Here is a 55,487-nt window from a genome sequence, read left to right as displayed (position 1 = left end):
GTTTCCGGCCAGCGAGCTGAAATCCGTTGAATACGACGCAGACGATGATGCCCAGCCCCCGCGCATCCGGACCACCTTTATGGGAATGTACGGGGTGGATTCCCCGCTGCCGACCGCATATCTCGACGACATCACCCAGCGCCGGGAAGGGCATGAGGCGCTGCAGGGCTTTCTGGATATTTTTAGCCATCGCATCCTGACCCAGTTTTACCGCATCTGGCGGAAGTACTCTTACCCGGCCACCTTTGAACCTGGCGGAACAGACGGTATCTCGCAGTCCTTGCTGGGCTTGGTCGGGCTGGGGATCCCCGGCACGGCAAACCATATCGCCACGCCGGTATCGCGCTTTCTGGCTCTGCTCGGCGTGTTACGTCAGCCGGGAAAAACCCAGGAAGGGATACAGGCGCTAGTGAGCCTGCTGGCCCCGGAGACCACCGTGCAGGTCAGCCCGTACTGCCTGCGGCCGGTGGAAATCAGCCAGCCGCTGGGGTTTCACGGCGATCAAGATTTTTTGCTGGATGGCAATATGCCGCTAGGGGATGAAGCGATGGAAGCCAACAGCCAGCTGCTGATCGCCCTGTTCACGGACAACGCGCAGGAGTCGCTGGGCTGGAAGCCGGACGGCCGGCTGTATCAGGATTTTCTGGTGATGCTGCGGGTTTATCTCGGCTGGCGCTTTAAAGCAAAAATCACTCTCACTACCGATACCCGGCTGCTGGCGGCTCCCCCGCTGGGCGAGGGACCTTTCTGGCTCGGTATGAACGGCGTGCTGGGTGCCGAAGAGGAAAGACTCCCCGACGATCTGCCCGAGCGTTTTACCACGGAACTGGGTTATTACCGCGGCCTTCAGCCCGCGAGAACACAACAAGGAAACCGACGTGTTACGTACAAGTTTAATTAAGACCCAACGCTGGCTGCTGCCCCTGCTAGCGTTAAGCCTGGCGGGCTGTGGCCTGACGCAAAGCGTCAGCGATGGCACGAAATCGGCCTTCACCTCTGTGTTCTATAAGAAGATTAAGGTGTTGCACCTGGACTTCACCGCGCGTGAAGAGCTGAACACAGACGCGCGCGAAAACCATTCATTTTCGGCGCCGGTGCTGCTGCGTATTTACCAGCTCAAAGACAATAAAACCTTCGACAAAATGGTCTACCAGCAACTGCTAAAGGACGGAGAAAGCCTGCTTGGCGCCGATCTGCTGGCCAGCCGTGATGTGGTACTCAAGCCGGGCGGGGACGTCAGTCTCGATATGCCGATGGAGGCTGATACCCGGTTTGTCGCCGTTGTTGGGCTGTTCCGCGACCCGGATAGCGAGAAGGAAACGTGGAAGCTAACCCTCGATCGTGAGGCGCTGGACCCGGATAAGCCCCGAGTGATTGAAGCCGGGAAGAATCGCCTGACGCTGATCCCTGTGAAGGAGTAACCATGCCACAGTCGCATCACACCCCTTCGCTGTATGACATGCTGCTCGGTAATTTCTCCGGGGAACTCGCGCTGCATCAGGTCAGCGAAGAAAATCAGGTCATTCTGTCGGTGCTGGATAACATGCAGCGTATTCTCAACTGCCGCGCCGGGACGCTGGCGCACCTGCCTGATTACGGCCTGCCGGAAATGACCAAAATCCTGCAGGGTATGCCGGGCACGGCCCATCAGTTGAAAAGCGCCTTGGGCAGCGTATTGCTGAAGTATGAGCCGCGTCTGAAGAGCATTAACGTGCTGTTGCTCGAACAAACGCAGCCAGGAGAATTGCGTTACGCGATTGACGCCGAGCTTAAAGGTCTTGGCCTGGTCCGATACGGCACCGAATTTATGCCCGAAGGCAGAGTCTTGTTGCGCCATTTAAAACAGCAGCAATATATGGACCGCAAAGTCAGCCTCTGAGCTGCGGCTTGTATTTTCAGAACACTCATCAGAAGAACAATCCCTTGAAAAATTCCCATCAAATTAAAACCGGCGGCGACCCGCGCACGTTGCCGGAATATGCTTCCCTGCGTGATGAGCTCGCTAAGCTGAACCATCCGGCGCGCCCGGATGTGAACTGGACGCTCGTAGAGCAGCTAAGCCTGTCGCTGTTTCGCCAGAATGGCGTGGAGCTTCAAACGCTTTGCTGGTATACGCTGGCCCGAACCCGACTTGCCGGCATGGCTGGCCTTAATGAAGGGCTGGCGATAATGGAGGTTCTGCTGAGCCGGCAGTGGGGCATTATGTGGCCGCAGCCGGTGCATGCCCGCATGGAAATTATGGTCGGGTTTAGCCACCGCCTGCAGTCAACGCTGCGCACGCTCACCCTTAATTACGCTGATTTACCGCTGGTCTATCAGGCAGAAGAGCATCTGAATGCGCTGCGCGATGTGCTGCAGCGGCTGGAGCTAAAAAATGCCAGCCAGGTGGGCGAGCTTTGTACCTTTATGCACAATGCGGCAATCCGGCTGGAGAATATGGACGCAGGCACCGGCTCCGGCGCTGCGGTTGTCGTGCCTTTATCTGCTCCGATCCTGGAAAATCAAATACCTTCCGGCAGCGAGCCGCTGATCTATGTCGCACGTGAGGACCCGGCAGCGCCTGGTGTTGTGAACTTTGCGCCTAAGCCTTCATCGGCGCCGCTCTGGCGGAGCTTTGCGGCTGGGATGTTGGTTATGCTGGCCGTGGGGAGCGCGGGATTTTGGGGCTGGCAAAACATTTACCCGCAGCCCACAAGTCCGCTGCCGGTGACGGCAAGCGAAGCCGCCCTCGTTGAGCTTGGCCGACTGCCGCCGTTGCTGCTGCAGGATTATGGCTATGAGCTGGCCGGGCGTGCCAGGCCGGAGCAGGTTGAAGGCCTGAAAGCGCAATGGGCACGTTACCTGAACGGCAACGCTTTGCCGCCGGAGCAGCTTTCAGGCTGGCATCAGGGCATGGCGGGCCTGAGCGAGCTGACCCGTCGGCTCAACGCGCTGGACGAACGTAAAGGCAAATACCTGACCGGCTCCGAGCTTAAATCTATGGTCTTTACCATCACCCAACATTTCTCGCGCAGCACGCCTCTGGAAGAGCGTCTGTATTCACTGAGCCAGTCCCCGACGGGCACGCCGCTACCCGACGCGCAACTGACGCAAACCGACATGCAAATCAGGCAGTTGCTGAACCGCTATGCGCTGATAAAGCAGCAGGTGGAGAAACGCTAAGCCAAACCTGTGATCCACTTAACCTTCCGCCACTTCTTTAGCGTCATTAACGCAAATCTGTGACGTGGCGCGTAATGTTTTTGCGCGCCGGGGCCGATGACTTCTGAAGGGAATTCCCCATACAAAGAGAGTCACGGACATGTCGATAAAAACTCTGACCCCACAAAACGGCGTGCGCTTCTGGCATCACATCAGGCTGGTGCCGCTGTTTTCCTCCATTCTCGGCGGCATTCTGCTGCTGTTCGCGCTCTGCATCGGTTTCGCCAGCTATTTTCTTATCCAGAGTGACCGTGCGCTTCAGGACGTCACGGAAGAAATTCAGGTACGTATGGGGCTGGCGGACAGCGCCAACCATTTGCGCACCGCACGTATCAACCTGATCAACGCGGGGGCGGCAAGCCGCGTGGCGGATATGGATCAGGTTAAACAGAACGTGGCCAATGCCGAAGGGCTCATCAAGCAGGCGCAGGATGGTTTCAACGCCTATATGGCCCGTAAGGTAAAAACGCCCGAAGACCAGGCGCTGGACAAAGGGCTGCAGGATGAGTTTGCTACCTATCTCGAAAAAGGCATGAAGCCGATGCTGAAGTTTGCCAAAAACGGCATGTTTGAGGCGATCATCACCCATGAAAGCGAGGTCGTGCGCAAGCTGGACAGCGACTACGGTGCCAACCTGCAAAAAGCGGTCAGCATTCGAACCGAACGGGCAAACGCGCTGAGGGAGCAGGCCGATAACCGCACAAGAACCAGCGTGGCGCTGATGGCCGGGGCCTTTGCGCTGGCGCTTTTCATGACGGTATTTACCTTCATCATGCTGCGCCGCGTGGTGATTGGCCCGCTGCAGCGCGCGGCGAAGCGCATCGAGCACATCTCCGAGGGGGATTTAACCCTGTCGGCGGAAGCGACCGGCAGCAGCGAAATTGGCAAGCTCAGCCAGCACCTGCAGCATATGCAGCAGCAACTGGTCAGCACCGTGAGCACCGTGCGTGAAGGGGCCGAGGCTATCTACCAGGGCTCGAGCGAAATTTCTGCCGGTAACACCGATCTCTCATCCCGTACTGAACAACAGGCAGCGGCCATCGAGCAAACCGCCGCCAGCATGGAGCAGCTTACCGCCACGGTGAAACAAAACGCCGACAACGCGCATCATGCAACAAAGCTTGCGGAAGATGCTTCGCAGAAGGCCAGCGACGGCGGGCGTATTGTCTCCGGCGTGGTCAGCACGATGGACAATATTTCCGCCAGCTCGAAGAAAATCTCTGAGATAACGGCGGTAATCAACAGCATTGCTTTCCAGACCAACATTCTGGCGCTGAACGCTGCCGTTGAGGCCGCCAGAGCCGGGGAGCAAGGCCGTGGATTTGCAGTTGTGGCAAGCGAGGTGCGCACGCTGGCGCAGCGAAGCGCCCAGGCGGCAAAAGAGATTGAAGGGCTTATCAGCGAGTCCGTGTCGCTGATTGATTCCGGCTCCCGCCAGGTGGCGCAGGCGGGCACCACGGTGACGGGGATTGTGGAAGCTGTTCGCCGTGTGACCGATATTATGCTGGAAATCGCCGCTGCGTCTGACGAGCAAAGCCGGGGCATTCAGCAGGTCGGGCAGGCTATTCACGAGATGGATAACGTTACCCAGCAGAATGCTTCGCTGGTGGAAGAGGCTTCAGCCGCCGCCGTTTCCCTGGAAGAACAGGCCGCACGGCTGACGGAGGCTGTAGGCACGTTCCGCCTGAAAGACGGTCCTTCCGCCGCACCGAAAAGCCGCTATGTCGTTCCTTCTCCTGCGTCCACATCAGCGCGGCCGGTTGCGGTTTCTGCCGATAACTGGGAAACCTTCTGATTTACCACTTCTGCGGCTCAGCGATGGGCCGCCTCTCACTTCTTTTCACTTCTTCGGGATCGCCGCCCGCACCTTGTTGCGCCTCGCTGGCAGAATCAGTAAGGTGTGCGCAAATTATCGAAATATCCGGAATAATCATGAGTTCAAAAGATCCGCTGCATGGCATTACGCTTGAGGCGCTGCTGACCGCGCTGGTTGCACGCTATGGCTGGGAAGAAATGGCGCGGCAGGTGAACATTAACTGCTTTAAAAGCGACCCCAGCGTTAAGTCCAGCCTGAAGTTTTTACGCCGCACGCCGTGGGCGCGTAAAGAAGTGGAAGAGATGTATATCGCCTCACTCGACGAGCCGAATGAAAATGATGTTCCGGCAGAAAGCCCGTGGGCAAACTGGCAGGCTAAGAATAAGGAATAACCATGCTAACCGGCCTGAATCACCTGACGCTTGCGGTGCGCGACCTGGCGCGGAGCCTTGCGTTTTACCAAAGCCTGCCGGGCGTCAGGCTGCATGCGAGCTGGGACGCCGGGGCGTATCTTTCCTGCGGTGATTTATGGCTTTGCCTTTCTCTGGATGCAAAGGCCGGTGAACGTCCGGTTCATTACACCCATTTTGCCTTCAGCTTAAGCGCCGAGGCATTTCCTCAGCTTGTTAAAACGTTGGAGCAGCGCGAGGTTCGGATCTGGAAAGACAACCGCAGCGAAGGGGATTCCTTCTATTTTCTTGACCCGGATAACCACCAGCTTGAGCTGCACGTGGGGGATTTAGCCAGCCGCCTGGCGGCCTGCAGGGACAAGCCATATTCTGGGATGACGTTCCAGGAGACGGGCATTACCGTGCGGCATGCCTCGCTGGAGGAGATCCTCGAACTTTATCACCGCCTGCCGGAGTTTGAAGATTGTAGAAGCGTGGCGGATCTTCAGGCCCGCCTGGCGACAAATCAAACCAGCCAGCTCATCGCCTGTGTGAACGGCGTGCCCGCCGGGTTCAAGCTTGGCTATGCGCTGAGCGAAACAGAGTTTTACAGCTGGCTGGGCGGCGTTTTACCCGAGTTCAGACGGGACGGCGCCGCTCAGGCTTTACTGGTTGAGCAGGAAAAATGGACGGTGGAACAGGGCTACCGCACGCTAACCGTGAAAACCCGCAACAAGTTCCGTGGCATGGTGATGATGCTGCTTAAAAACGGCTATCAGCTTATCGAGATGGAGCCGAAGGGCGACCCGGACGATTACCGTCTGCTGCTGCGCAAGCCGCTGGCAGCCTGAAACAGCCCTTTCAGTCGCATCTGATAGGCGTATAGCCTTGACCGGGTTAGGCTACACGCTGGTTTTTAACCGGGAGGATCCCGCTAATGATGACATCCGCAACCTTGAGCCAGCCGACAGTTCAGGCTGTTAACACGCTGGGCCAGTGGCTGGCGCAAAGCGATTTTACAGGTGCGCCGCAGGCACAGGATGCCGACCTGATTATCCTGGCCGGTAACGCCGTGATCCCAACTATTGACGCCGCCTGTGAGTTTGCCGCCAACAGCGAAAAACCGCTGTTGATCACCGGCGGAATAGGCCATTCCACGACGTATCTCTACGCAGAAATAGCCCGACATCCTCGCTATAACAGCATTCCCACAACCGGGCGTTCCGAAGCGGCAATCCTGAAAGATATTGCCCACCAGTTCTGGAAAGTCCCAAACGAAAAAATCATCCTCGAAGAGAAATCAACCAACTGCGGTGAAAATGCGCGCTTTAGCGTGGCTAAGATGGCCGAGTCTGGCCTGAGCCCAGCGCGTGTATTGATTGTTCAGGACCCGACCATGCAGCGCCGAACCGTCGCGACTTTTGCTCGCGTCTGGCAGGGCGACGCGCAGGCGCCGGAATTGCTGAGCTGGCCGGGCGTAGTGCCGGAGTTAATTGAAGGCGAGCAGGGCACCGTTTTTGCCGGAGAGGCAGAGGGCCTGTGGCCGCTCGAGCGTTATGTTTCGCTGGCGCTGGGCGAAATTCCTCGCCTGCGAGACGATGCAACCGGCTATGGTCCACAGGGGCGAGACTTCATCGTTCACGTTGATATTCCGCCGCAGGTGATGGCCGCCTGGCACGCTCTCCAGCAGGATATGGCGCTGAGCGCAATGATCCGCGAACGTGGGCTGTAAACCTCGGGCTTTGCCCTGAACAACGTTAAGGCTAAAAAATTACACGCTGAAACAAATTAACGTCCATAATACGTTGATGTTAATACTCTTTTAATGTTTCTTCGTTATCCTGGTATTTAACGTTTTTTCAGGGCAGGGTCTCTCATGCGCACTAAATACACCTCGTTACAGATTTCAATCCACTGGCTGGTTTTTCTGCTGGTCGTGGGGGCCTATTGCGCTATGGAACTGCGTGGCTTTGCGCCGCGCAGCTACCGGCCGCTCATTAACTCCATCCATTTCACCTGTGGCATTTCCGTCCTGGTACTGATGGTTGCCCGCCTGCTGATTCGCATCAAGTATCGCGCCCCGGCCATTGTGCCCAGGCCGCATCCGGCGGTGACCGGCATCTCTCATCTGGTCCACACGATTGTCTATCTGATGTTTATTGCGCTGCCGGTGCTGGGCTTCCTGGCGATGTACTATCGCGGCAGTGACTGGGTGGCCTTTGGGCTGCAAATGCCGGTGGCGGCGGTGCCGGATGAAGACCTGGAATTCAGCATCAAATCCTGGCATGAGCTGCTCGCCAACACCGGCTATTTCGTTATCGGTCTTCACGCTTTTGGTGCGCTGTTTCACCATTACGTCTGGAAAGACAATACGCTGCTGCGAATGATGCCCGGCAAGCGCCAGCAGCCCTGATCGCCTGCCGCTATCCCTTTGAATACTGCCGGGGTGAGCAGCCCATCACCCGCTTGAAAGCCTTACCAAACGCGCTTTCCGATTCATACCCCAATGTCACCGCAATACGCGCCAGAGAATCACCGGACTGGCGCAGCCTGTCGCAGGCCAGCATCATCCGCCAGCGCGTCAGGTAATCTATGGCCGAAGCGCCCGTCACCGCTTTGAACCGGGCGGCAAACGCCGACCGCGACATTCCTACGCGTTCCGCCAGTTTTTCCAGCGTCCAGTTGAAAGCGGGCTCTTTATGCATACAGGTCAAGGCCAGACTGAGCTGTTTATCCGCCAGGGCATACAGCCAGCCAACGGCGGGTTGCTGAACTAAGTGCAGCCTCAAAGCCTGAATGAGCATCATCCACGCCAGTTGCTGGATAATCAGCGCACCGCCGGGGCGAGGGTGGCGGACTTCATCGGTCATTTGATCCAGCGCCCAGCGCATTGCGGCCTTACTTTCAGGCTGCTGAATGCACACCACCGCTGGCAAAGCGCTCAGCAGCAGGTCGGCCGCTTCCCCACTGAGCACAAAATGGCCGCCGACCAGAAAACAGCTTTCCTGCTGGCCGGGGACAACGTCAGGCCCCAGCTTGCCCGACTCGCGCAGGGTATAGAAGTCCACCGGCGTGGCGTCTGGCTCTGTCGCCAGGCAAAACGGTGGCCCAGGGGGCAGAAGATAACAGTCGCCGGCCTGCAACAGCAGCGGCTCGTTCATCCCCTCAACGGAGAGCCAGCAGCGCCCGGACACCACGGCATAGCACTTGATGCCGGCATGTGCCGGCCACTGGATGGCCATCTCCTCGTGCAGGGCAACGCCGCCCGAGGCATAGCTCTGGGGTTTAAGCAGGGAAAGCAGCTCTGAAAGCGGATCCATATCAACTCCGGACGATTGGACTAAAAATGGCGACTTTTGAACATTGTTCGTCTTCTTCCCTCTGTTTACAGTAAATCCCGTCGGACGGCAACTCAGTCCTTGGTTACGGTTTGAGATAATGACTATGCGTATTTTTGTCACCGGTGCGACCGGTTTTCTTGGCTCGGCTATCGTGCAACAGCTGCTGGCGGCGGGGCATCAGGTATTGGGACTAACGCGCTCCGAGCGCGGGGCTGCAGCTCTGGAGTCATGGGGAGCGAAAGCACATTTTGGCGATCTGGATGACCTCGCCAGCCTGCAGCATGGGGTGGATCTAGCGGACGCCGTGATCCACACGGCTTTTAATCACGACTTTTCTACGTTTGTCGCCAACTGCGAGGCTGACGGCAAAGTGATTGGTGCGATGGGGGAAGCGCTGGCGGGTTCATCCCGGCCAATGGTTATCACCTCTTTTGTTGCCATGGGGGCAACGGAGCCGGGCAAACCAGCCACGGAGGCGGGCTATAACGTCCTGACGCCGAACCCGCGCAAAGCCACGGAAATCGCCGGAGTAAGCCTGCTTGAGCGGGGCGTTAATGCCTCGTTTGTTCGCCTGCCGCAGGTGCATGACACCGTCAGGCAAGGGCTTATCACTCCGCTGATTGAACTGGCGAGGGAGAAGGGCGTGGCGGCTTACATTGGCGAAGGCAAAAACCGCTGGTCGGCAGTGCACGTGAGCGACGCGGTGCGTCTTTATCTTCTGGCGGTAGAAAGAGGGATTGCCGGAGCACGCTACAACGCCGTGGCGGAAGAGGGCATCACTACTAAAGATATCGCCGAAGTGATTGGCCAGGGGCTTGGCGTACCTGCGCGCAGCATTGACGCCGATAAAGCCAGCGACCATTTTGGCTGGCTCGGTAGCTTTGCCGCGCATGATATGTCGGCTTCAAGCCTGATGACCCAGCAGACAACAGGCTGGCGGCCCGTTGGCCCAGGGCTGATTGAGGATTTGCGGCAGATGAAGTACCGCTAAACGTACATCGCCCGGATGCTTCCGGGCGATGGGGGGACGATCAGAAGCGAACTTCGCCGCCAAAGATCCAGGTTCTGCCGCGTGCGGTATTGGCCCGGCTCGCATCATCGCCTGGCCCAGGCATCATATTGAGCTTGTTCAGCGCCTCTGAGTAATCCCGGTTCATCAGGTTTTGCACCGTCAGCTTCAGCATCAGATTGCGGTTTACCTCGTAGGTGCCGTAGAGATCGATAATCGTCGGGATCTGCGGCAAATCCTCTTTGATAATGGCGCCCGTATGCTCATCGGTTTCAAAATCAGGCGACAGCCGACGGGCTTTCCCGGTGTATTTGACAATCGTCCCGAGGGTCAGCGCCTCGTCGAAGAAACGCACCCCGGCATCCAGCGTCATGTACTTTCTTGGCAGCTCGGTCATATCGCCTGCGCCGAAGTAGGTGCTAGCGATGGACGTTGGCTGGTCGGTTAGCTGCTGGCTGAAGGAGAGGCGGGTGAAGGCGAACCCGGCGTCGTAGTCCATCTCCAGCTCAACGCCCTGGGCAGTGACGCCGGTGGCGGAGTTCACGTAGATGTACATATTGTCGCTGTAGTCGTCGCTCATGTCCGCCCAGTCGTTGCCAATGACCTCGGACATGCTGCATTTTCGCCCGCTGGAGCAGACCTGGTAAGATTCGCTGAAAATATAGTTCTGGATCCTGCTGCGGTAGCCCAGCATTTTAAAGCGCAACGAATCTTGCTTAGCAATAAGGTCTTTGGTGTCGATATTAAAACCGACCTGCCAGGTTTCAGCGAGCTCAGGTTTTAAGAAGGGGTTCATGGAAGCCCCGCCGGAGTTGGAGAAAAACATCTCCTGAATATTTGGCGCACGCATCGACTTACTGTAGCCGACAAACGGCTGAAGCCACGGGGTGACCTGAGCCGACAGCTGGACCGATGGGTTAAAGCCGCTTTCTCGCTCATCGACGTCGTAACTTCCCTGCGGGACGCAGATAACGCGCTCGTCACAGGGTGGCTTGTGCCCGGTGATTCTGTTTTGCGTGTAGTTGAGGTTCAAGTCTGCCTGCCAGATACCGCGCTTCACCTGAAGCCCGGTATATAACGCCGAAATATCCTGCCGCCCGGAAGGGGCGAACGGATTGTTTTCGATCGACTCCTGGTTGGTTTTCTCATCGCCTGCGGCGGAATTAATGAGCTTGGTATAGCGGGTGCGCATCAGTTTGCCGCCCAGCGTAAACGCCAGGTCGTTATCACCCAGGCTGAAACGGCTGACGTTGCTTATGTCCAGCGCATCGGAACGGTTTTGCGCGGAGGTGCTGTAAAAGGTGTACAGCGACTCATCGCGGTATTTCTGATTGCCACGGCTGGTGCTGGCCGTAACGTTAAAATCAATCAGCTCAGAGAACGGGGCGTAGTGATATTTAATATAATAATCATCGCTGGTGATGTCGCGGCGTGAAAACCTATTTTCATACGTTCGGGCGGACAGCTCAAAGCTATTAAATTCATCGGGCTTGATGTCCATTTTATAAAGCTGGGACTTCGGGTTCTGCTTCATGAATTTATCATAACCAAACTCCTCACTATTAATGCCGGAGCCGTTGGAGAAATTCGAATAAATAGAGCTGCCGCTGATGGCGGCCATAGCGCCGAAGCTCCCGGTATCGGTGAAGGCATCGGTTTTCCCTGCGGCGGCAATCATCCCGCTGCGCCCGATACCGTTGCTGCCCACCGAGAATCGCGATCTCAGTCCGTAATCATTGCCCTTAAAAATAACGTCATCCACGCCAAGGGTGCGCATATTTGCGCTTCCCGCCAGGGCGTTAATCCCCGCCGAGCCGCTGCTGTCACCGCGAGTGACATCCACGCCGACCAAAAAGTTAGGATCGATGAGCACGCCAGCCTGGTTGTTAGTGGAGCCGTGAACGGTCGTGCCTGACGTCGTGGTGCCATAAAAGCTTTGGGTAATCCCGTCCACCATGGTGTTAACCCGGCCAAAGCCGCTCATGCCGCGAATATTGACACTCACCGTGCCCTGGCCGGGATCGATTTGGGTATAGGTGCCGGGCATGCTCCGCAGCGTGGCGTCCAGGGACTGCAGGTTTTTTCCCGTGGAACGAGAGCTGGTGGCGCCTGGTTTTTCCAGCGCTTCTTGTTCGCTGGTGATATTCCCGGCGGAAACGTTAAGCGGGCTAAATACCGCCGAGCCTTTTTTATCCCCGCTACTTTTATCATTATTTTCTTGTGCCGCCCCGCTGGCGCTAAGCAATAGCATGCCCGAGCCGAGAGCAACGGCCAGTTTATTTACGTTCATACATGTCCTTGAAGTATCGTAATAAAATAAAAGTTATTTTTATAATTATGTCGCTTTAGCGAACCCTCCCCGATAAGGGAAGGGTTTTCGGTTAGCGCTGTTTATCTGCCTCCAGAATAAAACTGTATTCCAGCGCGGTATTTTCCAGACGTTTTATTCGGCCTGATTTACCGCCATGCCCGGCCTGCATATCGGTCAGCAGCAGTATTTTTCCGGGACCTTGCTGGTTTTCCCGCAGCTTAGCGACCCACTTGGCGGGTTCCCAATACTGCACCTGCGAGTCATTGAGGCCGCTGGTGACGAGCAGATTAGGGTAGTGGGAAGGCTTCAGGTTGTCGTACGGGCTCCAGGATTTGAGCCGCAGATAATCTGCTTTCCGGTGTGGGTTGCCCCATTCGTCATATTCACCCACCGTGAGCGGCAGGGATTCGTCCAGCATGGTTGTCACTACATCTACAAACGGCACCTGCGCGACCACGGCATTAAAGAGTTCTGGCTGCTGGTTGATGACGTTGCCAACCAGCAGGCCGCCCGCGCTTCCGCCCATGGCATAGAGCCTGCCGGCTTGCCCGAAGCCTTGTTCAACCAGGCTATGAGTGGCATCAAGAAAATCGTTGAAGCTGTTCTGCTTGTTCTCCAATTTTCCCTGCTGATACCACTGCTGGCCCAGCTCGCCGCCGCCGCGCACGTGAACGATTGCAAAGACAAACCCGCGATCCAGCAGGCTCAGGCGGTTGGCGCTGAAGGCCGGATCCATGCTCATACCGTAAGCGCCGTAGCCATATACCAGCAGCGGGCTGTGGCCTGGCTTAAACATTTTTTTGTTATAGACCAGCGAGACGGGCACCTTCACGCCGTCGCGCGCCGTGGTCCAAATCCGTTCGCTGTGGTAGTCCTGCGGGTCGGTGTTATTCACCTCCTGCCGTTTAAGCAGGGTACGTTCCCCGCTGGCTAAATCCCATTCGTAAGTACTGGTTGGGGTCGTCATCGAGGAGTAACCGTAGCGCAGCTTGCCGGATTGAGGATCCGGGTTGTAGCCGAGCCAGGCCATATAGCTGGCATCATCGAATTTCAGCGTTTGCTCGCTGTGGTTCTGCCAGTTAATCTTGCGGATCTGGCTCAGTCCGTCCTGGCGTTCAGCCACCACCAGCCAGTCTTTAAACAGGGTGAATCCCTCCACCATTTTCCCCGGCTGAGGCGCGACAACGGGCCGCCATTTGTCACCCGGAGCGTGGCTTTTGTACAGCCCGAAATTGGCACTTTCCTGATTCGCGCGCAGGTAGAAATCATCGCCAAAATGGTCGAGGTAATACTCAATTCCGGGGTTGCGAACGGCGAACAGCACCGGTGGTGCTTCCGGATTATCGGCATCCAGCAGGCGAACTTCTGACGACGTGCTGGCGCTGAGCGTGATAATCAAATACCGATCGGACGAGGAACGGGAGAGGCCGAGATAAAAGCCGCCGTCTTTCTCCTGATAGACTAATTTATCTTCAGTCACCGGCGTTCCTGGCCGGTGCCGCCAGACCTGCGAAGGCACCAGCGTTTGCGGATTATTGCGCACGTAGAACAGGTAATGCCCGTCGTTTGACCAGACCATATTCCCGGAGGTGTTCTCGATAGTTTCGGCGAGCCATTTTCCGCTTTGTAAATCACGCAGCGAGAGGCGATATTGGCGGCGACCGGCGGTGTCTTCCGCGATAGCCATCATCTGGTTATCCTGGCTGACCACCAGGCCGCTTAGCTGATAATAGGCCTGACCTTTGGCGCGTTGATTCCCGTCAACCAGCGTCTGCCATTCGTTTTTACTTCCCGCAGGCTGGCGCTGGCTGACGGCATAATCCTGCCCGGCCAGATAAACGTCCTGATAAAGGTAGCCATTGCGCTGGAAGGGGACCGAGCGATTTTCAGGACTCATCCGCGCGACCATCTCCTGATACAATTTCTCCGTTAATTCAGCTGCGGGCTGGAGAACTTGACGGGCATAGGTATTTTCATCTTCCAGGTGACGCAGTACTTTTGCGTCACTGCGGCTGTCGTCCCTGAGCCAAAAATAGTTATCCACGCGGATATCGCCATGTTCAATCAACTGGTGGGGGATTTTTTCCGTAGCGGGTGGCTGGGGCATGTCGGCGACAGCGCAGCTCGCGTAAAGCGAACAGGCGATGAACAGCGGCGTAGCTTTCCATAGTTTTTCCATAATACGTCCTTAGTGTCAGGCGACAGGGCGCCCTGCCAAAATAGTCAGCATAAAAATAAAGTTCAGGTCGCGGGGAGCGCGGCGCTAGCTTCGGCTCAGCTCCGTCAGGTCAAAGCTTATTGGCATCATTACGCTATAAATGCCTCCCTTTAAGCGTTCGGTGGGGGGCTTGGGCAGCGGCCGGGCGCGTTCTAAAACCTCAATCGCTTCGCGGTCAAGCGAGCGTGTTCCCGACGAGCTGGTCAGCGAACTTCCAATAACCTCTCCCGCAGCGTTCACGGTAAACGTCACGACCGAGATACCCGAGCGGGCGCGCTTGCGGGCGTCAGCCGGGTAGCGTTTAAAGCGGTTAAGATGGCCTTTGACGCGACTCTCCCAGGAATCCTCGAGGCTGTGTTGTTTCGCGGCATCGCTGTTGTACGGGGCGGCAACGCGGGATGAAACAACGCTGGCCTGCGGCGCGGCGTTGGTGGAGACGGCCGCCTGGCTATTGTCACTGGTTTGCTCCCTGACGTGGCGCGGCGGACGCGGCTTTTTCTTCTCGCCTTCGGCAGCTTTTTTCTGCCGGGTAACTTCAATCACCGCGTTTTTGTCTTCCGGCAGCGGCCTCTGCTGCTTGTCTTCGGCCTGCTGCTTTTCCTCTGCGGCCGCAGATTCCTGCTGTGCGATCCCTACAGGAAGCGGTAGCGGAGATGGCGGCGCTTCGATGTTATCCGACCACTGCAGCATCACGGCGGGTGCAGGCTGTAAGGCAGGCTGCACCTCGGTTGCCTGCCAAATCAGGGCTATAAAAAGCAGGCCGTGCAGGAGTAAAGAAACGGTAAACCACACGCCTTTTCCGCTTGTAGGCTGCGCATAAAATGTGTCTGTCATTCCCGGCTTACCGTTTTGCTGCGGCCGGAGTGACAAACCAGACGTAATCAGCCTGAGCCTCGGTAACGTTCATGCCTTTTTCCGCCAGCATCAGCACAACCGGCCGTGATGAAGGGGAGAGATCTTCCATATGCAGCGGAACGCCGAAGCTTTTAGACGCGTGGTAACCGCCAGCAATCAATAGAGCAGGCGCGGGGGCATTCAGCAATTGTTGCGCCATATAACGATCGCGCTGCTGCTGAATCGCCAGCATCGCCGTCAGCTGCTGGCCTTCGATATTCCCCTCGTGCATGGCAATAATGGTTTCCTTCAGCGCGGCCTGCACGGCAGGGGCCGTCGAATGTTTGCCTTCCGGGAAGCACGGCTCTTTATAGAGACGCATTATCTCGTCGCGGTTGATATTCGCATTGAGCAGAGGGTAAGGGGCACGAAGCGCCTCGGTGACAACGCCGCCGTACATCGCCCACGGCCAGCCCTTTTGCCAGTTAAGTAATTCCTGGATACGGCCATCCCGCACCAGCGGATCTTCTTTCAGCCAGCTTTTAACCTTAGTGACGCGCGGCTGCTGGTCAGCCGTCAGCATTTCCAGCAGCACGCTGCCCTGCGGGCGTTCCCGAGCCAGGTTTTGCATCAGCCAAAGCTCAATCTGATGATGTTCGGCATTATCGTGTTTTTCGCCGACGATAAGTCGCTGAGCGCCAGCGAGCTTAACCAGCAGCTGCCGATCGGTCAGCGTTTCGCCGCTTTGCAAATCAATGATTTGCCCGCGAGTCATCGCGACCTGGCTGGCCGCTGGAGGAGTGTGAGTGGTTTGGCTGCAGGCGCTGAGGCCCAGGCTGGCTAACGCTATCAAAGACGCAAGGATCAATTTTTTACGCATATCTTTTGCCCGGAGGTAGCCTTCACTGGCTGTTTATATTGATATCGATGATGTATAGCGGGCGGGATGTTAACAAACAATGCGATCAAATGATACTCATTATCATTTGCATTTAATTGGTAAGGTTATGCTATGCGCTGCCGATCTCATTAATCGTAGCAATAATGCCGCCGGAAGACGGCATCTTGCGGGATAAAATAGTGCGTAAGGTTATCTGGCGTAACGTGGGGCAGGTTGGGCTGCGCTCAGGCGGGTGCTAATTGCCCGGCGCTCGGCTTCCCAGTTATCCCAGTCGCTGCCTTCCTGCAGCGCAGGTATCGTCACTTTCTCGCCGGCATCCAGGCCGACCAGCGCGGCATCTACCATATCTTCGGTACTCATCACCCAGCTTTGCGGCAGGTTTTCATGGCCGCCAACGCCGGCGATGTTCCAGAAGTCCGTAGCGGTTGCGCCCGGCAGCACGGCCTGAATACGCACGCCGGACTCCGCCAGTTCATGCTGCAAAGAGTGGCTCAGTGCCAGCACATAAGCTTTGCTGGCGCCGTAAACGCCGTTCAGCAATTCAGGCGCGATGGCCACGATCGAGGCAATGTTAATAATGGTGCCGTGCTGGCGAGCGGCCATCGCCGGGGCTGCGGCATAGGTCAGGCGGGTTAAAGCGGTAACGTTGAGGTCTATCATCGCCGTCATTTCATCCACGCTGGCTTCCAGTACGCTTTCTTTTGAGCCGAAGCCAGCGTTGTTAACCAGCAACGAAATAGACGTGTCGTTTTTTAGCCGCGTTTCGATCTGAAGCAATTCTGCCGCGTTACCCAGATCGGCAGTGACGACCTCAACCGTATGCCCGCTTTCCTCGCGAATGCGCCGGGCAACCTGGTTCAGGCGATCGGTATTGCGAGCGACCAGAATCAGGTCATAGCCGCGTTTAGCGAGACGGGCCGCGTAGACTGCGCCGATGCCGCCGGATGCGCCTGTGACCAGGGCGGTGCCTTTAGATGCGTTGCTCATTGTGTGACTCCTGAAAAGGGGGGTAATTGACGAAAGCAACATTAACACTGGCTTTTCGTGTCTTAAATGTCATATAACCGTCTTTTTATGACACCATTAAATGCGGCGGTGCTTATCATGCAGAAAGTAGGTTTTGTCGTGACTCCCGGTTATTCCACCATGGGATTTGCCGTCATCACGGCGTTTGAAGTCGCTAACCTGATGGCGAGCGAGCCGGTTTATGAGCTGCATTTGCTCTCAGAGCAAGGCGGCAGGGTGCCTACATCGGCAGGGTTTGACGTGGTGACCGAGTCAATGGTGGATACGCAGTACGATCTCCTGCTGTTCGGCGCCACGATGGAACAGGCTTCTCCCGCGACCATCGAGTTTGTTCGCCAGGCTGCGGCCTATGCTCGCCGCGTGGCCGCCGCCTGCCTGGGGACATTTTTATTGGCCGAAGCCGGATTGCTGGAGGGCAGGCGAGCCACCACGCACTGGATGTACGCTCGAGAGCTACAGCAGCGTTTTCCTGGTATCAGCGTGGAAGAAGACAAGATTTTTATTTGCGACGGGCCTTACTGGACTTCGGCAGGGATGACGGCAGCCATCGATCTGGCTTTGGCGCTGATTGAGGACGATCTTGGGTCGGACATCGCTCGTACTATAGCCCGAAAGTTGGTGCTCTATCATCGCCGCTCCGGCGGCCAGTCGCAGTTTTCTTCCCTGCTTGAGCTGGAGCCAAAATCGGACCGCATTCAGAAAGTGATGACCTACGCGCGGGCGCACCTTGAAAACGCGTTGAGCGTGGAAGAACTGGCTGCGGTGGCAAATTTATCACCCCGGCAGTTTAGCCGCAGTTTTCAGGCAGAAACCGGGCAGTCACCCGCACGTGCGATAGAGCATCTGCGCCTTGAGTCCGCCCGCATGCTGCTTGAAACCAGCGCTCGTTCCATCGACGAAGTGGCCCGGCAAACCGGGTTTGGCGAGCGGGACAGAATGCGCCGTGCGTTTCTTCGTGCTTACGGCCAGCCGCCGCAGGTTATTCGCCGCCAGGCAAGGGGCGATGAAGAACTGCAAGTCTAAAACTGGCAGTGGCGATGTATTTTTATCCCCGTATTATCAGACGCATAATTGTCTGACTGAGAGGGAAAAGGATGGCGAACATCGTTTATTACGTGGCGGCCACGCTGGATGGTTACATTGCCGACAGCCACCACAAGCTTGACTGGCTAATGACCTTCCAACTGGGGGATGACGCAACGCCATACGATGATTTTTATCAGACAGTCGGCGCGGTGATTATGGGGGCGGAAACCTACAGCTGGATCCTCGAAAATTCGCCAGAGGCCTGGCCTTATGCCGATGTTCCGGCATTTATCGTCACGCATCGTTCGCTCTCGATTCCTGAGGGGAAAAACATCACCCTGGTGCAGGATATGGCCTCCGTAATTGCGGCGCAGGCTCGCACAGCCGCCAAAGGCAAAGATGTCTGGCTGGTAGGCGGAGGCAAAACTGCAGCCATGTTTGCTGAAGCAGGCGAGCTGCAGCGCCTGTTTATCACCCAGATTCCGGTCGTTATCGGTTCAGGGATCCCGCTTTTGCCGGTGAGTAAGCCCGTGAACCTCAAACCTGTCACGCAAAAGGTGCTGAAAAGCGGGGCAGTTGAGTTTATTGCTGATGTGAGTAGGACGTAGAAACTATTCAGGGAATATGTTTGTTTTTCGCCGATAATATTGCACAGGAATAAGCTTGAGTGCAAAAATGCCGGATGATATCCGGCATTATTTTCATTTTTTGAACAGTAATCTGAACGAGAGAAAGGTAAGTATGCATGATCCTATTGCCGAGATAATTATACTTAAATCAGCAATAAAGTTGTAAACATCCTCGTCTCCCGATATTCCCAACATACCAGCTATTTGATAGCCTCGTGGGATTGTGAAAATCTCAGCCCAAACGATAATTATCACTAAAAAATAGACAACATAAAGAACGGTCGCAATTAGTATTTTAGCAATTACCATACAGTAATTGTTCCGTATGCTTTAAAGCTGGAGCATGGAACTTGAATCATTGTGGTGTTATGTAAAGCTTTGCTCAAGTAGTCAAAGTCACTATGAGATGTTAGTGTTATACACCCTTCACTAAGTCCTCTAGGCCCGACTGGGTGCAATCTGAATGCCCCTCGCTTAACACCATCGATGAAAACATTGTCATCTATTTGTAAATCCTCTTTGTAAAGTGCAAACCACGTTGAACGATCTGTACCGTAGATATGTTTAAGGACTGATTCGCGTAGTGAACCTAATCGCCCACCACTACCACGCCCAACGATAAAATATCGCCCAGGTGGTATGGGGCCGATCTCTTTTCTTGATGCCATCGTAACGTTATTTTTCCCATACTTCTGTCCAGAAAACGCTGGAAAATTCCCGACACCAGGTACGCTCAAAATAGATGTAGGCAAACCATTAAGTGGAAACCTAGCGATAATCATACCGTTGCTCGCACATTCCAGGCGTCAGTAAATTGAATGTTACCGTCACAATGTTTCCAGGTTATTTTCTCATAACGCAGCTCGATAGATTCATTGTGGTTATGTTTCTCCATGTCCAAATTTTTAACGTTATGCATTATTGGAGTGACTCCAACAACTTTCACATTTTCAAGAAGCATATTGAAATACTCAACTTCCTGGCCTGCATCGCTAATTTTGTACCATTTAATTTCTGCAGATTTTAGGGTCTGTCCGGTAGCTACTGCGCGGTATAAGTAGGGGGAGGAACTGTCAAATTCTTTTTCTATTGTGAGAGGGGAGTGTTGGCGGGTTCCTGTTAATTTTCCTGTATTATTGTCCGTTGGTATGTGTAAGCCATGTCCAAACGATAATACTTCGATACTGCCCTCGCGAGTCTCAATATCAACAGAGCCCTTAATTTCGGAACCACCATCGTCTTTTAACCATAAGTAAGCAGGTATAGCCATTCTAACTTCCTCATTCCATTGATTGAACGATGCATATTCTTTACCATTAACCATACTTTTTAAAGGTATTTTTAAATGTTCATGCGGAAATGTGAAATAAGTAGAGAAAAACATAAAATAAAAAGTTCAATGATTGTGAACGTTTCCAACGCGTTTAAAATTTTCGATAACAACTTATCATTCCTGCAATCATTATTCTCAGAATAAAGTCTCTTGCGGTGTCACTTCATCTTAGCTATCTGTGTTATTCTGTTAATTTATTGATAATTATGAATAATATAAAAATTATCAATAACCTAAAAATTACGGTACTATACCCCCCTACAGTACCTAAGGGGCGGTTATGCCACACTCTCCAGAAGACAAAAAACGCATTATGACCCGCGTCAGGCGCATCCGTGGCCAGGCGGAGGCGCTTGAGCGCGCGCTGGAAAACGGCGATCCGTGCCTCGCCATCTTGCAGCAGATCGCGGCCGTTCGCGGCGCGGCCAACGGCCTGATGGGCGAAATGATGGAAATTCACCTTAAAGATGAGCTGGTCAGCGGCGACACGTCAGAAGAGCAGCGCGCGCTGCGGATGGCGGAAGTCGGGAATTTGCTGCGCTCTTATCTAAAATAAAAACACCCTCACCAAAAGGAAGAAACAATGAAATCACGTGCTGCGGTGGCCTTTGGGCCGGGTAAACCTTTAGAAATTGTTGAAATCGACGTTGCACCCCCGCAAAAAGGTGAGGTGCTGGTGAAAATCACCCACACCGGCGTTTGCCATACCGATGCTTTCACGCTGTCCGGCGACGATCCGGAAGGCGTGTTCCCGGCGGTGCTGGGCCACGAAGGCGGCGGCATCGTGGTGGAAGTGGGTGAGGGCGTGACCAGCCTGAAGCCGGGCGATCACGTCATTCCGCTGTACACCGCAGAATGCCGCGAGTGTAAGTTCTGTAAATCCGGCAAAACTAACCTCTGCCAGGCCGTACGCGCCACGCAGGGCAAAGGCCTGATGCCGGATGGCACCACCCGCTTCTCCTATAATGGCGAGCCAATTTATCACTACATGGGCACCAGTACCTTCAGCGAATATACCGTTGTGGCGGAGATCTCTCTGGCGAAGGTAAACCCTCAGGCGCCGCTGGATAAAGTGTGTCTGCTCGGCTGCGGCGTAACCACCGGCATTGGCGCGGTGCACAATACGGCGAAAGTGAAAGAGGGTGATACCGTCGCGGTATTTGGCCTCGGTGGGATCGGCCTGGCGGTGATTCAGGGCGCGGTGCAGGCTAAAGCCGGGCGAATCATTGCCATTGATACCAACCCGGAGAAATTTACCCTCGCGCGGGAAATGGGTGCCACCGACTGTATTAACCCGAAAGATCACGACAAGCCGATTCAGGACGTGATCGTCGAGCTGACCGACGGTGGCGTGGATTACAGCTTTGAATGTATCGGCAACGTGAACGTGATGCGTTCCGCGCTGGAATGCTGCCATAAAGGCTGGGGCGAGAGCGTGATTATCGGCGTGGCTGGCGCGGGTCAGGAAATTAAAACCCGTCCATTCCAGCTGGTGACCGGCCGCGTATGGCGTGGCTCGGCATTCGGCGGCGTTAAAGGCCGCACTCAGCTGCCGGGCATGGTGGAAGACGCCATGGCGGGTAAAATTAATCTCGACCCGTTCATCACTCATCGGATGCCGCTGGATAAGATCAACGAGGCGTTTGATCTGATGCACGAAGGCAAATCTATTCGGACCGTGATCCACTTCGGCGAAGAGTAAGCAGTAAAAAAAGGAAGGCGTTAAGCCTTCCCTTATAACGGTAAACCAGGGGAGGCCAAAAGCCTCCCTTTTGCTTTACTGCTGCAGGTCGAAACGGTCTAGATTCATCACCTTCGTCCATGCGGCGATAAAGTCTTTGACGAACTTCTCTTCGGCATCCTGGCTGGCATACACTTCCGCCAGCGAGCGCAGCACGGCGTTAGAGCCAAAGACCAGATCGGCGCGGGTGCCGGTATACTTTACTTCACCGCTGAGACGATCGCGGCCTTCGAACACTTCAGAGCCTGCGTCAGTGGCTTTCCACTCGGTGCGCATATCCAGCAGATTGACAAAGAAATCATTCGTCAGCTCACCCGGGCGCGAGGTCAGCACGCCGTGCTGGCTTTCATCGTAGTTAACGCCAAGCGCGCGCAAACCACCGATTAAGACTGTCAGCTCAGGTGCCGTCAGCGTCAACTGCTGCGCCTTGTCGATCAGCAGCGCTTCGGTTGAGGTCGCATTCGCAATCCGGCGATAGTTTCTGAAGCCATCGGCGGCTGGTTTCAGCAGCTCGAAAGATTCGATATCGGTCTGCTCCTGGGAGGCGTCCACGCGCCCCGGCGTAAACGGCACTTTGCTGTGGCTGGCTTTCTCAATGCCTACCACGCCAGCAAGCACGATAACATCCGCCAGCGACGCCTTACCTGATGCCTTTTGAATCGCTTCGAGCACCGGCAGAGCGCGGGCCGCCACGGCGTTCACTTCCCAGCCGCGCTGCGGGGCGAGAGCCAGTCGGGCACCGTTGGCACCGCCGCGTTTGTCACCGCCACGGAAGGTTGAAGCCGATGCCCAGGCCACCGAGACCAGCTCGCTGACGGACAGGCCGGAATCCGCAATGGCTGCTTTCAGCGAATCGATATCTGCGCTGGACGGTGCGTGCGAGGCTTGCGGTAACGGATCCTGCCAAATCAAATCTTCTTTTGGTACTTCCGGCCCGATGTAGCGTGCTTTTGGCCCCATATCGCGGTGCGTCAGCTTGTACCAGGCGCGGGCGAAGGCTTCGTTGAAGGCCTGCGGATCGTTCAGGAAGCGACGAGAAATTTTCTCGAATTCCGGATCGAAGCGCAGCGTGAGGTCGGTCACCAGCATCGTTGGTTTGCGTTTTTTGGACGGATCAAACGGGTCAGGAATGATATCCGGGCCGTTGGTCGCCTCAAACTGGATGGCGCCTGCCGGGCTGCGGGTTTGCACCCAGTCATAGCCGAACAGGTTTTCGAAGAAGTAGTTGCTCCACTGGGTTGGCGTTTGCGTCCAGACCACTTCGAGGCCAGAGGTGATGGCATCTGCGCCGACACCGCTGTTGTAGCTGTTTGCCCAGCCCAGACCTTGGGCTTCGAGCGGTGATGCTTCCGGATCGGCACCCACGTGAGTGGCGGCGGCAGAGCCGTGCGTTTTACCTAAAGTGTGGCCACCGGCAATCAGCGCGACAATCTCTTCGTCGTCCATCCCCATGTTACCGAAGGTGGCGCGAATAGCAGGCGCTGCAGAAAGCGGGTCGCCGCTGTGCTCAGGGCCTTCCGGGTTGACGTAAATCAGCCCCATTTCGGTTGCGCCCAGCGGCGCCTGTGCCAGTGATTCCGGGTGGCGGTGCTCAAGCCACTCTTTCTCTGCCCCCCAGTTAACGTCGAGATCTGGCTCCCAGACATCTTCGCGACCGGCACCAAAGCCAAAGGTACGGAAGCCCGCATTTTCCAGCGCCACGTTACCGGCAAGAATAATCAGGTCAGCCCAGGAAATCTGCTGGCCATATTTTTGTTTAATTGGCCAAAGCAGGCGGCGGGATTTATCGAGGCTAACGTTATCCGGCCAGGAGTTAAGGGGCGCAAAGCGCTGTTGACCGCGTCCGGAGCCACCGCGTCCGTCGCGGGAGCGATAGGTGCCTGCGCTGTGCCACGCCATACGGATAAAGAGACCGATATAGCTGCCCCAGTCTGCAGGCCACCAGGATTGAGAATCTGTTAACAGAGCTTTGATGTCGCCTTTCAGGGCGTAGTAATCGAGTTTGCTAAACGCTTTACGGTAGCTGAAGTTTTCGTCAAGCGGGTTAGAACGATTGGAATGTTGATTCAGCAGGTCGACGCGAAGCTGGTGCGGCCACCAGTCTTGGTTGCTGGTTCCCTCGCCGGCGATATCCGTGCTCTGGCCGTGGTTAAATGGGCACTTTCCTGCGCCCGCTGAGGAAGCATCGTGTAAGTCAGTAGAATTGCTCATTTTGCTCTCCGTTATATGTATGCCCGGTAACGATAGTCTGTACGATCGATAATTAATATCTGGATGGGCCTACGAATTTGATAGCCGTTGCCTTTTAAACGCAAAATTTTACAGCCCTATTATTTTAGTTCTGATTGATGGGTTTGCAGGAAAAACCCGTCTGACTGTCTGGAAAATAGACGAAGCGGCAGCATGCTGGCTGGAGAGGCAAGAGGGCACGGATGAACGCACGCGCAGGGCGGCGCTCATCCGTAGAGAGTGATTACTGAGCAGTCGGCTTCAGCAGGGTTTTTTCCGGGGTTTTCTGCGCCAGGAACTGCTGCTGGAAGATGCACATCCGAATAGCGTCACGGTACTGACCGTTAATGAAGAATTCGTGGATCAGCTCGCCTTCGACGATAAAGCCCAGCTTTTTGTAGATATGCACCGCTTTCTCGTTCTCTTTGTCGACAATCAGGTACAGCTTGTAGAGATTGAGCACGGTAAAACCGTAATCCATTGCCAGTTTGGCGGCGCGAGAGGCCAGCCCTTTGCCCTGGAACTCAGGCGTGATGATTATCTGAAACTCGGCCCGGCGGTGAATGTGGTCGATTTCGACCAGCTCAACCAGCCCGGCGTTCACGCCGTTACAGTCGATCACAAAGCGGCGTTCGCTCTGATCGTGAATATGCTTGTCATACAGGTCAGAAAGCTCCACGAATGCTTCGTAAGGTTCTTCAAACCAGTAGCGCATGACGCTGGCGTTATTGTCCAGTTGATGGACGAAACGGAGATCTTCGCGCTCAAGCGGGCGAAGACGGATAGGCAGTTCTTTACTCATAGCAAATCCTTGCGCAGATGATGGTGAGGCTTCTCAGAAGAAGCCTCGTTTGGGGCGGGAGCTATTATGGATTAATCGCGCGACCGGTGCGGCGATCCAGGCAGCGCAGAGTGTTCGGCTCCCAGTAGGCGTTCACGTTGGCGCTCTGCTGGCATTTGTCGAAGGTGTCCTGAGCTGCATCTTGTTTGGCCCAGTCTTTGTCCCCACGTGCCGATTCACGGTCGAACACTTTTTCGTTATGGCGGTTGATCTTCTGGCGCAGGGTACGAGTGTCATTCCACTGCTCTTTTTCTTCCGCAGCCCGCTGGCGGGTCAGAGAGTTTTCCTGGCCACCGACGCCGTTAGTCCCACCCGGAACAACAATCACGTTAGTATCGGCGTGTGTTGGCATAGAAACCATGAATGCAGCCCCCAGCAAGGCTAACGGCATCCATGACAAAGACTTACGAAGGATTGAGTTCATTGAAATTTCCTTTTTAGTTTAATAAAACTAATCATATCATTGAGGCTGATTCGTGCCTAATGCCAGAGTTAGTGGGCATCATTATTACTGAAGAAAAGACAATATGATCAAAACAACGCTGCTATTTTTTGCCACCGCGCTGGCGGAGATTATTGGCTGCTTCCTGCCGTGGCTATGGCTCAAGCGTAACGGCTCTCCGCTGTTATTGCTGCCTGCGGCGCTGTCGCTGGCGATTTTTGTCTGGTTGCTGACGCTGCACCCTGCGGCCAGTGGCCGAGTCTATGCGGCCTATGGCGGGGTTTATGTTGTGACGGCGCTGCTGTGGCTGCGCGTGGTGGACGGCGTGAAGCTCAGCGTTTACGACTGGACCGGGGCGGCCATTGCTTTCTGTGGGATGCTTATCATCGTTGCCGGCTGGGGCCGGGCCTGATCGCTCCACGATATAAGCGTGACGTCACATGAAAAAACGGGGCCGAAAGGGCCCCGTTTCAATATGACTTCCGGCACAATTACCCTTCGCGGTGTACGCTCAGCCCGGCAAATGTCTGGCTGACAGGCATCATTTCCAGGGTATTAATATTGACGTGCTTCGGCAGCGTAGCCACCCACCAGACGGCCTCGGTAACGTCTTCCGGCGTCAGCGCGTTGGCGTTTTCGTAGGTTTTCCCGGCTTTGTCATCGTCGCCTTTAAAACGAACGTTGGAAAACTCGGTGCCGCCCACCATTCCAGGTTCGATGTCAGTCACGCGAACGGCTGTTTTATGCAGGTCGGTACGCAGGTTCAGGCTGAACTGGCGCACAAAGGCTTTGGTTGCCCCGTACACGTTACCGCCTGCGTAAGGCCAACTGCCCGCGGTGGAACCGATGTTAATAATGTGGCCGCGGTTGCGCTCGACCATGCCAGGCAACACGGCGCGGGTCATGTACACCAGGCCTTTGTTGTTGGTGTCGATCATGTTTTCCCAGTCATCGACGTTGGCTTTATGCGCAGGCTCCATGCCCAGCGCCAGCCCAGCGTTATTAACCAGGATATCAATGTGTTGCCATTCGGCCGGCAGGGAGGCCAGCGCTTGTTCTATTGCCGCGCGATTGCGTACATCCAGCTGCAGCGTAAACAGGCTGTCACCTAGCTCTTCTTTAAGCTCGAGCAGGCGTTCCTGACGGCGGCCGGTAGCAATTACCTTGTGGCCATTTTTAACGAAACGGCGGGTAATGCTTTCACCAAAGCCCGCGGTAGCACCCGTAACCAGTACAATCATCTCTCTGTTCCTCAACGCTTTTGTCCTGCACTACCTTAGCATGCTAACGGGCAGCGGTAATCTTAGTTTTCTTTTAAGAAACGTGTCGAAATACGCTATAACTAACCCACATTTCAGGTCACCGGGAGTAGAGGATGTTGCAGAGCAACCCGTTTTTCCAGCCGAGCTTATTGCCTTATCAGGCGCCGCATTTCGACGAGATAACTAACGACCATTACCGACCGGCCTTCGACGAAGGCAAGCGAATCAAACGTGAAGAAGTTGCCGCCATCGCCGGCAATTCGGCAGCCCCAACGTTTGATAATACTTACCTGGCACTGGAGAAAACCGGTGCGATGCTGGGCCGCGTGACTACCGTGTTTTACGCCATGACCTCGGCGCACACCAATGATTTCCTCCAGCAGCTTGATGAAGAGTTCTCTACCGAACTGGCCGAGCTTGCGGATGAAATTCGCCTGAACGACACCTTATTTGCCCGCCTTGATAGCGTTTATCAGCAGCGGCACGATCTTAATCTTGACGCGGAATCCCTGAGGCTGGTGGAGGTGACCTGGCAGTATTTCAAGCTGGCAGGCGCCACGCTCAGCCAGCAGGATAAAACCCGCCTGAAGGCGCTGAATAAAGAGAGCGCCCAGCTCACCAGCCAGTTCAATAATCGCCTCCACGCGGCGGATAAGGCCGGTGGGCTGGTGGTTGACCGCATTGAGGCGCTTGAAGGCTTGACCAGCGCAGAGATTTCGGCTGCGGCGCAGGCAGCAACTGACAAAGGGCTCGAGGGAAAATGGTTACTTCCATTGCTCAACTTCACCCAGCAGCCGGCGCTGCAAAGCCTGAGCAACCGCGCTACGCGAGAAGCGCTTTTTGAGGCGGGGTGGACACGTTCCCAGCGCAGCGATGCTAACGATACCCGCGCTATCGTCGCTCGCCTGGCTACGCTGCGGGCCGAACAGGCTCAGCTTCTGGGTTTTGAAAACTATGCGGCATGGAAAATGGCCGACCAGATGGCGAAAACCCCGGATGCGGCACTGCGCTTTATGCGCAATATCGTCCCTGCGGCAACCGGGCGGGCACGGCGCGAACTGAAAGATATTCAGGACGTCATTGATGCGCAAAACGGGGGCTTTCAGGCCAGGGCATGGGACTGGCAGTTCTATGCCGAGAAGGTACGTAGCGCGAAGTACGATCTCGATGAAGGGCAGATTAAACCGTATTTTGAACTCAACGGCGTGCTGACCAACGGCGTGTTCTGGGCAGCCAGCCAGCTCTTCGGGCTGCGTTTTGTTGAGCGTTTTGATATCCCGACTTATCATCCGGACGTCCGTACCTGGGAGATTTTTGATAACGACGGGCGCGGCATGGCGCTGTTCTACGGTGATTTCTTTGCCCGCGACAGCAAAGGCGGCGGGGCGTGGATGGGGAACTTTGTCGAGCAATCCACATTGTTTGACGCTATGCCGGTGATCTACAACGTTTGTAACTACACCAAACCGGCTAGCGGTGAGGCCGCGCTGATTTCCTGGGACGATGTCATCACGCTGTTCCACGAGTTTGGCCATACGCTGCACGGCCTGTTTGCTACGCAGCGCTATGCGAGTCTTTCAGGGACCAACACGCCGCGAGATTTTGTGGAGTTCCCCTCGCAAATCAACGAGCACTGGGCGAGCCATCCCGAGGTATTTGCCAACTACGCCCGTCATTATCAGACCGGTGAACCGATGCCCGAGTCGCTGCGCGGCAAGCTGTTCCGCTCCGCACAGTTCAACAAAGGCTACGACATGACTGAACTGCTGGCGGCGGCGCTGCTGGACATGAACTGGCACAACCTGGCGCCAGATGCGGAAATTGATGACGTGACGCGTTTTGAAGCCGAAGCGCTGGAAAAAGAGCATATCAATCTGGCCGAGGTGCCGCCTCGCTACCGCAGCAGCTATTTTGCTCATATTTTTGGCGGCGGCTATGCGGCGGGGTACTACGCCTACATTTGGACGCAAATGCTGGCGGACGACGGCTATCAGTGGTTTGTGGAGCAGGGCGGACTCACGGCTGAAAACGGCCAGCGCTTCCGGCAGGCGATTCTTTCACGCGGCAACAGCAGCGATCTGGAAGCGCTATACCGCGACTGGCGAGGGCACGATCCGCACAGCGAACCGATGCTGAAAAACCGAGGGCTGGCGGAGCAATAACAGCGAAGAAAGCGCTCTCACTAGTGTAGCCACAGTGAAATCGCACTTAACGCAAACTGCAAAGCCCTGATTTGCGTTAAGTGCCTTAAAAATCAAACGGAATATATCCGTGCAATTTGCAGGGTTGCTGGCTATAAATTGCAAACCTGCTCGGGAAAAAGCAGGGTACTTCTGGGTAATTTTGAACGATTACGGGGCCTGGTCGATGTCGGCAGGCTCCCGGATTTTCTCCCTTCGTTTTACGCTTCCGTTGACTCGTCGTCTTTACCGTAGAAAAGCTTGCCGATTTTGATCAGCGGGCGGTCATTCGCTTTTCGGTGCAGGTTGGTGTCGCGCAGGGAATACACGCAGCCGCAGTATTCCTGCTGGTAAAATTGTTCGCGCTTGCTGATTTCAATCATGCGCGCGGAGCCGCCCTGTTTACGCCAGTTGTAATCCCAGTAGCTCATGCCTTCATAAGGCGCCGCGGCGCGATGCCCGCAGTCGTTAATCTGCTGCATGTTCTTCCAGCGGGAAATACCCAGCGAGCTGCTGATGACGTTAAACCCGTTTTCGTGGGCGTACAGCGCGGTGCGTTCGAAGCGCATATCAAAGCACATCGTGCATCTGACGCCGCGCTCCGGCTCCCATTCCATGCCTTTCGCACGCTCGAACCAGTTGTCGGTGTCGTAATCCGCGTCGATAAACGGCACGCCGTGCTGTTCCGCAAAACGAATGTTTTCATCCTTACGAAGTAAATACTCTTTCTGCGGGTGAATGTTGGGGTTGTAGAAGAACACGGTATATTCGATACCGGACGCGTGTATGGCCTCCATAACTTCGCCCGAGCAGGGCGCGCAGCAGGAGTGCAGCAGCAGTTTCTTCTCGTTGTTAGGCAACTGTAAAACTGGCCGGGTAAATTCTTGCATTGCAGGCGATCCTAAGTCTTATTCACTTTTTTTCCAGAGGGTAGCAGGAACAGGGGCGTGGAATCATCATAAATCAATAAAGACACTTATGTTTGGGAGGGGGAAAGCAGACTTTGGGAAGAGGAGCGAAGAGCGCGATGGCCCTTCGCTAATTCAAGTTAGAGTTGTTCCAGCGCGTTCAGCACGGCTTCCGGCATGGAAGGGCGTCCATTGGCCAGGCAGGTCGCAACAAACGTCGCTTCGGCATAGACCACGCCGTCGACTTTGATCTGCTGGGCAAAGTTCACACGGTTGCGTTTTTCGTTGCGCTCAAGCTGGCAGGTGACCTCAACGTTGTCGCCTTTCTGCAGGCTCTTACGAAAACGCAGGGAGTACTCCAGCACCATGTAGAGCTTGCCCTGGCGGAACTCTTCCTCGATATCAATGCCCAGCGCCTCGCGCATGTAGGCGTGACGAGTCCACTCCATGTAAAACGGGTAGTACAGGCCGTCGACTACGCCCTGAAAATCAATATGGCTTTCATCCACTTCATAATGCTTAGAAAACATGTTTCAGTCCTGATGTTGTTATGTAAGTTAAGCGCCAGAAATCCCGTTCTGGCTGTTTTTTGCACAGCGCGTTAGTGGTACAATACTGTCGATTTCACAACCAAACAGAGGATTACCATGGACACCGAGATAACCCCAACCACCTTAGCGTTTGAATTTCTTCGTCGTGAGCAAGAGCAGTTAACCCCCGCACAATTCCTGATCCGCCTGCAGCAGCTAAAGCTGGAGTTTGCCGATCTGCTGGGTTTAACCCACCTTGAGCTGCGTGAAGAAATCTTCCATGCGTACCGGTTGGGGATTCACTGATCCCTCTCTGTCTGAGCCACCGCCTGCGGTGGCTTTCTGTTTTTTAGCGTGAGAAGAAAATCAGTTTCAGCCCCAAAATCCCCATTACGCCGCCCGCTAAGCGGTCAATCACGGTTTTAAAACGCAGGTAGGCATTGCGCGGTTTCTCTGAAGACAACACCAGCGTGACAATCGAATACCATCCCGCATCAATCACAAAGCACAGCACCGGCAGGACGACGTAATAAAAGGTCGGGATTTCGCGCGGCAGCAGCGCGGTAAAAATACTGGCAAACACGACGGCGGTTTTCGGGTTGCTCAACTGAGTGAATAGCCCGTCGCGGAAGGTCGCCATCATGCTTTTATCGCTTTTCCCCACCGCGCCAACGTGCAGCGGCTCGCGCGAGTGTTTGATTATCTTATAAGCCAGCCACAGCAGATAAAGCCCCCCGGCTATCTTGATCCCGGTATACGCCACCGGCACCGCCAGCAGGAAAGCCTGCAGGCCCAGCAGCGCCATCAGTGAAAATGCAGCCGCGCCGACGCCGGTACCCAGCGCGGTCACCAGGCCATGTGCGCGGGAACGGGCCACGGCATTTTGGGCGACATAAACAAAGCTTGGGCCGGGGCTCATTGCGCCCAGTGTGACGGTGGCGGTAATGGCAAAAAGGGTGGTGATGGCGCTCATCTACGGGATCCTGTTGGTTGGAAAACAATTTTTTAACCTGAAAGCGCACGAAGTGACAACCGCAAGTGTGTGCCGATTTATTACCGCCGCTCGCGCAGCCGGTCGATCATCCAACGGCCAGCTGGCCCGGGCGGCGTTTTGTTCGACCAGGCGACATCCACCTCGAGATTTTGCGGCCAGCCTTCCACCTTCAGCGGCTTAAGCACGCCGTGTCCAAACTGGTTAACCAGCCAGCTGGGTAAAATCCCCCAGCCAAACCCCTGTTCCGCCATTTCAAGCAGCAGCAGTAAAGACGGGGATGACCAGATGGGGCCGCGCGCTGCGACCTTGCCGGGACGCACAAAAGTTTTAAGCACCAGTTGCCGCACGGTATGTAGCTCATCCATTCGCACCTCGGTCTGCCTGGCAAGCGGGTGATCGCGATGAATAAAAATGGTCATTTCTGCGCCGACCTGAAGGCGGGCGACGGTGATATCCGGCGGGTAACTTGCCTGAACCCGCAGCACGCCGACGTGGGCTCGGCCAATCTGCAGGCTATCGATCACGTCTTCATCTTCGGCAATGATGCACTCAAATTCGATGTCCGGGTAGCGCTCGGAAAACTGTTGCAGGATGGATTCGTGGTGGGCAGTTTGCCACATGTCGGAAAGCACAAAAGTCAGGCGAGGTTCGACGTTGTCGGCCAGCCTGACGGACACTTCATCCAGCCGCTCGCTGGCGGCAAAAATCGCCTGCACATAGGGCAAAACACGCTGCCCGTGCGGGGTGAGCGTTGGCTGTCTGGCGTGGCGATCAAACAGAGTGACGCCGAGATCGGCCTCCAGGTTGGCAATGGCGCTGCTGATGGTGGACTGGCTCTTCTTCAGCTTACGCGCCGCAGCGGAAAAAGAACCCGTTTCAACGGCCTGCAAAAAGGCTTCCAGTGATTCAGGAGAGTAACGCATAGACTATCGCTTTTATCGATGGCTGTTAGCAATATTATATCAATAATTACGATGATAATGGCGGCCTTGTGAAAAAGGAGTCATCAAAATGAAATCGCAAAACAACAGAAGCCTGTCTGAGCGCATTGTGCATGCCGTCGGCTTCGAAGCCATCGCCATCGGTATCTGTGCGCCAACGGCCGCCTGGCTGATGAACAAACCGCTGTTCCAGATGGGCGCACTGGCCATCATGCTTTCCACCGTCGCAATGGTCTGGAACATTATTTACAACGCCGGGTTTGATAAATTTTACCCGCCGTCACGCAAGCGTGGCATGGGGCTGCGTGTGGCACATGCGCTGGGCTTTGAAGGGGGCTTTATTCTGATTGGTCTGCCGCTCGCCGCGTGGATGCTGAACGTCACGCTGCTCCAGGCGCTGATGGTAGAGATTGGTTTCTTCCTCTTCTTCCTGCCGTACACCGTGGCTTATAACTGGTGCTACGACTGGCTGCGCGCCAAACGCTTTCAGAGCGAAGCCAACAGAGAGATAAAAAAACAGTCCTGATTTGCAGGATTGTGCAAGCATCAAACAGGATTGCGCTACAGGGAAACGGACGTGTTCAACGACACTTTAAGCGTCAAACACAACCGCTGGAGCGCAAAAATGAAAACCATCGACACCCTCTATATTAACGGTCAGCACGTCACGCCCCACGGCACTGAGGTGCTGACCTTAATTCATCCGGTCAGCGAACAGCCCGTAGCTCAGGTTCGCCTGGCAGACGAAGAAGATACCCGCCTCGCCATCGCCGCTGCAAAAGCAGCCTTTCCGCAAATGCGGCTCTCCACGCGTGAGCAAAGAATGATTTGGCTGCAGCTGCTGCACGACGCCGTGAAAGCGCGTGAAGATGAACTGGTGGAGATCATGGTGGATGAATATGGCTGCCCGGTCGCGTTCGCCCAAAGCACTGTGGCGCGCTCGTACAACAGCTTCCTGCAGGCTGTCGATCTGCTGAAAGACTACTCGTTTGAAAGCCAGGCGGGGGTGGCGAAAGTGATCATGGAGCCGCTGGGCGTGGTCGGGCTGATTACGCCGTGGAACGCCAACTATGGCTTTATCGCCGGCAAGCTGTCGATGGTCATTGCTTCCGGCAGTACAGCGGTTATCAAACCCAGCGAACTGAGCGCCCGACAGACCGCTATCATTACTGAATGTCTGCACGATGCCGGCCTGCCAAACGGCGTGATTAACATCGTCACCGGCCTGGGTAACGTGGTTGGGGCGGAAATCACCCGCCACCCGGACGTGGCTAAAATCTCTTTTACAGGCTCAACGGTGGTGGGCAAGACTATCGCCCGCGACGGGGCGGCAACCATGAAACGGGTTACGCTCGAGCTGGGCGGCAAGTCTGCCAACGTGCTGCTGGACGATGCCGATCTCGACGCCGCCATCCCGCTGGCGCTGCAGGTGATGAGCTGGAACAGCGGCCAGGCCTGTATCGCAGGTACCCGCCTGCTGGTGCCGGAAAGCAAGTTGGCAGAGGTGAAAGCACAAATTCTCAAACATCTGCCTATTCTGGTATCAGGCAACCCGCGTGATCCAAAAACGAACATCGGGGCCGCCGTGACCGCCCGTCAATACCAGCGCGTGCAGGAGTATATTCGTAGCGGGATTGCCGAAGGCGCGGAGCTGCTGTGCGGTGGTGAAGGGCGTCCTGAAGGGCTGGAAAGCGGCTACTTTGTCAAGCCGACGGTGTTTGTGAACGTTCGCAACGACATGACCATCGCCCAGCAGGAAATCTTTGGCCCGGTGCTGTCGGTGATTACCTACCGTGACGATGCCGAAGCGGTGCAAATCGCCAACGACACGGTTTACGGCCTGCAGGCCTACGTCAGCGGTAAAAACGCCGAGCGTACCGCCGCCGTTGCCGGCCAGCTCATCGCGGGGCGCGTGTTCGTCAACGGTGTTTACGATGAACCGCTCGCGCCGTTTGGCGGTTTTAAACAGTCCGGTCTTGGCCGCGAATTTGGCACCTACGGGCTGGAAGCGTATCTTGAACCCAAAGCCATAATGGGGCAGTAATATGCAACAACCTGAGCGGCCTTCGGGCCGCATTATTGAAGAACTGCACCAGCGTGTAGCCCGTCGTTACGCTGCGGGCGGCAGCGGGGTGAAAGAGTTGGGTTGCGCGCTGCCGTGGCTCAGTTTTATTCGCATCGAACAGCCAACATTGCTCAATCGTGGCATGCTTTCGCCGTCGATGTGCATGGTGCTGCAGGGCAGTAAAAAAATGCTGATCGGTGACAATGTCACTGAATACGGTCCCGGCAGTTATTCACTGGCCGCCGTGGACATGCCGGTGTCCGGGCAGGTGACCCGCGCCAGCGTAGAAGAGCCTTACTACGGCGTGCGCATTGACCTCGACGGGAAAGAAATTGCCGACCTGATCATGAACATGAATGTGGTGCTGCCGGACGGCAACGGAGAGAAAACCGGGGCCTGGGTAGCCCCTGCGGAAGAAGAACTGCAGGCCGCTTTTCTGCGCCTGGTCACGCTGCTCGACAGCCCGCAGCATCTGCATGCCCTTGCGCCACTTATCAAACAAGAAATCCTTTACCGGCTGGTCATTGCTCCCGCCGGAGCCTCTTTCTGGAAGCAGGCGCTGGGCTGGGCGCAAGGCAAAGGTGTGGGGGAAGCCATTAACTGGATCAAAGAGAATTACGCCGAGCCGCTGGTCATCGACGAGCTGGCAAAACGCGTCGGGATGAGCGCTTCCAGTCTGCATCACCGCTTTAAAGCCCTGACGATCATGAGCCCGCTGCAGTATCAAAAACAGCTTCGCCTGCTGGAGGCCCGCCGCCGTTTATTGAGCTGTGAAGGTGATGTGGCAAGCGTTGCCTGGAAGGTAGGGTATGACTCTCCCTCCCAGTTTAACCGGGAGTATCGCCGGGCATTTGGCGCGTCTCCGCTGCAGGACATTGATGCCCTGCGTCAGCAGGGCACTTCGTTCTAGGCCGTTTTCCGCGCCACGATAAACAGGCGTGGGAATGGCATCAATACGTTGCCGTCATGCTGTTTGCGGTAGGCGCGTTGCAGCAATTGGTGATAGCGCTCAAGAAATGCTTCCTGCTGAATGGCGTCCAGTCCGTTTAGATAAGGGCGTAAGCCGGTTGAGCTTAGCCATTCGATGATCGCGCGAGCAGAAGGCATGACGTGGAAATAGGTCGTGCGCCAGATATCCACCGTACAGCCACTTTCTGCCAACAGATCGTAATACTCCTGAGCCGTCAGTAAGGCTTCGCGGCTTGAGCGAGAGATCCCCAATTCGTCTGCAACCTGGCGCATCAGGGTATGCGTGGGCTCCTGCCAGTTATCGGGCATTTGCACGGCCAGCACGCCGCCGTCTGCCAGCTGCGCGGCCAGGTGTGGGAAAACTTGCTTATGGTTGGTTATCCACTGCAACGAAGCGTTGGCAAAAATCACATCCTGTTTCACGGCAGGCTGCCAGGTGGCGATATCTGCCTCTTCAAAGCGGCAGTCGGGCAATGCGGCGCTGGCTTTGGCGAGCATCGCGGGGGAGTTATCCAGCCCGGTAATCGTGGCCTTCGGTGCCAGATTACGCAGCAGGGCTGTGGAGTTACCGGGGCCGCAGCCCAAATCAGTAAAGGTGTTGGCGCCGGGGTGGCTAATTCGGGCAACCAACTCAGCTGCCGGGCGGGTACGTTCAGCTTCAAACTGCAAATAGAGCGCGGGGTTCCAGTCCTGCATCGTTTTATCCTCGTTGCTTTGCTAACATTGCCGACAAATTATTTTATACGCTATTGAAGGTAACGCATGGCTAAACATCCCGTTGGCAAATATTTGAGACTAGAGCTCACCCATAATGACAATGATCTGCTGATTTACGTGGTGAAGGGCAGCCGCATCGAAGACATGCCGCCTGATGAAGATGAGGATTATCCGGGGGAAATGCACCTGGCTATGCCGAAAATGAACCGGGAGCTGGACGCCGAGCTGGCGCGTTTGCTGGAGGAAGCCAATGGTGGCGACGTTATCGTGATCATCTGTGCCGCTGACAGCGTGTTTGAGCACGGTTTTTCGCAGGTCAGGGCGCTGCGTAAATAACATCAGTTACCCGGCAGCAGGCCGGGTAACTTTTAGCCATCAGTGTAAGCCCAGGCGAAATAATTCCGTCGGTTCAAATTGCCCTTCACAACCTTCCACTTCCACACATTTGCTGCGGCGAATTTGCTCGGCATTTTTACCTTCACCGTGAATGGCTTTAATCAGCCCGGTTTTGCCTGTGCCGTTAATCAAAACACGGCTGCCGGTAGTAATGGCATTACGGTTGCGGTCCCAGGTCATCATCATGTTGAGTACTCCTCTTAACGAATGAAACAGTCTGACCGGGAACTATTTTAAAAAAGTCGGTGGGGGCAAAACATTAATCACGATCAATGTTGATTGATTTGTATGATGAATACGGGGTTAATAGTTGCATCCGTGAACTATTTAGATGCTGTTTTTTCACTAATTTAGAACATGAGTTGACATAGACCTGGTGGCTGAATATCTTTCTCCGATCGTCTTTTTATACAGCGTTGTTTGTAATGCAACCTTTCTTTACTGCTTCAAAAAATACACGAATTTCGGTTTGTGCAGGATATTTTAAGGGAGATATTCTGTTTGAGGTTGATGGATTAACAGGTGAATGCGGAGCTGTACCTGATTATGTGGCAAATAGCTTTGCTATTTTAACTCGAGGTGCTCCAACCCGGCCTACCCCTCAGCTTCTTAGTCTTATGAACTGCCAGTGGGAAGAGCTGGCTAAGTCTGCGCTGCTATTATCGACGGAAAACCACCCTTATTGGGGGGCCACTATTCCCGGTGGTGACGACGGGTACAATCCTGCTCTGGAATTCTTTGATGAGATCATCCCCAACCACTTGAAAGGGTGGGCATTTGTGCGTGGCCTTATGGTTCCAGAGTACCCGCTTTTCAGCGCGCTTGGTGCCTCGTATAAGCTGATGTCCGGAGCCAATGCTGAACGGGTGGACTTCTATTTGCCACAGGCTGAACTGGTTATTGAAATCGATGGTGGGCAGCATGAAGAAGCTCCTCAGAAACTCAAGGATCAGCAAAGAGACAGTTTTCTGCTGCAGCACGGTATTAAAACGCTGCGCTTGAAAACTGAGGATATGCGGCTTAAAAGCAATCATTTTTCTGATTTCATCAGCCAGTTAACTGCTCATTTTGAAAAGAGCAAACAGCTTGCTGGATATAAAAAGACACTCTCATCTGGCGAGCAGCAGCAGCCATCGATGCGGTATGAATTGACGGCCATTCTTAGGCTACAAATTGCAGTCATGCTGGCCATTTCCTGCGGGAAACTGGATTTGCAGTCATCCCTTTGGCGAATAAATGTCAGACAAGATTTTATTTCCGATCCTGAGCAGAAATGGGTTGTGCGGGCGTTCGAAGAGTTATTTGGCTGGTTCTCGCTGTTTTCAAAAATACGCAATCTGGTGTTTACGCCTCCCGAACTGGTTTTTGTTGACGATGGGTTGCTTTTTAATATGCAACTTTTCAGTCGTCCGGATGATAATGCGGGCAATACTCCCGGTATAACGATATATACCAGCGCAGTGCAAAGCCATTCATTTTCAATAGGGGGGCAGTCGGTAGCTAAACTAATCAGGCTACGGTGCTCGGGAAAATCCTATTTAAGCGCTGAAAATCCACAGCAAAGGTTTGTTGGTTTATATCCTGTTGAATGTCTTAATGAATTAAATTATCGAATATTTGGGCATAGCAGTTTTAGGCCAGGGCAGGAAACGCTTATTTTAAATGCGCTCACTGGACAAAAGTCGTTAGGGTTGATGCCTACGGGTGGTGGAAAATCCCTTTGTTTTCAGATTCCTGCATTATTGAATCAGGGCGTTACTATTGTTGTAGTTCCGATCAAAGCTCTCGGCCGCGACCACTGCGCGGAACTAGAAAATGCTGGCTTCTTTGGCAGAGTTGTCAATATTGACAGCGACATGCCCGCTGCGTTGAGAGATAAAATTTATCAAGAACGAATTTTAAGCGGCGATATGCGCTTCGTCTTTGTTTCACCAGAGCGTTTTCAAACAGATGGCTTTCGGCGTATCGTTATGAATCTACGCCAGGCTCATTTGCTGAGAATGTTTGTTATTGATGAAGTTCACTGTATGAGTGAATGGGGGCACGATTTTCGTCCTTCCTATCTCACTCTGCCGGGTACACTCCGCAAAATTGCTGGAGATATTCCCGTTCTTGGACTTACGGCAACGGCAAGCGTAAATGTGCTGAAGGATATTCAAAACGAGTTTCAGATTGCGGATGAGTTCATCGCTTACGAGATGCACAGAAGTCGTACTGAGCTAAATTTCTCGATTTATAAAGGAGATAACTCAGCCAGTGCGGTTATTAAGCAAATTGATAAAATAGCACCACGAAATAGTGATGAACCCCTGCCAGCTGTACACGTATTTTCACGCTATGCCAGCGGGGATAACGGTGTCGAATTGTTATCCCAGGGCCTGGCGAAGAAGCGGAATGATTTAAAAATAGGTTTCTTTTCCGGCTCGATGCCTAAAAGTTTTAATCCTGAAAAAGCATGGAAAATACTGCAAGATAAACCGCTGGCGATGTCAAATGATTATGAGCAATACAAGCAGGTGGTTCAGTCACGCTGGAAAAAAGGTCAGCTTGATATCATTGTCACCACTAAGGCATTCGGTATGGGCGTCAACAAGTCTGACGTGCGTCATACCCTGCATGTCGGAATGCCTGGCTCAATGGAAGCATTCTATCAGGAGGCCGGTCGCGCGGGGCGAGATCGCTGCCCGTCGCATTGCCATATGTTATTCCGCGCTGAAACCGATGAGGCAGAACAAATCTGGCTTAAGCTGCAGTCAAACCTGACTCCCGAGGCGGTTGAAAACGAACTATCTTCGGGAGGTAAGGTTTCCAGAGGTGATTTCCGTTCACAGCTTTGGTTTCTCAGGCAGGGATTGATTTCTTTGGCGGATGAACAAGATCTGGTTACTCGCCTCCATGGGATTATCCGCGATTCAAAAAAGGACAATTTAACTGTACATGTAAAGAACGTATGTGGAGATTCGCACAACGGTTTACGTTTTCAGTTAACGCTTTTCCGCCTTTATCAAATGGGATTAATTGAACCCTGGACCGTCATTGACTGGGGGAGAGGACAAGGTGAGGAGCTTTCGGTACAGGCGGTAGAAGTTCGAAGGTTAAAAACTAGCTTCTCTAAAGCTTGTGGCGCGGTTAAAGCTCGAATTCAGTCTATTGACGGAAGAGCTGCAGAGTCAGTGGTAATAGACAAATTGAATGTATTGGCCAAAGAAACAGAAAACTGGCCAGGACTTTATTCATTACTACTGGATTGGGTACGCAGGACTCAGCTTGGCAGCAGGCTGCAATCTACCTGGAACTTATACAATGCTTGTTTAAAATATACGCCCGAGCAGGCTATTGCCTTCCGCGACACGCTCGAATCGTTTTTTAAAGTGGACAATAATGCGTTCCAACTGGCTTCATTGCGAGATATGACGCTGGCCGAGTCGGCGGAGGCGCTTTGTTCATTAATAACATCAAAGGAAAGCGAGGCGCTGCTCGATGCTTCTATCCTGAGAAAGTTATCCGCCCAGTTGGCTCGTTTACTTGAGGGGACTCAGGAAAGCCCTGGTCTGAATCTTGCGGCGGCCTGTCTGCAATTATTGAATGAAACAGACTCAGACACTGAAACACGCATGCGTTTTCAGCAGGCGGTCCCCGAGGGTGTTCTCCACTTTTGGGAAGAGGACGGGCACACACTCTTAGCTAAAGTGGCGGCAAGTAACGCTTACGCCCGGGAAACAGTTGCCCGTTGGCTGCTCGAGGCTAACCCAACACGCCACCAGCTTTTATCTATACATAAAGAACTCCCGGTAGCGGCCATTAAATCCGCTCTTTTCCGGGACGTTGCTGACGAATTAGCTCAAATAATCTGAGGAAATAATGTCTTTTGAAGAAGGTTTTGATGCCATTGCCAAAGTGAAGGCATCCAGTGAAAAGCTTGGCGAAGTGATAAACAAAGTCGAAGAGTTCAGAAACTTACTGACGGATGTTCATGAAGCGCAGAAAAACGCTGGGAGCATATTTGAACAGGCAAAAATCACCATTGCTGCGTTAACGGAAAAGAGTGCTGAAATACAAAAGCAGCAGGCGGATATTGAGAATAGCCTATCCCGACTACCAGGCATTGTTGATGATGTTATTGAGCAAAGACTAAGCAGGATTATTGAACAAATGGAAATCCGCATTAGTGAAAGACTGCGTGATGAGTTGAAAGAAACACGCACGACACTGCGTGAAGCCCATGAAAGCAGGGCGGCTCAAACGGAGTCGCAGATGGAAAAAATCAAAAGTGACATCATTGCTGAAATGCCTCGCGGTATTCTCGGGAAGCGTCGTGGCTGATACCGGCAGCCAGTTTAGCTCTGGAGAAACGGCTGGTTACCTTATTAACGTTTATCCTGCGAGTTTTGAAACACTCTTTTGGCATAGTGATTAACCTGTTCTGTCAGGAGCTTACTATGGATCGTCGCCATTTTATTACCTGTGTCACTGCTGGTTTACTCGCGGCTAAAGCGGGCGTTTCTTTTGCTGCATCGGATGTGAAGCGCTCGGTTATTCCTCTGTGGAAAGGTACGCCGCCCGGAGGCGGTGGGCCGACAGGGAGTATGAACACTTCGGCGCGAGGCGCGCAAAGCAATATTGCGATCCCCATTCTGACCGTGATCGAACCCGAGTCACCTAATGGCCACGCCGTACTGGTGGCGGCGGGCGGCGGCTATAAGCGTATTGAAATGGGGTCAGAAGCCTGGCCGGCGGCAGAGTGGCTGGTGGCGAGAGGATACACGGCTTATGTGCTGAGTTACCGTTTACCGTCTGAGGGATGGGCTGATGGTAACCTGGTGGCTTTACAGGACGCGCAGCGCGCTTTAAGAATCGTGCGCGATCGTGAACATAACGTCAGCGTGCTGGGCTTTTCTGCCGGTGGACATTTGCTTGGTCTGGCCGCCACGCGCCCCGATTACCGCTCATATCCAAAACAGGATCGTTTAGACGACAAACCGGCATTTGCCGACCGCGCGGCGCTGATTTATCCGGTCATTACGCTGGAGAAACCCTACGAACACACCTCCACGCATAAGATTCTTGTCGGGAAGGATGCTTCATCTGCCGAGAATGCCGCATGGTCGGTGCAGAATTACGTCACGCCACATTCTCCGTCGTTTTTCCTTGTTCAGGCGGAAGACGATCCGGTTTCCGATCCGCAAAATACGCTGATTATGGCCGCGTCCTGCGAGCAGCAGCATGTCCCGGTAGAAATGCACCGCTACAGCAGCGGTGGCCACGGCTTCGGCATGGGTAAACCCGGTACCCCGACCGTGAAATGGCCCGAGCATTATGCGAAATGGCTGGCGAAAAGTTAGCGCTGGATCGTTATCTAAAATAAGTATTACGCACGCCCCTCAAGAAATTTCCCCGCAATCCGATATCCATAGGGATGTATTTCGGCAGGATGCCGTTTCCCATTCCCAATGATGGCACGCAAATAACAATTAACTTTACGTGGTCAATATGGATATCAACGAAAAAATCAAAACCTTTGGTGAGGCTCTTAAAAACCGGCTCGATTCGTCACTCATTGACTTCGCGCTGGAATATATCGACTTCTCAGAAAATGTACTGGCTTTTGAAACGCTGTGTGGACATATCGCAAATTATCAGGTGCGTATTAGCCCTGATGAGTACAGGCAGGTACTGGATATTGCGGGGCTACTGGAGATCGATAATCAATATACTGAAATCGATCCCCTGAGAAATTTATTAAATTAAACCCTTTCGGCGTTAAGGATATCCAGCCTCAGGGTTGGATTATCCTTAGTGCTGATAAAATATATCGCCGGCCATGGCCTGAAGAATTTTCCCTTCGGCGTCGGTAATCAAGACATAATTGCCGCCCATGTAGGTCCAGTGGCTACCGGCCTGTGGCGCAGGGAGATGGCGAAGCTGCCAGCTTTTGATGTTATAGGGTTCGGTACGATAGATGTCTGGCGCAATGTCGCCTATCTTGTACATTTTGAAATCTGAGGAGAATTCTTTCAGTTCATAGGACTGTGCCGACGTGCCCGGTGCCGTCGCTTTTAGCTGCTTATCCCCTGAATAGGCAAAGGCCAGAGAGGGCAGCGCGCCCGCGAGCCATACTGCTGTTAATACCGCTACTTTTGTTGACTTGCGCATAAATTCTCCAGAGTGAATCCAGTCTGCTTTTGTTGATTCCGTATAGGAAGACAACAAATTGTGCCGATTTACTCATTACGCGCTGTATTTTTTTGTTAGCAAATCCTCCACCGCGGTGGGGCAGAAATGAAAACGCCTCCCGGAAAGTTTATTTCGCGAGAGGCGTCGTAGGTGGGGGAAGGTCACCGTTCATTAGTCATCCCATTTGTGGCTAAACCAGGCGGCAAGAAAACCGGAAAATAAGATGAATCCCAGTACTGCCATAAATACGTTCATGTTCCCTAACATAGTTAATCCTCCAGGTTACTGCATTTCTATAGAAATACCTCGCGTGATAAAAAAGGGTTTACTCAGATGAGTGGAGTTATCATACCGTACACAACTTAAACAATCCCTAACCGCTGGTAAATTATTCGTTTTGTGAAGTAAATGAGTTTCTGTATGTCCCGGGTGACGTCCGAAGATGTTTCCGAAAGTGATGGCGCAGCGTCGCCGCCGAGCCAAAACCCGTTTGTTCGGCGATGTGTTCTATCGGTAACGTGCTGTTTTCCAAAAGCTCCCGGCAGCGTTTAAGGCGTGTTTGCAACAGCCAGGCGGCAGGAGTGATGCCCGTCGCGGCTTCGAAGCGGCGTAAAAAAGTTCTCGGGCTCATGCCGACAAAGGCGGCCAGGCTTGCCACTGAGTGCCGCTCGCTTAAATGGCGCTGCAGGTAATCAAACAATGGCGCAAACCGCTCACCTTCGTACTCTACGGGGACGGCCTGTTCGATAAACTGCGCCTGGCCTCCCTCGCGATGAGGCTGCACCACTAAGCGCCGGGCAACGCTGTTTGCCGCTGCGGCACCAAAATCCCGACGTACCAGATGCAGGCCAAGGTCAATTCCTGCCGCGCTGCCCGCCGAGGTCAAAATATCCCCATTATCCAGATAAAGCACGTCAGGTATCACCTCGATCTCCGGGTAACGCGCCTGCAGCGCTTGGGTATAGCGCCAGTGCGTGGTTGCCCGTATGCCATCAAGCAGGCCAGTTGCCGCCAGTACAAACACGCCGGAGCAAATAGACATCAGGCGGGTGCCGCGCGCATGCGCAGCCCTCAATGCCGCTATAAGCGATTCTGGTACAGGTTCATCGATGCCGCGCCAGCCGGGAATAACGATCAAACTGGCTTCAGCCAGCAACTTCAGCCCGCCATCAACCGCCAGACGAATACCGCCCATCGCCCGCAGCTCGCCGGGCTCAATACCGGCGACGGCAAAGCGATACCAGTTATCGCCCAGTTCGGGGCGCGGCAAACCAAAAATTTCTACGGCAACGCCGAATTCGAACGTGCAAAGGCCGTCGTAAGCCAGTGCCACAACGAGAGGGTTTTTAGGCAAAGCGGATAATTTTGTCATGATATTTACGCTAATCGTCATTCGTGCCAGCTGTCAAGAAGTCGTGCAGGCGTCAGAATCAAAGCACAAACCAAAAAAGGAGATAAACATGAGCTACGTGACTGACCATCCAGCGGCTAAGCCAGAAACCGTCGCCGCGTATTACCTGCACAAGCTATCGCTGGAAACCGACTGTGCCGACGTCAACGCGGCAATTCAGAGCGGCGACCCCGATTTTGTGCTGCTGCACGTAGTGGGTTCTGACGAGACATTTGCCCGTCGGCATTTGCCGGGCGCTATTCATTTGCCGCACCGGCTTATCACCGAAGCCCGCATGGCCGAATGGCCTGCAGACACGCTGTTTGTGGTGTATTGCGCAGGGCCACATTGCAACGGAGCAGACCGTGCAGCGTTGAAACTCGCGCAGCTCGGCAGGTTAGTGAAGGTAATGCCTGGTGGCATTACCGGATGGGCAGATGAAGGCCTGGCGTTCGGCTAAATCAGCGCGCGGATAACCATATCGCCGCCGAGCAAAACCAGGCAAACCAGGAAGCCGCGTTTGAAGGCTAATGGGCTGATGCGTTTGCGGATACGCTGGCCTGCAAATAGGCCGATGAGCGCGGCGACAACCGCCATGACTGACGTGCTGATAGCGATTTCTTGCAGTGCGCCGTGCCACCAAAGCCCGGCGGCCAGGGCAAGAGTCGAAAACGTAAAGGACAGCCCGAGCGCCTGAACCAGCTCATCGCGCTCAAGCCCCAGAGACTGAATATAAGGCACGGCGGGGATCACAAATACGCCGGTCCCACCGGTCAATAAACCGGTGACTAAACCTATCAATGGTGAAAGCCAGCGTTCGTGGCGAAGGGCGACGTGCAGCGGTCTGGCAAAAAGCGTCCATAGAGCATAGATAATCAGCGCGATTCCCAGCGCAATTGTGGTCGCGCGGCTGCTGCCGGAAGCTAACAGGCTACTGCTGGCAACGGTGCCCAGCATGATGGTCAGCATCATCGGCCACAGGCGTTTGAGCAATGCGGGCAGGTTGCCGCCTTCATAAAGCTGGAAAATATTGGTCAGAAAAGAGGGCAGAAGCAGCATGCCGGCCGCCGCAACCGGAGAAATCAGCGATCCTAAAATGCCCATAGCCACGGTGGGTAAGCCCATCCCCGTTACGCCCTTTACGGTTCCTGCGAGAACAAATGTGGCGGCAATCGCCAGGCTTAGCGTGAGATCACTCATGAGCGTTTTCCTTGTGCGCATCACGGCTGTCCTGCGGGGCCTGCTCCCGGTCGAACATGCCATAATCCCTGATTACACTAGCCACTCTTAGCCGGTAATCGGTAAAAACTGAGCTGCGGCCCTGTTGCTGCACGCTGCGGTGCAGTTCCTGATTGCGCCATTGCTGCACGGCGGCTTCATCGCGCCAGAACGAGAGCGAGAGGATTTTCTTCGGTTCGCTAATGCTTTGAAAACGTTCAATAGAAATAAACCCGTCGATATTGGTTAGCTGGGGTTTTAGTGCTGCCGCCAGTTCAAGATAGCGGCTATAGTGTCCTTCTGCAGGCAGGACTTCAAAGATTACGGCGATCATCAGGTTGCTCCTTATTGTTATCTCCTGCTAACCCTAATTCATCGTCAGACAGGACGCTTCGCTGAGTATCGAAATATGGAAACAGATTTTCTCGAAACCCGGCTTGCTGCCGTTGCCGCCGCCATTGCGGATAAAACTCGCGCCAGTATGCTTTGCGCGTTGATGGATGGTCGGGCCTGGACCGCGACCGAACTAAGCATGATGGCTAATGTGGCACCATCAACGGCCAGCAGTCACCTGGCCAAGTTAATGGAGCAATCGCTGATTGCCTGCGTGCAGCAGGGTCGACACCGTTACTACCGGCTTCATAGCAGCCAAATTGCCGGTGCGCTGGAAGGATTGATGGGATTAGTTGGCCGCGATGACGTGGTGATGCGCACCAAAACCCCCGGCAACCTTCGTTATGCCAGAACCTGCTATGACCACATGGCGGGGGAAATTGCGGTGGCGCTGCATGACGCTTTATTTCGCCTCAACTGGCTGGAAGGTGAAGAGTATTCTGTAACCGCCCACGGTAAAGAGCAGTTTCAGCTTTTGGGCGTAAACATAGAAGATACTGCACCGCGCCGTCGCTACGCCTGCGGCTGCCTGGATTGGAGCGAAAGACGCGAACATCTGGGCGGGCAGCTAGGTAAAGCGTTACTGCACACATGCGAGCAAAAAGGGTGGATGCGGCGGGATTTGGTCAGCCGCGAACTTCATGTATCTGAGAAGGGTAAGCGCAAGCTGGCGGGGACGTTTGGGGTCGTGTTTTGACAGGCAGAGTGTCCGTTACGTGCTGATATTATTATCTACGATTGGCCTGGGTGCCGTTCACTCCCAGCCCTGTTTTAGAGAGCGACCTGAGGTGATTTAAGCGGTAACCGTGCCTCGCTTCTGGTTTTGCCCCTCTCCCCGGAAGAGAGGGGCATTCTCCCGATTACTCGCTAACCTTTTCCGCTTTACCCGCCAGCTGCGCCAGGAAGTCATACCGCTTCTGCAAATCTGCAGCGGCATCTTTCCACAGCTGCTCGGCAACTTCCGGCTGCTGGGCGTTCAGGCGGCGGAAACGCTGTTCCTTCATTAGCGTATCGGCCAGCGCATCGGACGGTGGACGGGAATCCAGCGCCAGCGGCACTTTGCCTTCGTCCGCGCGACGCGGGTCGAAGCGGTAGAGCGGCCAGAAGCCGGTGGCGGTCAGCTGGCGCATCTGGTCATGGCTCAGCGCCAGATCGTAACCATGCTCTTCGCAAGGGCTGTAGGCGATGATCAACGACGGGCCAGGATAGGCTTCCGCTTCCTGAATCGCTTTCATCGTCTGGTTAAGCTGCGCCCCCAGCGAAATCTGTGCGACGTAAACGTGGCCGTACATCATCATGCTGACGCCCAGGTCTTTACGCGCTTTGCGCTTGCCGTGTTCGCCAAACTTGGTAACCGCGCCCAGCGGCGTGGCTTTAGACGCCTGGCCGCCGGTGTTGGAGTAACACTGCGTATCCAGCACCAGAATATTGACGTTTTCGGTCAGGCTCAGCACGTGGTCGAGGCCGCCAAAGCCGATGTCGTAAGCCCAGCCGTCGCCGCCAATCAGCCAGATGGATTTCTCCACCAGCGCGTCTGCGTCGGTGACCAGCTGGCGAGCATCCGCATCGTCTACGTCGGCCAGATGCTTACGCAGCTCGGCAACCTGTTCGCGGCGAACTTCCGGCGTGGCTTCGGCGTGAAGCTGCTCGTTAAGCTCCGCCGGGAGTTTATCGGCAAACTGACCCAGCAAACGCATGGCGCGGGCGCGGTGCTGATCCACCGTGAGGCGGAAGCCCAGACCAAACTCGGCGTTGTCTTCAAACAGCGAGTTGGCCCATGCAGGCCCGCGGCCGTTGGCGTCGGTGGTGTATGGCGTGGACGGCAGGTTACCGCCGTAAATAGACGAACAGCCGGTGGCGTTAGCGATCAGCATGCGGTCGCCAAACAGCTGGGTCAGGATTTTAATGTACGGCGTTTCACCGCAGCCTGAGCAGGCTCCGGAGTACTCAAACAGCGGCGTTAACAGCTGAGAGGTACGGATGTCGATACGCTCCAGGCTGGTACGGTCGATTTCCGGCAGATTGAGGAAGAAGTCATAGTTCTCTTTCTCTTCCGCAACATGCTCAAGGCGGGACAGCATATTAATCGCCTTGATTTCCGGGTTCTGGCGATCTTTTGCCGGGCAGACTTCTACGCAGAGATTACAGCCGGTGCAATCTTCAGGCGCTACCTGCAGCACGTATTTCTGGCCGCGCATATCCCGGGACTTCACATCCAGCGACTGCAGGGCTTCCGGTGCGCCTTCCATTGCCTCGGGTTGAACCACTTTGGCACGAATAGCCGAGTGCGGGCAGGCCGCCACGCAGTGGTTGCACTGGGTACAGATGTCCGGCTTCCAGATAGGGATTTCTTCGGCAATGTTGCGTTTTTCCCACTGGGTAGTGCCCATTGGCCAGGTGCCGTCAGGCGGCAGGGCGGAAACCGGCAGCGCATCGCCGAGGCCAGCGAGCATCGCGGCGGTAACGGTTTTCACAAAATCAGGTGCGGCGTCGGAAACGACCGGCGGACGCATTGCGCTGGCCGGGTTAACGTCTTGCAGAGGCACTTCGGCCAGGGAGTCGCGGGCCAGCGCCAGCGCCTGCCAGTTACGCTCGACGATTTCCGTCCCTTTGCTGCTGTAACTTTTGGCAATCGCGCCCTGCAGCTCTGCCAGCGCGGTGTCGCCCGGCAGGATCTGCGTCAGGTGGAAGAACGCCATTTGCATCACGGTGTTGATGCGGGCGCCCAGATGACACTCACGGGCGATCTTCGCCGCGTTGATAACATGCAGGCGCGCCTGCTTCTGGTTCAGCACGGCCTGCACTTCCTGCGGCAGTCGGCTCCAGACTTCATCGGCGGCGTAAGGCGTGTTCAGCAGGAAAATACCGCCGGGCTTCAGGCGCTCGGCCATCTGATATTTGTCGATAAACTGCAACTGGTGGCAGCCAACGAAATCGGCTCTCTCAATCAGGTAGGTGGAGTTGATCGGCTGTTCGCTGACGCGCAGGTGCGAAACCGTCAGGCCACCGGCCTTTTTGGAGTCATAAACGAAGTAGCCCTGGGTAAACCACGGCGTGGAGTTCCCTATAATCTTGATGTTGTTCTTGGTGGCAGAAACGCTGCCGTCGCTGCCCAGACCATAAAACAGCGCTTCGAGTTTGGCGCGGTTAGGCAGAGTATTTTCCGGCAACGGCAGTGACAGGTTGGTCACGTCATCGTAAATACCCACGGTAAAGCGCGGGCGCGGTTTGGCTTCGTGCAGCTCGTTAAAGATAGCCAGCACGCATTCCGGGCCGAACTCTTTGGACGACAGCCCATAGCGGCCGCCGATGACGCGAGGCAGCGTTTCACGGTCGCCGCGGCTCACGGCTTCGGCAAGCGCCGTCATCACGTCGAGATACAGCGGCTCGGCGAGGGCACCCGGCTCTTTGGTTCGGTCAAGCACCGCCACCTGGCGCGCAGTTTGCGGCAGAACTTCCAGCAAATGTTCGGCGGAGAAGGGGCGGTACAGGCGAACTTTCAGCACGCCAACCTTCTCGCCTCGGGTCAGCAGCTCATCCACGACTTCTTCGCAGGTGCCGACAGCGGAGCCCATCACGATAATCACGCGCTCCGCTTCAGGGTGGCCGTAATACTCAAACGGACGGTAGCTGCGGCCGGTGGTGGCGGCAAAGTCGTTCATCGCCTGTTCAACGTGAGCGTAGACCGCGTTGTACCACGGGTTGGTCGCTTCGCGGGACTGGAAGTAGGTGTCCGGGTTGGCCGACGTCCCGCGAATCACCGGATGATCCGGGTTCAGGGCGCGGGCGCGATGCTCGTCGATCTCTTTTTGCGGCAACAGGCTGCGCAGAGTGTCGTCCGCCAGCGGCACGATTTTGTTAATTTCGTGCGAGGTGCGGAAGCCGTCGAAGAAGTGAATAAACGGCACGCGACTTTTCAGCGTCGCGATGTGCGAAATCAGCGCGAAATCTTGAGCTTCCTGAACGCTGCTGGCGCACAGCATGGCGCAGCCGGTCTGGCGCACGGCCATCACGTCCGAGTGGTCGCCAAAAATGGAAAGCGCGTGGGTGGCCACGGTACGCGCGGCAACGTGGAGAACAAATGGCGTCAGCTGGCCTGCAAGCTTGTACAGCGTCGGGATCATCAGCAGCAAACCCTGCGACGATGTGAACGATGTGGAAAGCGCGCCGGTTTGCAGCGCACCGTGCACGGCCCCAATGGCACCGGCCTCAGACTGCATCTCGACTACACGAGGGACATCTCCCCACACGTTCTTCCTGCCGTCGCCGGACCAGGCATCCGCCAGTTCCGCCATCGTCGAGCTGGGAGTAATGGGATAGATGGCAATTACTTCGCTGGCACGAAACGCCACGGAGGCGACTGCGCCGTTGCCGTCGATAGTGATCATAAGACACCCTTACATTGCGCAAAATAAAGGGACTCGCCTGAAAGCCTGGAGCCCCGTTGTAATTCCTTAATTATAGTGTGTCCACCCTGGCCATTAGAAGTTATGGGCCTGCCGAGTGCACAAATTGATCCACGATTAACAGTGAAATAACCTGGTAACGCACTGCGCTGAATCATAAAGGGAATTAAAGACGCTCGGAAAACTCCGATGTTTTGCTTCGAAAGGTGATGTAAGCCACAAAAATCAACACATTTTATTGCGTTATGCTCTCGACGCAGCGGGAACCATGCGCCATTATGCAAAGGTTTTGCATATTCAGACGGGAGAGAGAAGCCATGCGCGCTGCGTTTTTAGCCGGTTGTGCCGCACTGTTATTATCAGCTTGCAGTAATGAACCCCCTCAACAGGCCACTGCGGCCCACGTTCCGCCAGGGCTCAGGGCAGCGATGTCCAGCCAGGGTGAAGCGAACTGTGCGATGATTGGCGGCACGATGAGCGTTGCGCGTCAACTGGACGGCAGCGCGATGGGCATGTGTGCTATGCCGAACGGCAAACGCTGTAACGAAAACTCGCTTGCCGCTGGCACCTGTGGAAGCTACTGATTAATTAACGAGATCGGCCAGTTTGTACGTCAGCGTATGCTGGCCGCTCTTCAGCACCAACTGCTGGTTTGCCAGTGAAACGTTGGCCCCGCTGGTCAGCATGTCATTAATACGGTGATCCAGGTCGTTAAGCTGCGGCTCAACGCAAAGCATCATCGTCATGCCTAATCCTTTCACCTTCAGCGTATTGTTCTCAAGCGTAGCCTGGCCCATAAAGCGGTTACACATCGCACCAGAGATATGCATGTTCTCACCGAAGCTCAGCTCAGGCGCACGCTTGCTGTTTTTAATATCCAGAGGCTTACCGTCAACGCTCTCCAGTACAAAACGGTGGTGCTGCAAATCTTGTGCAGTCACGGCACCTTTATCTGCCGGCTGGGCACAGCCCGCCAGCACAACGCTTGCCAGCATCAGTGAAGCAAACTTTTTCATCTCTTCTCCCTAAGGTTTATGTGTCATCAATGAAAGCGCGCCACTTTCGCAGGATGTGGCGCATGAATCAGTAAGGATATTCTTAAAATAAACCCGCTTCCTGCGAGAAGAGGGCGGAAAATCAATTAATTTGGTTCGGGCAAGGCTCGCCTTTTTCCAGCTGACGCAGGTTTTCAAGCGTAGTTTCTGAGATGCTGATCAACGCTTCAGCCGTCAGAAACGCCTGGTGGCCGGTAAACAGCACGTTGTGGCAGGCGGAAAGACGGCGGAACACGTCGTCCTGAATCACGTCGTTAGACTTATCTTCAAAGAACAGATCGCGTTCGTTCTCGTACACGTCCATGCCCAGCGCGCCGATTTTCTGATGCTTCAGGGCGTCGATCGCAGCCTGGGAATCAATCAGTCCACCACGACTGGTGTTGATGACCATGACGCCGTCTTTCATTTGTTCAAAGGCGCTTTGGTTCAGAAGATGGTAGTTTTCCGGCGTCAGCGGGCAGTGCAGGGAAATAATGTCGGACTGCGCAAAGAGCGTTTCAAGGTCGACATACTCCACGCCTAAATCCAGCGCCGCTGCGCTTGGGTACGGATCAAACGCCAGCAGACGCAGGCCAAACCCTTTCAGAATACGCAGTGCGGCAACGCCGATTTTCCCTGTGCCGATCACGCCTGCCGTTTTGCCGTGCATGGTAAAACCGGTTAAGCCTTCAAGCGAGAAGTTGGCGTCACGGGTGCGCTGGTAGGCGCGATGGATGCGACGGTTAAGGCACATCATCATCCCGACCGCGTGTTCAGCCACGGCTTCGGGCGAGTAGGCTGGCACGCGAACCACCGGCATACCAAGCTCTTTCGCCGCATCTAAATCGACGTTGTTAAAGCCGGCGCAGCGCAGCGCGATAAACTTAACGCCATGTTTTTTTAGCTCTTCCAGCACCGGGCGACTACCATCATCATTAACGAAAATGCACACGCCGTCGCAGCCGTTGGCGGTTTTGGCCGTTTTTTCGCTCAGCAGGAAGTCAAAAAATTCAAGATCAAAGCCATACTCCTGGTTAACCTGCTCCAGATACTTTTTGTCGTACTGTTTTGTGCTATAAACCGCAAGTTTCATAAGACTTATCTCCAGAAAGGGTTGGTTCTAAAATTATCATGCTTAAAATAATCATACAATTTATAAACTTAAATTTTAACGGCAGGTGACTATTTCACTTTCCGGGCAGACTATGCTTAATGCAGCCGCTGCCTTCACGCCCGGCCTGAATCGTGCCAGAATAATGACATATTTCGGCTTAAATTGTCGCTGAATCAGGATATTAACCACCCATGAAGGGTAAATACAAAGCCGCTCTAGCCCTGCTGCTTGCGTTCATTCTATTGCCGCTGTCGCTGCTGCTCACGGTGGCCCATTGGCTGCCAACGCTCGCCGGTATCTGGCTGCCTCAGGGGACGCGTATCGCCATGGAGGCCAGCCCGCGCCTGCACAACGGCGCGATTGTGATTCCCGATCTTCGCTATCTTGCCGGGGAGTGTGAACTCGCCAGCTTAAAGGACGCGACCCTCAGTCATCCGAGCCGCTGGCGTCTGCATCTCGCCGCGCTCAACCTGAACCCCGACTGCATCAGCAAAATCCCGGCGGACGACTCAGCGCCAGCCGCGCCGCGTACCCTTGAAGAATGGCAGAAAATGCTGCCGAACACCTGGCTGACTATCGACCAGCTTAACGTCACGCCGTGGCTGCAGTATGCGGGCGCGTTGCATCTTTCGCTGACCCCGCAGCAGCAACAGCTGGATTATCAGGGGAAATTACTCACGCTTTCCGCCACGCTTAAAGGGCAAAGCCTGAAGATTAGCGACCTAAAAGTCGGGGCATTCGAAGGACTTCCGCCGCTTGAGCTGGTCGGCGACTTAACGCTGCCGCTAGTGCCGGATGGCCTGCCGACGGATGGCCAGGTTGCTACCCAGCTGCAAATTCCGCAGGAGCCGGACAGGCTGAACGTCGCCCTTAACTGGCACACAAATGCAGGCACGTTGACGGTTAAAAAATCTCAAGGCGACGACGCGCCGCTGTTGAACATTCCCTGGCGCCTGAGCGAAAAGGTCTTTGACATTGAAGCCGGACAGTGGCGCTGGCCTTATGAAGGCTTCCCGCTGGGCGGCGGGCTGACGCTGAAAGTTGAAAACTGGCAAGAAGGGCTGGATAACGCGGTGTTCACCGGACGAATGAACGTCCTGACCCAGGGCTCAGCCGGGAAAGGCAACGCCGTGTTAAATATCGGCCCCGGCAAGCTCAGCCTGACCGACAGCGCCTTGCCGCTGCAGCTCACCGGCGAGGCGAAGCAGGATCGGCTGATTTTTTACGCAGTGCTGCCGGGGCAACTGACGGGTGCCTTGACCGACCCGGCGCTGTTGTTCCAGCCCGGCGCGCTGCTGCGTTCTCGCGGGCGGCTCGTTGAAACCCTGAACATTGACGACGTGCGTTGGCCGCTGGCGGGCGTGCGCGTTTCCAGCAAGGGGATAGACGGCAGGCTACAGGCCATCTTACGCGCCCACGATAATGAAATGGGCGCCGTTGAACTGCATCTGGACGGGAAAGCCAATGACTTCCTGCCGGACGCCGGGCTGTGGCAGTGGCGCTACTGGGGCAAAGGCAGCTTCAAACCGATGCAGGCTAAATGGGACGTGCGCGGCGTTGGCGAATGGCGTGACAGCGCCATCGAGCTGAGTTCACTGTCAACGGGCTTCGACAAACTTCAGTACGGCTCGATGCTGATGTCGAAGCCTCGCCTTAGCCTTGACAATCCGCTGCGCTGGGAGCGAAACGAGCAAAAAGAGATCTTTACCGGCGATTTCTCGCTCGATGCGGGGGCGACTACCTTTAGCGGCGGCAGCACCTTGCCGCCATCGACGCTTAAATTTAGCGTGGACGGGCAAAACCCGACATCTTTCTTGTTCAAAGGCAATTTACACGCAGGGAAGATTGGCCCGGTACGCGTAGTGGGGCGCTGGGACGGAGAGCGCCTGCGCGGCAATGCCTGGTGGCCGAAACAAACTCTCACTGTGTTCCAGCCGTTGTTGCCTGCAGACTGGAAAATGGATCTCAAGGGCGGCGATCTTTATGCCCAGGTTGCCTTTTCCGCCGCCGCCGGGCAGGGCTTTGAGGCTGGCGGCCACGGCGTGGTGAAAAGCGGCAGCGTCTGGATGCCGGATAACCAGATTAACGGCGTCGACTTTGTGCTGCCGTTCCGCTTTAGCGATTCGACCTGGCATCTTGGTACCCGAGGGCCGGTCACGCTGCGCATTGCTGAAGTACGCAACCAGATAGCGGCGCAAAACATTACCGCCGATCTGGAAGGCTGGTACCCGTGGAGTGAGCAGCAGCCGCTGCTGCTGACCAACGTCAATGCGGATGTGCTTGGCGGCAAGATCTCTATGCAGCAATTGCGCATGCCGCAGCGTGACGCGGCGCTCTTGCGCCTGACAGGGCTGTCTTCCAGCCAACTGGTAACGGCGATTAACCCTAAACAGTTCAGTATGTCCGGGCGATTCAACGGCGCGCTGCCGCTGTGGCTCAACCATCCGCAGTGGATTATCAAAGACGGCTGGCTGACCAACCCTGGCCCGATGACGTTCCGCATGGATAAAGACATGGCGGACGCTATCGTCGACAACAACATGGCGGCGGGCGCGGCCATCAACTGGCTGCGCTACATGGAAATCTCGCGATCCTGGACCCAGATTGACCTCGACAACCTCGGGGTGGTCAGGATGCGCTCCAGCGTGACCGGTATTAGCCACGTCGAGGGCAAGACCAACACCGTCAATCTCAACTATACCCATCAGGAAAACCTGTTTACCCTGTGGCGCAGTTTGCGCTTTGGCGATAATTTACAAACCTGGCTGGAAGAGAACGCCGCGCTGCCAACGGCTCGCTGCTCCCAACCCGGCGAAGCCTGTGAGGAACCCAAATGAAGTATTTTACCGCTGTACTGCTGGCATCTGCGGCGCTGATGCTGACAGGCTGCACGCCGCGCATCGAAGTGGCAGCCCCTAAAGAGCCGATCACCATCAATATGAACGTCAAAATCGAACACGAAATCCATATCAAAGTGGACAAAGACGTCGAAAGCCTGCTTAAAAACCGTAGCGATCTGTTCTGAGAAGGGGAACGGCGATGAACTCTATGATTAAAGGCCTGCTGCTGGCCGGCCTGTTCTTCAGCACATCCGCAATGGCGCTGACCCTAAACGAAGCGCGTGAGCAGGGGCGGGTGGGTGAAACACTCAGCGGCTACATTGCGCCCATCAAGCAGGATCCGGAAACGCTGGCGCTGGTGAAAAGCATCAATGAAGGCCGCGCCCAGCACTATCAGCAATTGGCGGACACCAACAATGTTTCGCTCAATGAAGTGGCTCGTCTGGCGGGGCAGAAGCTGGTGGACAGAGCGCCCGCCGGGGAATATGTGCGCGGCCTGAACGGGCAGTGGATGAAGAAATAGCTTTATGTCTATTCCCCCTATTTCTGGGCTATCTCTTATTCACAAATACGCTCTATGAAGGATTAACTAAGGTTCCGTTCACTTCCAGTGCTGCTTCATATGCAGCCACCGAATTGGTGAACGACTCGGGGAAATCACCGTCATTT

57 protein-coding genes and 1 pseudogene (1 of these 58 running past the window's edge) are annotated in these 55,487 nt (G+C 55.0%); 32 read left to right on the top strand and 26 right to left on the bottom strand.

Features of this window, described 5'->3' with window-relative positions; translation table 11 throughout:
* The 10 genes and pseudogenes from tssG to cybB form a co-directional block, all read left to right on the top strand.
* Positions 1-901, top strand: partial view of a type VI secretion system baseplate subunit TssG gene (tssG, locus tag CNE01S_RS12830; RefSeq protein WP_061276517.1) — the 3' portion only. It extends 185 nt beyond the left edge of the window; only the last 901 of its 1,086 coding nucleotides appear in the window; its start codon lies off the left edge, out of view; it ends in the stop codon at positions 899-901.
* Entirely contained in the window at positions 879-1,421 is a 543-nt protein-coding gene (gene tssJ / locus CNE01S_RS12825) for a type VI secretion system lipoprotein TssJ (protein WP_061276515.1), read from the top strand. The genes tssG and tssJ overlap by 23 nt, the downstream gene beginning before the upstream one ends.
* A 2-nt stretch (positions 1,422-1,423) precedes the next feature.
* Positions 1,424-1,879: a type VI secretion system baseplate subunit TssE gene (gene tssE, locus CNE01S_RS12820; protein ID WP_061276513.1), complete on the top strand. Its 456-nt coding sequence runs from the start codon at positions 1,424-1,426 to the stop codon at positions 1,877-1,879.
* 44 nt (positions 1,880-1,923) lie between these two features.
* Complete coding sequence (locus tag CNE01S_RS12815) at positions 1,924-3,162, top strand: VasL domain-containing protein (RefSeq protein WP_096754095.1); 1,239 nt, start codon at positions 1,924-1,926, stop codon at positions 3,160-3,162.
* Between the two features lie 139 nt (positions 3,163-3,301).
* A complete protein-coding gene (locus CNE01S_RS12810) occupies positions 3,302-4,996 on the top strand; it encodes a methyl-accepting chemotaxis protein (protein ID WP_061276509.1) in 1,695 nt (564 codons plus the stop codon).
* 134 nt (positions 4,997-5,130) lie between these two features.
* Complete coding sequence (locus CNE01S_RS12805; protein WP_169799410.1) at positions 5,131-5,409, top strand: VF530 family protein; 279 nt, start codon at positions 5,131-5,133, stop codon at positions 5,407-5,409.
* Between the two features lie 2 nt (positions 5,410-5,411).
* Positions 5,412-5,810: pseudogene (fos, locus tag CNE01S_RS25485) on the top strand (fosfomycin resistance glutathione transferase); the annotation flags it as partial.
* Positions 5,802-6,257: a GNAT family N-acetyltransferase gene (locus tag CNE01S_RS25480; protein WP_174522181.1), complete on the top strand. Its 456-nt coding sequence runs from the start codon at positions 5,802-5,804 to the stop codon at positions 6,255-6,257. The pseudogene fos and the gene CNE01S_RS25480, both read left to right, overlap by 9 nt.
* An 86-nt stretch (positions 6,258-6,343) precedes the next feature.
* Positions 6,344-7,138 carry a YdcF family protein gene (locus CNE01S_RS12795; protein ID WP_061276505.1) on the top strand — a complete coding sequence of 265 codons (795 nt, stop codon included), beginning with the start codon at positions 6,344-6,346 and terminating at the stop codon, positions 7,136-7,138.
* Positions 7,139-7,282: 144 nt separating this feature from the next.
* Positions 7,283-7,819, top strand: a complete 537-nt coding sequence (cybB, locus tag CNE01S_RS12790; protein WP_061276502.1) for a cytochrome b561 — start codon at positions 7,283-7,285, stop codon at positions 7,817-7,819.
* A 10-nt stretch (positions 7,820-7,829) separates the two neighbouring features.
* On the opposite strand, the gene CNE01S_RS12785 is transcribed toward cybB, so the two are convergent.
* The gene (locus CNE01S_RS12785; protein WP_061276500.1) at positions 7,830-8,726 is read right to left on the bottom strand and encodes an AraC family transcriptional regulator; all 897 of its coding nucleotides are present in this window, start codon (positions 8,724-8,726) and stop codon (positions 7,830-7,832) included.
* Between the two features lie 124 nt (positions 8,727-8,850).
* Between CNE01S_RS12785 and CNE01S_RS12780 the strand changes: the two genes are divergently transcribed.
* Positions 8,851-9,738 (top strand): SDR family oxidoreductase, encoded by an 888-nt coding sequence (locus CNE01S_RS12780; protein WP_061276537.1) that lies wholly within the window; start codon positions 8,851-8,853, stop codon positions 9,736-9,738.
* Positions 9,739-9,778: 40 nt separating this feature from the next.
* On the opposite strand, the gene CNE01S_RS12775 is transcribed toward CNE01S_RS12780, so the two are convergent.
* The 5 genes from CNE01S_RS12775 to CNE01S_RS12755 all read right to left on the bottom strand — a co-directional run bounded on the left by CNE01S_RS12775 (position 9,779) and on the right by CNE01S_RS12755 (position 17,007).
* The gene (locus CNE01S_RS12775) at positions 9,779-12,046 is read right to left on the bottom strand and encodes a TonB-dependent receptor domain-containing protein (RefSeq protein ID WP_061276498.1); all 2,268 of its coding nucleotides are present in this window, start codon (positions 12,044-12,046) and stop codon (positions 9,779-9,781) included.
* Between the two features lie 91 nt (positions 12,047-12,137).
* Positions 12,138-14,246 (bottom strand): S9 family peptidase, encoded by a 2,109-nt coding sequence (locus CNE01S_RS12770; RefSeq protein ID WP_096754094.1) that lies wholly within the window; start codon positions 14,244-14,246, stop codon positions 12,138-12,140.
* An 84-nt stretch (positions 14,247-14,330) separates the two neighbouring features.
* Positions 14,331-15,119, bottom strand: a complete 789-nt coding sequence (gene tolA, locus CNE01S_RS12765) for a cell envelope integrity protein TolA (protein ID WP_061276496.1) — start codon at positions 15,117-15,119, stop codon at positions 14,331-14,333.
* A 7-nt stretch (positions 15,120-15,126) separates the two neighbouring features.
* Positions 15,127-15,999, bottom strand: coding sequence for a ChaN family lipoprotein (locus tag CNE01S_RS12760; protein WP_061276494.1), 873 nt, complete (start codon positions 15,997-15,999; stop codon positions 15,127-15,129).
* Positions 16,000-16,209: 210 nt separating this feature from the next.
* Positions 16,210-17,007, bottom strand: a complete 798-nt coding sequence (locus CNE01S_RS12755) for an SDR family NAD(P)-dependent oxidoreductase (RefSeq protein ID WP_061276493.1) — start codon at positions 17,005-17,007, stop codon at positions 16,210-16,212.
* Between the two features lie 117 nt (positions 17,008-17,124).
* On the opposite strand from CNE01S_RS12755, the gene CNE01S_RS12750 reads away from it, so the two are divergent.
* Complete coding sequence (locus tag CNE01S_RS12750) at positions 17,125-18,069, top strand: GlxA family transcriptional regulator (protein ID WP_061276490.1); 945 nt, start codon at positions 17,125-17,127, stop codon at positions 18,067-18,069.
* Between the two features lie 71 nt (positions 18,070-18,140).
* A complete protein-coding gene (locus CNE01S_RS12745; protein ID WP_061276488.1) occupies positions 18,141-18,680 on the top strand; it encodes a dihydrofolate reductase family protein in 540 nt (179 codons plus the stop codon).
* A gap of 323 nt (positions 18,681-19,003) precedes the next feature.
* Here CNE01S_RS12745 and CNE01S_RS24410 read toward each other — a convergent pair whose 3' ends face one another.
* Both CNE01S_RS24410 and CNE01S_RS12735 read right to left on the bottom strand, forming a co-directional pair.
* The gene (locus CNE01S_RS24410) at positions 19,004-19,483 is read right to left on the bottom strand and encodes a DUF2778 domain-containing protein (protein WP_072279139.1); all 480 of its coding nucleotides are present in this window, start codon (positions 19,481-19,483) and stop codon (positions 19,004-19,006) included.
* The gene (locus CNE01S_RS12735) at positions 19,480-19,971 is read right to left on the bottom strand and encodes an Hcp family type VI secretion system effector (protein ID WP_061276485.1); all 492 of its coding nucleotides are present in this window, start codon (positions 19,969-19,971) and stop codon (positions 19,480-19,482) included. Before CNE01S_RS12735 ends, CNE01S_RS24410 begins: the two co-directional genes overlap by 4 nt.
* Before the next feature lie 343 nt (positions 19,972-20,314).
* Here CNE01S_RS12735 and CNE01S_RS12730 point away from each other — a divergent pair, with 343 nt between their 5' ends.
* Both CNE01S_RS12730 and CNE01S_RS12725 read left to right on the top strand, forming a co-directional pair.
* Entirely contained in the window at positions 20,315-20,590 is a 276-nt protein-coding gene (locus CNE01S_RS12730) for a metal/formaldehyde-sensitive transcriptional repressor (protein WP_061276483.1), read from the top strand.
* Positions 20,591-20,617: 27 nt separating this feature from the next.
* Positions 20,618-21,736 (top strand): S-(hydroxymethyl)glutathione dehydrogenase/class III alcohol dehydrogenase, encoded by a 1,119-nt coding sequence (locus CNE01S_RS12725; RefSeq protein ID WP_061276481.1) that lies wholly within the window; start codon positions 20,618-20,620, stop codon positions 21,734-21,736.
* A 75-nt stretch (positions 21,737-21,811) separates the two neighbouring features.
* Here the strand turns inward: CNE01S_RS12725 and katG are convergent, their stop codons facing one another.
* From katG to CNE01S_RS12710, 3 genes are all read right to left on the bottom strand, one after another.
* Complete coding sequence (gene katG, locus CNE01S_RS12720; RefSeq protein ID WP_061276479.1) at positions 21,812-23,986, bottom strand: catalase/peroxidase HPI; 2,175 nt, start codon at positions 23,984-23,986, stop codon at positions 21,812-21,814.
* A 262-nt stretch (positions 23,987-24,248) separates the two neighbouring features.
* Positions 24,249-24,806 carry a spermidine N1-acetyltransferase gene (gene speG / locus CNE01S_RS12715; RefSeq protein WP_061276477.1) on the bottom strand — a complete coding sequence of 186 codons (558 nt, stop codon included), beginning with the start codon at positions 24,804-24,806 and terminating at the stop codon, positions 24,249-24,251.
* Between the two features lie 64 nt (positions 24,807-24,870).
* Positions 24,871-25,269, bottom strand: coding sequence for a DUF1283 domain-containing protein (locus CNE01S_RS12710; protein WP_061276475.1), 399 nt, complete (start codon positions 25,267-25,269; stop codon positions 24,871-24,873).
* A 103-nt stretch (positions 25,270-25,372) separates the two neighbouring features.
* Here CNE01S_RS12710 and CNE01S_RS12705 point away from each other — a divergent pair, with 103 nt between their 5' ends.
* Entirely contained in the window at positions 25,373-25,699 is a 327-nt protein-coding gene (locus CNE01S_RS12705) for a YnfA family protein (RefSeq protein ID WP_008459149.1), read from the top strand.
* Between the two features lie 79 nt (positions 25,700-25,778).
* Here the strand turns inward: CNE01S_RS12705 and ydfG are convergent, their stop codons facing one another.
* Positions 25,779-26,528, bottom strand: a complete 750-nt coding sequence (ydfG, locus tag CNE01S_RS12700; RefSeq protein WP_061276474.1) for a bifunctional NADP-dependent 3-hydroxy acid dehydrogenase/3-hydroxypropionate dehydrogenase YdfG — start codon at positions 26,526-26,528, stop codon at positions 25,779-25,781.
* Between the two features lie 134 nt (positions 26,529-26,662).
* On the opposite strand from ydfG, the gene dcp reads away from it, so the two are divergent.
* Entirely contained in the window at positions 26,663-28,711 is a 2,049-nt protein-coding gene (gene dcp / locus CNE01S_RS12695; RefSeq protein WP_061276472.1) for a peptidyl-dipeptidase Dcp, read from the top strand.
* Positions 28,712-28,950: 239 nt separating this feature from the next.
* On the opposite strand, the gene CNE01S_RS12690 is transcribed toward dcp, so the two are convergent.
* Both CNE01S_RS12690 and CNE01S_RS12685 read right to left on the bottom strand, forming a co-directional pair.
* On the bottom strand, positions 28,951-29,619 hold the full coding sequence (locus CNE01S_RS12690; protein ID WP_061276470.1) for an epoxyqueuosine reductase QueH: 669 nt from the start codon (positions 29,617-29,619) through the stop codon (positions 28,951-28,953).
* Between the two features lie 158 nt (positions 29,620-29,777).
* A complete protein-coding gene (locus CNE01S_RS12685; RefSeq protein WP_008459134.1) occupies positions 29,778-30,167 on the bottom strand; it encodes an acyl-CoA thioesterase in 390 nt (129 codons plus the stop codon).
* Positions 30,168-30,284: 117 nt separating this feature from the next.
* Here CNE01S_RS12685 and CNE01S_RS12680 point away from each other — a divergent pair, with 117 nt between their 5' ends.
* The gene (locus CNE01S_RS12680) at positions 30,285-30,473 is read left to right on the top strand and encodes a YdiH family protein (RefSeq protein ID WP_061276468.1); all 189 of its coding nucleotides are present in this window, start codon (positions 30,285-30,287) and stop codon (positions 30,471-30,473) included.
* Between the two features lie 43 nt (positions 30,474-30,516).
* On the opposite strand, the gene CNE01S_RS12675 is transcribed toward CNE01S_RS12680, so the two are convergent.
* A complete protein-coding gene (locus CNE01S_RS12675; protein WP_061276466.1) occupies positions 30,517-31,140 on the bottom strand; it encodes a LysE family translocator in 624 nt (207 codons plus the stop codon).
* Between the two features lie 80 nt (positions 31,141-31,220).
* Positions 31,221-32,084 (bottom strand): LysR family transcriptional regulator, encoded by an 864-nt coding sequence (locus tag CNE01S_RS12670; RefSeq protein WP_061276464.1) that lies wholly within the window; start codon positions 32,082-32,084, stop codon positions 31,221-31,223.
* An 88-nt stretch (positions 32,085-32,172) separates the two neighbouring features.
* Here CNE01S_RS12670 and CNE01S_RS12665 point away from each other — a divergent pair, with 88 nt between their 5' ends.
* From CNE01S_RS12665 to CNE01S_RS12655, 3 genes are all read left to right on the top strand, one after another.
* A complete protein-coding gene (locus CNE01S_RS12665) occupies positions 32,173-32,628 on the top strand; it encodes a multidrug/biocide efflux PACE transporter (RefSeq protein WP_061276462.1) in 456 nt (151 codons plus the stop codon).
* A 99-nt stretch (positions 32,629-32,727) separates the two neighbouring features.
* Positions 32,728-34,146, top strand: coding sequence for an aldehyde dehydrogenase family protein (locus CNE01S_RS12660; protein WP_061276533.1), 1,419 nt, complete (start codon positions 32,728-32,730; stop codon positions 34,144-34,146).
* A gap of 1 nt (position 34,147) precedes the next feature.
* The gene (locus tag CNE01S_RS12655; protein WP_061276460.1) at positions 34,148-35,077 is read left to right on the top strand and encodes an AraC family transcriptional regulator; all 930 of its coding nucleotides are present in this window, start codon (positions 34,148-34,150) and stop codon (positions 35,075-35,077) included.
* Here the strand turns inward: CNE01S_RS12655 and tam are convergent.
* A complete protein-coding gene (gene tam / locus CNE01S_RS12650) occupies positions 35,074-35,832 on the bottom strand; it encodes a trans-aconitate 2-methyltransferase (RefSeq protein WP_061276459.1) in 759 nt (252 codons plus the stop codon). The genes CNE01S_RS12655 and tam overlap by 4 nt on opposite strands.
* Positions 35,833-35,898: 66 nt before the next feature.
* Here tam and CNE01S_RS12645 point away from each other — a divergent pair, with 66 nt between their 5' ends.
* Positions 35,899-36,189, top strand: a complete 291-nt coding sequence (locus tag CNE01S_RS12645) for a hypothetical protein (protein ID WP_061276457.1) — start codon at positions 35,899-35,901, stop codon at positions 36,187-36,189.
* Between the two features lie 39 nt (positions 36,190-36,228).
* Here the strand turns inward: CNE01S_RS12645 and ydfZ are convergent, their stop codons facing one another.
* Entirely contained in the window at positions 36,229-36,432 is a 204-nt protein-coding gene (gene ydfZ / locus CNE01S_RS12640; RefSeq protein WP_039296773.1) for a putative selenium delivery protein YdfZ, read from the bottom strand.
* Positions 36,433-36,674: 242 nt separating this feature from the next.
* Between ydfZ and CNE01S_RS12635 the strand changes: the two genes are divergently transcribed.
* From CNE01S_RS12635 to CNE01S_RS12620, 4 genes are all read left to right on the top strand, one after another.
* Entirely contained in the window at positions 36,675-40,103 is a 3,429-nt protein-coding gene (locus CNE01S_RS12635; protein ID WP_082763211.1) for a DEAD/DEAH box helicase, read from the top strand.
* 7 nt (positions 40,104-40,110) lie between these two features.
* Complete coding sequence (locus CNE01S_RS12630) at positions 40,111-40,572, top strand: hypothetical protein (protein ID WP_061276453.1); 462 nt, start codon at positions 40,111-40,113, stop codon at positions 40,570-40,572.
* Between the two features lie 116 nt (positions 40,573-40,688).
* On the top strand, positions 40,689-41,591 hold the full coding sequence (locus CNE01S_RS12625; protein ID WP_061276452.1) for an alpha/beta hydrolase: 903 nt from the start codon (positions 40,689-40,691) through the stop codon (positions 41,589-41,591).
* A gap of 148 nt (positions 41,592-41,739) precedes the next feature.
* Entirely contained in the window at positions 41,740-41,997 is a 258-nt protein-coding gene (locus CNE01S_RS12620; RefSeq protein ID WP_008459113.1) for a MafI family immunity protein, read from the top strand.
* Positions 41,998-42,042: 45 nt separating this feature from the next.
* On the opposite strand, the gene CNE01S_RS12615 is transcribed toward CNE01S_RS12620, so the two are convergent.
* From CNE01S_RS12615 to ftrA, 3 genes are all read right to left on the bottom strand, one after another.
* Positions 42,043-42,402 carry an RcnB family protein gene (locus CNE01S_RS12615; protein ID WP_008459111.1) on the bottom strand — a complete coding sequence of 120 codons (360 nt, stop codon included), beginning with the start codon at positions 42,400-42,402 and terminating at the stop codon, positions 42,043-42,045.
* 192 nt (positions 42,403-42,594) lie between these two features.
* Positions 42,595-42,690: a protein MgtS gene (gene mgtS, locus CNE01S_RS25250; protein WP_008459108.1), complete on the bottom strand. Its 96-nt coding sequence runs from the start codon at positions 42,688-42,690 to the stop codon at positions 42,595-42,597.
* 121 nt (positions 42,691-42,811) lie between these two features.
* On the bottom strand, positions 42,812-43,816 hold the full coding sequence (gene ftrA / locus CNE01S_RS12610; protein ID WP_096754093.1) for a transcriptional regulator FtrA: 1,005 nt from the start codon (positions 43,814-43,816) through the stop codon (positions 42,812-42,814).
* A 67-nt stretch (positions 43,817-43,883) separates the two neighbouring features.
* On the opposite strand from ftrA, the gene CNE01S_RS12605 reads away from it, so the two are divergent.
* On the top strand, positions 43,884-44,273 hold the full coding sequence (locus tag CNE01S_RS12605; RefSeq protein WP_061276450.1) for a rhodanese-like domain-containing protein: 390 nt from the start codon (positions 43,884-43,886) through the stop codon (positions 44,271-44,273).
* Here the strand turns inward: CNE01S_RS12605 and CNE01S_RS12600 are convergent.
* Together CNE01S_RS12600 and CNE01S_RS12595 are read right to left on the bottom strand one after the other, a co-directional pair.
* Entirely contained in the window at positions 44,270-45,013 is a 744-nt protein-coding gene (locus CNE01S_RS12600) for a sulfite exporter TauE/SafE family protein (protein WP_061276448.1), read from the bottom strand. The genes CNE01S_RS12605 and CNE01S_RS12600 overlap by 4 nt on opposite strands.
* Positions 45,006-45,365, bottom strand: a complete 360-nt coding sequence (locus CNE01S_RS12595) for an antibiotic biosynthesis monooxygenase family protein (RefSeq protein ID WP_061276447.1) — start codon at positions 45,363-45,365, stop codon at positions 45,006-45,008. The genes CNE01S_RS12600 and CNE01S_RS12595 overlap by 8 nt, the downstream gene beginning before the upstream one ends.
* Positions 45,366-45,440: 75 nt before the next feature.
* Between CNE01S_RS12595 and CNE01S_RS12590 the strand changes: the two genes are divergently transcribed.
* Positions 45,441-46,121, top strand: a complete 681-nt coding sequence (locus tag CNE01S_RS12590; RefSeq protein ID WP_061276445.1) for an ArsR/SmtB family transcription factor — start codon at positions 45,441-45,443, stop codon at positions 46,119-46,121.
* A gap of 163 nt (positions 46,122-46,284) precedes the next feature.
* Here the strand turns inward: CNE01S_RS12590 and nifJ are convergent, their stop codons facing one another.
* The gene (nifJ, locus tag CNE01S_RS12585; RefSeq protein ID WP_061276442.1) at positions 46,285-49,812 is read right to left on the bottom strand and encodes a pyruvate:ferredoxin (flavodoxin) oxidoreductase; all 3,528 of its coding nucleotides are present in this window, start codon (positions 49,810-49,812) and stop codon (positions 46,285-46,287) included.
* 335 nt (positions 49,813-50,147) lie between these two features.
* On the opposite strand from nifJ, the gene CNE01S_RS12580 reads away from it, so the two are divergent.
* Positions 50,148-50,414 (top strand): putative hemolysin, encoded by a 267-nt coding sequence (locus CNE01S_RS12580; RefSeq protein ID WP_039898277.1) that lies wholly within the window; start codon positions 50,148-50,150, stop codon positions 50,412-50,414.
* Here the strand turns inward: CNE01S_RS12580 and hslJ are convergent, their stop codons facing one another.
* Together hslJ and CNE01S_RS12570 are read right to left on the bottom strand one after the other, a co-directional pair.
* Positions 50,415-50,846, bottom strand: a complete 432-nt coding sequence (gene hslJ, locus CNE01S_RS12575) for a heat shock protein HslJ (RefSeq protein WP_061276440.1) — start codon at positions 50,844-50,846, stop codon at positions 50,415-50,417.
* Between the two features lie 121 nt (positions 50,847-50,967).
* Entirely contained in the window at positions 50,968-51,957 is a 990-nt protein-coding gene (locus CNE01S_RS12570) for a 2-hydroxyacid dehydrogenase (protein WP_061276438.1), read from the bottom strand.
* Positions 51,958-52,169: 212 nt separating this feature from the next.
* On the opposite strand from CNE01S_RS12570, the gene CNE01S_RS12565 reads away from it, so the two are divergent.
* From CNE01S_RS12565 to CNE01S_RS12555, 3 genes are read left to right on the top strand one after another with little or no spacing between them, the layout of a single operon-like run.
* Entirely contained in the window at positions 52,170-54,815 is a 2,646-nt protein-coding gene (locus tag CNE01S_RS12565; protein ID WP_061276436.1) for a YdbH family protein, read from the top strand.
* On the top strand, positions 54,812-55,003 hold the full coding sequence (locus tag CNE01S_RS12560) for a YnbE family lipoprotein (protein WP_061276434.1): 192 nt from the start codon (positions 54,812-54,814) through the stop codon (positions 55,001-55,003). The genes CNE01S_RS12565 and CNE01S_RS12560 overlap by 4 nt, the downstream gene beginning before the upstream one ends.
* 14 nt (positions 55,004-55,017) lie before the next feature.
* Positions 55,018-55,341: a YdbL family probable chaperone protein gene (locus CNE01S_RS12555; RefSeq protein ID WP_061276432.1), complete on the top strand. Its 324-nt coding sequence runs from the start codon at positions 55,018-55,020 to the stop codon at positions 55,339-55,341.
* Positions 55,342-55,487: the final 146 nt, after the last annotated feature.

The sequence above is a fragment of the Cedecea neteri NBRC 105707 = ATCC 33855 genome, assembly GCF_001571265.1.
GTDB lineage: Bacteria > Pseudomonadota > Gammaproteobacteria > Enterobacterales > Enterobacteriaceae > Cedecea > Cedecea neteri.
This window is presented reverse-complemented; position numbering and strand designations above follow the sequence as displayed.

Bases quoted from the DNA above. Each gene is read 5' to 3' on its own strand.
- CNE01S_RS12810 (WP_061276509.1), top strand. From the start codon at position 3,302: ATGTCGATAAAAACTCTGACCCCACAAAACGGCGTGCGCTTCTGGCAT.
- CNE01S_RS24410 (WP_072279139.1), bottom strand. From the start codon at position 19,483: ATGATTATCGCTAGGTTTCCACTTAATGGTTTGCCTACATCTATTTTG.
- CNE01S_RS12635 (WP_082763211.1), top strand. From the start codon at position 36,675: ATGCAACCTTTCTTTACTGCTTCAAAAAATACACGAATTTCGGTTTGT.
- CNE01S_RS12705 (WP_008459149.1), top strand. From the start codon at position 25,373: ATGATCAAAACAACGCTGCTATTTTTTGCCACCGCGCTGGCGGAGATT.
- CNE01S_RS12665 (WP_061276462.1), top strand. From the start codon at position 32,173: ATGAAATCGCAAAACAACAGAAGCCTGTCTGAGCGCATTGTGCATGCC.
- cybB (WP_061276502.1), top strand. From the start codon at position 7,283: ATGCGCACTAAATACACCTCGTTACAGATTTCAATCCACTGGCTGGTT.
- CNE01S_RS12570 (WP_061276438.1), bottom strand. From the start codon at position 51,957: ATGAAACTTGCGGTTTATAGCACAAAACAGTACGACAAAAAGTATCTG.
- tam (WP_061276459.1), bottom strand. From the start codon at position 35,832: ATGCAGGACTGGAACCCCGCGCTCTATTTGCAGTTTGAAGCTGAACGT.
- speG (WP_061276477.1), bottom strand. From the start codon at position 24,806: ATGAGTAAAGAACTGCCTATCCGTCTTCGCCCGCTTGAGCGCGAAGAT.
- CNE01S_RS12760 (WP_061276494.1), bottom strand. From the start codon at position 15,999: ATGCGTAAAAAATTGATCCTTGCGTCTTTGATAGCGTTAGCCAGCCTG.
- CNE01S_RS12625 (WP_061276452.1), top strand. From the start codon at position 40,689: ATGGATCGTCGCCATTTTATTACCTGTGTCACTGCTGGTTTACTCGCG.
- CNE01S_RS12770 (WP_096754094.1), bottom strand. From the start codon at position 14,246: ATGGAAAAACTATGGAAAGCTACGCCGCTGTTCATCGCCTGTTCGCTT.
- CNE01S_RS12675 (WP_061276466.1), bottom strand. From the start codon at position 31,140: ATGAGCGCCATCACCACCCTTTTTGCCATTACCGCCACCGTCACACTG.
- CNE01S_RS12750 (WP_061276490.1), top strand. From the start codon at position 17,125: ATGCAGAAAGTAGGTTTTGTCGTGACTCCCGGTTATTCCACCATGGGA.
- CNE01S_RS12755 (WP_061276493.1), bottom strand. From the start codon at position 17,007: ATGAGCAACGCATCTAAAGGCACCGCCCTGGTCACAGGCGCATCCGGC.
- CNE01S_RS12795 (WP_061276505.1), top strand. From the start codon at position 6,344: ATGATGACATCCGCAACCTTGAGCCAGCCGACAGTTCAGGCTGTTAAC.
- CNE01S_RS12690 (WP_061276470.1), bottom strand. From the start codon at position 29,619: ATGCAAGAATTTACCCGGCCAGTTTTACAGTTGCCTAACAACGAGAAG.
- CNE01S_RS12745 (WP_061276488.1), top strand. From the start codon at position 18,141: ATGGCGAACATCGTTTATTACGTGGCGGCCACGCTGGATGGTTACATT.
- tssE (WP_061276513.1), top strand. From the start codon at position 1,424: ATGCCACAGTCGCATCACACCCCTTCGCTGTATGACATGCTGCTCGGT.
- CNE01S_RS12775 (WP_061276498.1), bottom strand. From the start codon at position 12,046: ATGAACGTAAATAAACTGGCCGTTGCTCTCGGCTCGGGCATGCTATTG.
- CNE01S_RS12785 (WP_061276500.1), bottom strand. From the start codon at position 8,726: ATGGATCCGCTTTCAGAGCTGCTTTCCCTGCTTAAACCCCAGAGCTAT.
- CNE01S_RS25480 (WP_174522181.1), top strand. From the start codon at position 5,802: ATGACGTTCCAGGAGACGGGCATTACCGTGCGGCATGCCTCGCTGGAG.
- CNE01S_RS12615 (WP_008459111.1), bottom strand. From the start codon at position 42,402: ATGCGCAAGTCAACAAAAGTAGCGGTATTAACAGCAGTATGGCTCGCG.
- CNE01S_RS12565 (WP_061276436.1), top strand. From the start codon at position 52,170: ATGAAGGGTAAATACAAAGCCGCTCTAGCCCTGCTGCTTGCGTTCATT.
- CNE01S_RS12725 (WP_061276481.1), top strand. From the start codon at position 20,618: ATGAAATCACGTGCTGCGGTGGCCTTTGGGCCGGGTAAACCTTTAGAA.
- CNE01S_RS12580 (WP_039898277.1), top strand. From the start codon at position 50,148: ATGCGCGCTGCGTTTTTAGCCGGTTGTGCCGCACTGTTATTATCAGCT.
- CNE01S_RS12605 (WP_061276450.1), top strand. From the start codon at position 43,884: ATGAGCTACGTGACTGACCATCCAGCGGCTAAGCCAGAAACCGTCGCC.
- CNE01S_RS12600 (WP_061276448.1), bottom strand. From the start codon at position 45,013: ATGAGTGATCTCACGCTAAGCCTGGCGATTGCCGCCACATTTGTTCTC.
- CNE01S_RS12655 (WP_061276460.1), top strand. From the start codon at position 34,148: ATGCAACAACCTGAGCGGCCTTCGGGCCGCATTATTGAAGAACTGCAC.
- CNE01S_RS12660 (WP_061276533.1), top strand. From the start codon at position 32,728: ATGAAAACCATCGACACCCTCTATATTAACGGTCAGCACGTCACGCCC.
- ydfZ (WP_039296773.1), bottom strand. From the start codon at position 36,432: ATGATGACCTGGGACCGCAACCGTAATGCCATTACTACCGGCAGCCGT.
- CNE01S_RS12710 (WP_061276475.1), bottom strand. From the start codon at position 25,269: ATGAACTCAATCCTTCGTAAGTCTTTGTCATGGATGCCGTTAGCCTTG.
- CNE01S_RS12670 (WP_061276464.1), bottom strand. From the start codon at position 32,084: ATGCGTTACTCTCCTGAATCACTGGAAGCCTTTTTGCAGGCCGTTGAA.
- CNE01S_RS12555 (WP_061276432.1), top strand. From the start codon at position 55,018: ATGAACTCTATGATTAAAGGCCTGCTGCTGGCCGGCCTGTTCTTCAGC.
- CNE01S_RS12735 (WP_061276485.1), bottom strand. From the start codon at position 19,971: ATGGCTATACCTGCTTACTTATGGTTAAAAGACGATGGTGGTTCCGAA.
- CNE01S_RS12645 (WP_061276457.1), top strand. From the start codon at position 35,899: ATGGCTAAACATCCCGTTGGCAAATATTTGAGACTAGAGCTCACCCAT.
- ftrA (WP_096754093.1), bottom strand. From the start codon at position 43,816: ATGACGATTAGCGTAAATATCATGACAAAATTATCCGCTTTGCCTAAA.
- katG (WP_061276479.1), bottom strand. From the start codon at position 23,986: ATGAGCAATTCTACTGACTTACACGATGCTTCCTCAGCGGGCGCAGGA.
- CNE01S_RS12630 (WP_061276453.1), top strand. From the start codon at position 40,111: ATGTCTTTTGAAGAAGGTTTTGATGCCATTGCCAAAGTGAAGGCATCC.
- CNE01S_RS12730 (WP_061276483.1), top strand. From the start codon at position 20,315: ATGCCACACTCTCCAGAAGACAAAAAACGCATTATGACCCGCGTCAGG.
- CNE01S_RS12590 (WP_061276445.1), top strand. From the start codon at position 45,441: ATGGAAACAGATTTTCTCGAAACCCGGCTTGCTGCCGTTGCCGCCGCC.
- CNE01S_RS12780 (WP_061276537.1), top strand. From the start codon at position 8,851: ATGCGTATTTTTGTCACCGGTGCGACCGGTTTTCTTGGCTCGGCTATC.
- mgtS (WP_008459108.1), bottom strand. From the start codon at position 42,690: ATGTTAGGGAACATGAACGTATTTATGGCAGTACTGGGATTCATCTTA.
- ydfG (WP_061276474.1), bottom strand. From the start codon at position 26,528: ATGATTGTACTGGTTACGGGTGCTACCGCGGGCTTTGGTGAAAGCATT.
- CNE01S_RS12560 (WP_061276434.1), top strand. From the start codon at position 54,812: ATGAAGTATTTTACCGCTGTACTGCTGGCATCTGCGGCGCTGATGCTG.
- CNE01S_RS12595 (WP_061276447.1), bottom strand. From the start codon at position 45,365: ATGATCGCCGTAATCTTTGAAGTCCTGCCTGCAGAAGGACACTATAGC.
- CNE01S_RS12685 (WP_008459134.1), bottom strand. From the start codon at position 30,167: ATGTTTTCTAAGCATTATGAAGTGGATGAAAGCCATATTGATTTTCAG.
- hslJ (WP_061276440.1), bottom strand. From the start codon at position 50,846: ATGAAAAAGTTTGCTTCACTGATGCTGGCAAGCGTTGTGCTGGCGGGC.
- CNE01S_RS12680 (WP_061276468.1), top strand. From the start codon at position 30,285: ATGGACACCGAGATAACCCCAACCACCTTAGCGTTTGAATTTCTTCGT.
- dcp (WP_061276472.1), top strand. From the start codon at position 26,663: ATGTTGCAGAGCAACCCGTTTTTCCAGCCGAGCTTATTGCCTTATCAG.
- CNE01S_RS12620 (WP_008459113.1), top strand. From the start codon at position 41,740: ATGGATATCAACGAAAAAATCAAAACCTTTGGTGAGGCTCTTAAAAAC.
- nifJ (WP_061276442.1), bottom strand. From the start codon at position 49,812: ATGATCACTATCGACGGCAACGGCGCAGTCGCCTCCGTGGCGTTTCGT.
- tolA (WP_061276496.1), bottom strand. From the start codon at position 15,119: ATGACAGACACATTTTATGCGCAGCCTACAAGCGGAAAAGGCGTGTGG.